Genomic DNA, 57,671 nt, shown 5'->3' with positions numbered 1-57,671 from the left:
AGGCCGATCTGGAGGAAGTCGTGGGCCTGCCGTTCCTCCCGCTCGTCGCGCTCCGGCAGGACCGGCGCGTCCGAGGGGCCGCCGCCCCGAAGTCCGAAGTCCCGGGGGAGCGGCGCCCGGTGTGAGGACCGTTGACAAAAGAGCGGCCTGCTAGAAACCTGTCACCTCGGCACCGCAAAATATTGACTGGTTCACTCAAAAATCAAGGCAATGCGCGCGAGTTTCCGGCAGGTGGCCTGCTCCCTCTCCTGTCGGCGTCCCTGATCGCCCCCTCGTCGGTGTGCCGGCAGCCCGCACCTGCCCGTCGCCGACCGCCGATGCCGTACGCATCCCGCGGTCGGTGACGTGTCACCGTGCCCTCCCGGTCCCGCAGCCGCACGGAACAGAGGACAGCATGAGATGGAAGCAACTCGGATGGCGGTTCGTCATCGGCGCGGTGGCAGCCGCGCTCATGACCGTCGGACTCCTGCCCGTCGCCGCCACGGCGGCCGACCGGAGCCCAGACCTGGCCCTCGGTAAGCAGGTGACGACCAGCGGGTCGCACGGCGCCTACCCCGCGTCGAACGTCACCGACGGCAGCCAGCAGACGTACTGGGAGAGCTCCGGCACCTTCCCGCAGTGGGTCCGGATCGACCTCGGCAGCCGGTTCGACGTCGACCAGGTGGTGCTGAAGCTGCCGGCCACCTGGGAGGCCCGGACCCAGACGCTCGGCGTCCAGGGCAGCACGGACGGGAGCAGCTTCAGCAGCCTGTCGGCGCCGGCCGCCCGCGAGTTCACCCCGTCGGCGGGCAACACCGTCACCGTCGGCTTCACCGCGAAGCAGGTGCGGTACATCCGGGTCCAGGTGACCGCCAACACCGGCTGGAACGCCGCGCAGCTCTCCCAGGTCGAGGTGTACGGCCAGGACGGGTCCGGCCCGCTCCCCGCCGACGGCTCCAACCTGGCGCTGAACAAGCCGATCGAGGCGTCGTCGTCCACGCAGACCTACGTGGCGGCCAACGCCAATGACGACAAGCTCGGTACGTACTGGGAGTCGAACGGCCACCCCTCCACACTGACGGTGAAGCTCGGCGCCGACGCCGACATCCAGGCCGTCGTCGTCAAGCTCTCCCCGGACCAGGCGTGGGCCACCCGGACGCAGAGTCTTCAGGTGCTCGGCCGCGCCCAGTCGGCCACCGGCTTCACCTCGCTGAAGGACCGTGCCGACTACGTGTTCAACCCCTCGGGAAACGAGAACACGGTGACCATCCCGGTCAGCGGCAGGTATGCGGATGTGCAGCTCAAATTCTTCGCCAACACCGGCGCTCCCGGGGCCCAGGTCGCCGAGATCCAGGTCGTCGGCACCGCGGCTCCCAACCCCGACCTGACCGTCACCGGACTGACCTGGTCACCCGCCACGCCGTCCGGGACGGACGAGGTCACCGTGAACGCCACCGTACGTAACACGGGTACGGCCGCCGCCGCCGCGACAGCCGTCGACGTGAGCCTGGCAGGTGTGGTCGCCGGGAGCGCGGCGGTGAACGGCCTCGCCGCGGGAGCCTCGGCCACCGTGCCGGTCCGCGTGGGCAGGCAGCCGATGGGCACGTACAGCGTCTCGGCCGTGGTCGATCCCACCGACACGGTCGTCGAGCAGGACAACAGCAACAACAGCCTCACCGCCACGTCGAAGCTGGTCGTCAGCCAGAGTCCCGGCCCCGACCTGGAGGTGCTCGGCATCACCTCCAGCCCGTCGAACCCCGCTGTGGGCGCGGCCGTCAGCTTCACCGTGTCCCTCCACAACCGTGGTACGACTGCCGTGAGTTCGTCCACGGTGACCCGCCTCCTGGTGGAGAGCACCACACTGAACGGGACGACGGGGGCGGTTCCCGCCGGATCCACCGTCACCGTGCCCATCAGCGGGAGCTGGACCGCCAGGAGCGGCGGGGCCAACCTCACCGCCACCGCGGACGCGACCGGTGTGGTCACCGAGACCGACGAGAACAACAACGTCTTCTCGCGCGCCATCGTGGTCGGCCGCGGCGCCGCGGTCCCGTACACCGAGTACGAGGCCGAACAGGGCGCGTACAAGGGCACGTTGCTGAAGTCCGACCAGAAGCGCACCTTCGGGCACACCAACTTCGCCACGGAGTCCTCGGGCCGAGAGTCCGTGCGGCTGAACTCCACCGGTGAGTACGTCGAGATCACCTCGGCCGTGCCGACGAACTCGATCGTGGTCCGCAACTCCATCCCCGACGCCCCCGGCGGCGGCGGGACCGAGGCAACGATCAGCCTGTACGTCGACGGCACGTTCGCCCGGAAGCTGAGTCTCTCCTCCAAGCACAGTTGGCTCTACGGCGACACGGACAGCCCGGAGGGGCTGACCAACGGGCCGCAGGCCGACGCCCGCAGGCTGTTCGACGAGTCCAACGCCCTGCTCGGCCGGACCTACCCCGCGGGGACGAAGTTCCGCCTGCAGCGGGACGCGGGCGACACGGCGTCCTTCTACGTCATCGACCTCGTCGACCTGGAGCAGGTGGCGCCGGCGGCGAGCCAGCCGGCCGGATGTACCTCGATCACCACCTATGGAGCCGTTCCGAACGACGGGATCGACGACACGGACGCCATTCAGCGGGCGGTGACGGCCGATCAGAACGGTGACATCGACTGCGTGTGGATCCCGCCGGGGCAATGGCGGCAGGAGCAGAAGATCCTGACCGACGACCCCTTGAACCGGGGGCAGTTCAACCAGGTCGGCATCAGGGACGTCACGATCCGCGGCGCGGGCATGTGGCACTCCCAGCTGTACACCCTCACCCAGCCGCAGGACGCGGGCGGTATCAACCACCCCCACGAGGGGAACTTCGGCTTCGACATCGACGACAACACCAAGATCTCGGACCTGGCGATCTTCGGCTCCGGCACCATCCGTGGTGGGGACGGCAACGCCGAGGGCGGAGTGGGCCTGAACGGACGCTTCGGTGACGACACCAAGATCACCAACGTCTGGCTGGAGCACGCGAACGCGGGGGTCTGGGTCGGTCGCGACTACGACAACATCCCGGACCTCTGGGGGCCCGGTGACGGCGTCGAGTTCACGGGGATGCGGATACGCAACACCTACGCGGACGGCATCAACTTCGCCAACGGGACGCGCAATTCCACGGTGTTCAACTCCTCCTTCAGGAACACTGGGGACGACTCGCTGGCCGTGTGGTCGAGCAAGTACGTGAAGAGCCCGTCGGTGGACGTCGGCCACGACAACCACTTCCGCAACAACACGATCCAGCTGCCGTGGAGGGCCAACGGCATCGCGGTCTACGGCGGTTACGGCAACACCATCGAGAACAACATCATCTCCGACACGATGAACTACCCCGGCATCATGCTGGCGACGGACCACGACCCGCTGCCCTTCTCCGGGGAGACACTGATCGCCAACAACGCGCTCCACCGTACGGGCGGGGCGTTCTGGGGGGAGGCCCAGGAGTTCGGTGCGATCACGCTGTTCGCCGCCGGCCAGGACATCCCCGGTGTCACGATCCGCGACACCGACATCCATGACTCGACCTACGACGGGATCCAGTTCAAGTCCGGCGGGGGGTCCGTGCCCGGAGCGAAGATCTCGAACGTCCGCATCGACAACTCCGTCAACGGGTCCGGGATCCTGGCCCACGGAGGCGCACGGGGCAGCGCGACCCTGACCGGTGTGACCATCACCGGTTCGGCGGACGGGGACGTCGAGGTCGAACCCGGATCACAGTTCGTCATCAACGGCAGCGCCGGCACGGCGCCCGCCCGGAGGTAGATCGGGCCGGTCCTCGGACCGCGCACCGCATGGTCCCCCGGCCGGCTCGCCACGGCGCGAGCCGGCCGGGGGAGCGGCGTCCTCGGGTGACGGTGATCTCGTCCCCCCGCCGTGACCCGCGCCCGGAACGTGCCGGGGCGGCTCCCGCCGAAGGATTGATACGTTTCGACCCCTTGCCGGTCTGCGTCGCCCCTGCTCAACCTCGCAGCCGTGGAACATCCAGGAAGGTGCGCATGAGGGCCGACGCAGCGCCGAGTCCTGCGGTTGGCCGAGGAGGCCCGGGAACTGCGCCAGTACGCGCCGAGTCCGCCGGAGACCAGTCCGACGCGGGTACGGCGCCGCCGCACCGGGGTGAGAGCCCCTCGAGCAAGGCGGGGGACAGAGAGCCGGGGACGATGACGGGCTGCGTCGAGAGGGCGCGGGTCATGGGCCATGATCGGCCGAGGGGGACGCCGCGCGTCAAGGCCGCTGAACCGGACGTGCGCGAGGCGACCGGTCTCCCGGAGTGTCACGCCCGACCGGTCGGTCAACCGCTCAACCGTGTGGAGCCTCCACCACATCGGCCCTTTCGGAGCCTTCACGGCACATACGCTCGACCCCCCAGGCGCCGAGTGGTTCGAGCGCGCGGTTGAGCGTGTGCCCGTGCTCGGTCAGGGAGTACTCCACGCGTGGCGGGACCTCGGCGTAGACCTTCCGGTGCACGAGACCGTCCGCCTCCATCTCACGCAGGTGTTGGGTGAGCATCTTCTCGCTCACTCCCGGCAGCCCGCGGCGGAGTTCGGCGAACCGGCGTATGCGATGGGCGTCGAGCTCCCAGAGGATCAGCCCCTTCCATTTACCGCTCACCACGTCGAACGCGGCGTCGATGCCGCAGATGTAGGGCCCGCGTCTCGGCGCCTTCGTCATCAGTGGCTCCCTTACTAAAAGGTAAGTACCGCAGAAAATAGTGGGTACTTCCGAGAGTAGTGGTGCTCTCCGAGGATGGAGGGGTGAACGAACAGACCCGTAACACCGGACAAGACGACGCTGTCACCGTGATCGGGCTCGGCCCGATGGGCCGGGCGATGACACGCACCCTCCTCACCACCGGCCGCCCGATCACCGTCTGGAACCGCACCGCCGCCCGCGCCGACGGCGTCGTCGCCGAGGGGGCGACGCTCGCGGCCACGCCGCGCGAGGCCCTCGAGGCGAGCGGCCTCGTGATCCTCAGCCTCACGGACTACCGGGCGATGTACGACATCCTGGGGAGCGCCACCGGATCGCTGGCCGGCCGGACGCTGGTGAACCTGAGCTCCGACACCCCCGAACGCACACGGGAGGCCGCCGCCTGGGCGGCGGGCCACGGTGCCGCCTTCCTCACCGGCGGGGTCATGGCCCCGGCTCCGATGGTCGGCACGGAGGCGTCCTACGTCTACTACAGCGGCCCCGGGGAAGTGATGGACAGCCGTCGGGCGGCGCTGGCGCCGCTCGGGACACCCAGGTATCTGGGCGACGATCCGGGCCTCGCCCAGATGATGTACCAAGCCCAGCTCGCGGTGTTCCTCACCACCCTTTCCGCGCTGATGCACGCCACCGCGATGCTGGGAACCGCAGGGATGAAGGCCGAGGAAACGCTGCCGGAGCTGCTTTCCGCCGCTGACACGATCAGCGACATTCTGAGGGCCGGCGACGAGCGTCCCGGTGCCGCGCTCGACGCCGGAGAGCATCCCGGCGACCTCAGCACGGTCACCATGATGGGTGCGACGGCCGACCACATCGTCGAGACCAGCACCTCGCTCGGACTCGATCTCGCGCTCCCGCTGGCCGTGCAGGCCCACTACCGGCGCGCGATCGAGGACGGGCACGGCAGCGACAACTGGACGCGCATCATCGACACGATCCGGACACCGCACTGACCGCACGCCCGTGCTTCTCCCCCTGCCCGGAGACAGGGACCTTCCGCACTTGCATTCGGTTTCGACGAGCGGGAAAAATTGGGACAAGGCGGACGGCGCGGCTCTTCGGAGTCGGACCGGCCGACCGGGCAGAAGGATCTGTCGTGCACAGGTCCGGCGGTATCGAGATCGTGAGGAGATCTCATGGGCAAGATGGTTTCCGCGCTCAAGCTGTTGCGAGGGCGGAAGATGGAAGCGGACGGCAAGGCCCTGCAGGACCAGCGGCTGCGGGACGAGGGCCGCCGCCTGCAGGACCGGGTGCACGGACAGCGGTAGCAGCCGCCCCCTTCCTGCGTAAGCGGGCGGCTCAGGCCCCGGCCCCGTACACGCCCTTCTCCGGCAGTCCTGTCGATTCGAAGGTGTGGACCGACAGCCCCCGCGCGGTCGTCCTGTGGCTGACGAGCCGCAGGCCGGCCGGGGCGCCGCCGTCCGGGAAGAGCCTCCGGCCACGGCCCACCACGACCGGGGCGATCACCAGGCGCAGCTCGTCGACGAGGCCCGCGGCCAGCAAGGACTGTGCCAGCCGGGCGCTGCCGTGGATCTGCAGCTCCCGGCCGGGCAGGCGTTTCACTTCGGCGACCTGGGAAGGCACATCGCCGCTCAGGACGGTTGTCGGGTTCCACGCGGCCGTGGTCAGGCTCTGGGAGGCGACGTACTTGGGCAGGCCGTTCATGAGGGGCGCGAACGGGTGGCCGGTCATCGTCGGCCAGTCCCGGGCGAAGTTCTCGTAGGTGCGGCGGCCGAACAGCAACGCGTCCGCCGTGCCGAGCCAGGTGGCAGCCATCTCCTCGAACTCCTCGTCCAGGTGCGGTACGAACCACCCACCCTGGTCGAAACCGTCACTCCGGTCCTCGTCCGGGGAGCCGGGGCCCTGGGAGACACCGTCGAGGGACAGGAACTCCTGTACGACAAGCCTCATCACGCATCACTCTCTTCCGCCGACGTCACGGCCGCTGCGGCCTCCGGTCCACGGGAGACGACTGTGCCACTCCTGGGGCGCCGTGGCGGGCGGGAACACGTTCGTCCTCCTCCAGCAGCGCGGTGAGGACGGCCAGGGGAGTTGCCGCCGCCCAGGCCTGCGGCGAGCAGGAGTGGGGATACGGAACAGGCCGGGGGTGCTGGGCGCGCGAGTAGCCCGCCATGACCTCGGGCAGCCGGTGACCGTGGTGGGCCGACGCCTCCAGCAGACCGAGGGCGACCGTGCGCGCCTCGTCCCGCAGGCCGCACCGTGCCAGACCGAGCAGGATGACCGCGTTGTCGTGCGGCCAGGACGTGCCCCGGTGGTACGAGAGCGGGTGGTACGCCGGCTGGCCGGATGCCAGCGTACGGATGGCCCAGCCCGAGAAGAAGTCGGGTTCCAGCAGACGCCGCCCCACGCGCCGCGCGTGCCGGTCGTCCAGGATGCCGGACCACAGCAGGTGTCCGGCGTCGGAGGCCAGCGAGTCGACCTGCCTGCCCCGGCCGTCCAGGGCGAGCGCCGGGAAGTCGGGTCCGGGCATCCAGAAGTCCCGCAGGAACCGGGCCCGCAGACCGGCGGCGGCGCTGTCGAGCCGGTCGGCGTACGCGTCGTCGTCCCACACCGAGCGGGCCAGCCGCGCGGTGCGCACCAGCGCGTCGTAGGCGTAGCCCTGTGCCTCCGCGACCGCGATCGGGCCCTCGGCCTGGGTGCCGTCGAGGAAGCAGACGGCGCCGTCGGAGTCCTTCCAGTTCTGGTTCACCAGGCCCTGCGGGTCGGGCGAGTAGACCAGGTAGCCGCCGTCGTCCAGGCCGCCGTCGCGGAACATCCAGTCCACGGCCGCGCGCGCATGGCCCTCCAGACGGGCGGCCAGGGCACGGTCGCCCGTCGCCTCGGTGAAGCTGTCCAGGAGCACGAGGAAGAGCGGGGTGGCGTCGACCGAGCCGTAGTAGCGGCCGTACGGCACCTGGCGGAAGTGAGCCAGTTCGCCGTGCCGGATCTCGTGGACGATACGCCCCGGCTGCTCGCCGCGGCCGGTGTCGTACTCCGTGCCCTGGGTGGCGGCGAGGGCGCGCAGGGTGCCCTCCGCCAGCTCCGGCCGGTACGGCAGGGCGAAGAGCGAGGTGAACAGGGAGTCGCGCCCGAAGAGGGTGAGGAACCAGGGGATCCCCGCCGCGGGTACGCGCACGCGCTCGCCGTCCGGGCCGGTGGCCGGAACCCGCAGGGCCGCCAGGTCGCTCAGTCCACGGGCACAGGCAGCGGCCAGACCCTCCGGCGCGCCGGCCGGAACGGGCAGCGGCGCGCCTGTGAACGCCGAGGTGTCCGCAGCATGCTCCGCGACCGCCTCGGCCGGTGTGCCGACGAGGGACGGCGCGGGCGCGCCGTGCGCGTACGCGGTGACGGTGAGCAGGAGTTCGGCCGTGCCGTGGGCGGGCAGTTCCAGGTGCCAGTCCAGCCGGTGGGCCGTGTCCCGCACGCCGACGGGCCGGACCGTGGCCGGGGCGGGCGTCGCGCACACCGCCGTACGGGACAGCCATGTGCCGCGCTCGTAGGTGAAGGTGACCCCCTCGGCGTGGGCGCTCGCCGAGCGCAGCGCACCTGTCTTCTCGTACCGGCGCTTGTCGGAGCGCAGTTCGAACTGGTCGGCGAAGTCGGCGTCGGCGGTGAGGGAGAGGACCGCGGTGACGGGCGCCGGACGGTTGTTGACCAGTCGCAGACACTCACTCAGGACGCCTGCGTCGACGGCCTGTTCACGGAAGACGGTGTAGCCCGCCGGTTCGTCCCGGGTGCCCGGGGGCGTGAGCACGCACCGGGCGGACGCCTCGCCGTCCGACGGCACCAGCACGGCCGGCTCCGTGCCGTCGACGGTCAGTGTCCACCGGCTCAGATGCCGGGCGTCGCGATGGAAGAGTCCGTCGGGGGAGGTGCCGCGACGGCCGCTCACACCGCCGTCCGCCCCGAGGACCGCGAAGGTGCCCGCGCGGACCAGCGTGGTCTCCGCCGTGCCGTTCACGTGTGTGCTCCGATCGGGGTGTCGTGAGGGGCGCCGTCGTCGGCCGGTCGCGTGGCGGCCAGCAGATCGAGGGTGAGGGCTGCCGTCCAGCCGAAGGAGCGGGTGCCGCGGGCCTCGGCCGTGAACGGGTCCACGTACTCGGCGAAGGAACTGGCACCGGCGGCGTCGAGCATGGCCGCGCGCAGGGAATCGGCAGCCTGCGCGTGCCCGCACCGGCGCAGACCGCGTTCCAGCAGCCAGTTGGTGTTGAACCAGGCGGGACCGCGCCAGTAGCGGGAGGGGTCGAAGGCGTGCCCGGTGATGTCGTACGAGGGAGCCATCGGGACCTCGCCGAGGCGGAAGCCGGTGCCCGTCGCCGTGCCGAGCAGGGCGTCCACGATGTCCTGGGGGAGGCCGGGCACGATGAGCGGGACGAGCCCGGCGACGCTGCGCTCGGGGATCAGCTCACCGCCGACCAGGTCACGGCAGAGGAACATGCCGTCGGCGGGCGACCAGAGCCGCTCCACCAAGGCCGCGGTGAGGCGTGCCGCCCGCGCCTCGTGGGGGGCGGGGTCCGCCCCCGTCTCGGCGGCGATCCGGGCCAGCGCGTGCTCGGAGACGATCAGCAGCGCGTTGACGCAGGGGTCCTCGACCGCGAAGGCGTGCCCGCCCGGCACGTCCGCGTAACCGCTGTCGCGGTAGTCGGCGGCGAGCCGCACATAGCGTCCGTAGTCCAGGTCGGTGGGGCGTTCCGAAGGCTGCCCGTGGTCGAGGTCGGCGCGCCGGTACGAACCGGGGGCGGCCGGCTCGACACGCCCCAACGGGCTGTCCCAGCAGGGACTGTTGTCCATGCCGGGTTCCCACGGGTGCACCACGGCCGCAAGGCCGCCGCCCCCGAGGTCACGGGGGCCCGTGAGGTAGTCGTGCCAGGCGACGAGCCGGTCGTACACACGGGGGAGGAAACCGCGGCCGCGCGATGTCTCCGGGTCCGCCTGGTGGACGAGCCAGGCCGCGAGCGCGTGCACCGGGGGCTGCACGATGCCGGAGGTCTCGGTGCCGGCCGGGGCGCCCGCCGTGGCGCCGTCCACGGAGGAGCGCCAGAAGTCGGGGCTGGGGAAGTACGCGTCGAGGGGCACGGAGGGGCTGAACACGATGTGGGGGACGCGCCCGTCGGCCCACTGCGCGCCCAGCAGGCTCTCCAGCTCGAGCTGGGCCCGGCGGACCGACAGATGACGCAGACCGATCGCGATGAAGGCCGAGTCCCAGCTCCACTGGTGCGGATACAGGCCGCGCGACGGGACGGTGGAGGACCCCGTCCAGTTGGTGAGGAGTACCCGTGCCGCGCCGCGCCGAAGGGTCAGGTGATCAGCGGCGGCGGGCACGGGGGTTTCGAGCAGCGACGTCACGCGCCGGACCTCCGCAGGAACGCGGGGATGGAGCGGACGGCCGCGACGGGGTCGCCGGTCAGCCGGCACTCGGCGGCGAGGTAGCCGTCGTAGCCGATGCTGTGCAGCGCGCCGATCCAGGCGGGCCAGTCGAGGTGGCCGGCCCCCGGCTGGAAGCGGTTCGAGTCGCTGACCTGGGCGTGGCCGATGTAGGGCGCCGCCGCCAGGATCGACGCCGAGGGGTCGGCCTCCTCGATGTTCATGTGATAGCTGTCGATACCGATGCGGACGGAGTCCAGGCCCACCGTGCGGATCAGGTCGACGGCCTGCTCCAGCCGGTTGACCATGTGGTCCTCGTACCGGTTGAGCGGCTCCAGGTAGAGGGCGACGCCTTCGCGGCGCGCGTGCTCGCCCAGCTCGGAGAGGCCGGACAGCAGCACCTCTCGGTCCTGCTCCTCGGTGCGCGGCGGCTCGAACGGGGGGAGCCTGCGCGAGAACATCCCGTAGGACGCGGGGGTCTGGACGCCCAGCGCCCCGATCTCGGCAGCGACGGAGAGCTGGGACTTCATCTGTTCCAGGGCGTCGCGGCGCAGGCCGTCGTCGAACGCGGCGAAGAAGTGCAGCATGTCGACGCAGACGGTCGGCATGACCACGCCGTCGGCGAGGGCCCGCTTGAGCTCGGGCAGGCGGTCACGGAAGTGGAAGTCCCCCTTCGACCGCAGCTCCACGGCGTCGTAGCCGGCGTCCTGGGCGAAGGCCCACTTCTCCTGGAGGGTGTCGCCGGGGAGAAGCTGTTCCTGGCAGGCGGTTTTCAGCATGGGTGCCTTTCGGCGCCGTCGGAGGGCGCTCGGGAGTTCCGGTGGGTGGATCGGTTCTGGCCGCGAGGGCTCAGAACTCCAGGACGACCTGGAGGGCGTCGGCGGGCGTCTCGTCGAGCAGCACATACGCGTCGGCGGCTTCCGCCACCGGCACGACGTGGCTGACCAGGGACTTCACGTCGACCTGGCCTTCGGCGACCAGCGAGAGGAAGGTCTGCTGGAGCCGCTCGACGGTCCAGCGTCCCGCCAGCTGCGGCGGCACTCCGCCGATCTGGGAGCAGATCAGCTGCACCCTGTTGTGGTGGAACTCGTCGCCGAGGCGGAGACCTGCGCCGTCGCCCTGGTAGAAGCCGGAGGCCACGACCCGGCCGCCGACGGTGACGGAGCGCACGGCCTCGTGCAGGGCCGGGTACACACCGCTGATCTCGATCGCGACATCGGCGCCCGCCCCGCCGGTGGCGGCTCGGATGCTTTCTGCGACGGTGCCGGTCCGGGCGTTGAGGGTGTGGCGCGCCCCGTACTCGCGGGCCGTCGCGAGCCGGCCGTCGAGCGCGTCGACCGCGGTGACGCGTGCGCCGTTGAGCTGGGCGAGGCGGGTGGTGAGCAGCCCGATGACGCCCTGGCCGAAGACGGCCACGTCCTCGCCCAGGTGGATGTCGGCGGCGAGGATCGCGTTGTACGCGATGGCGCCGACCCGGGCGAAGGCCCCGGCGAGCGGTTCCAGGCCTGCGGGCAGGGTGTGGCCGACCATGCGCTCGGCCGGGACGATGCCCTCGCTGCGGTGCCCCCAGATGCCCCAGACCAGATCGCCCGCGACCGGCATTCCGGGCGTACCGACGAGCTCGGGCGAGACCTCGGTGACCTCGCCGACCTCGGAGTAGCCCCAGCCGGCCACCGGGTACTCGATCCCGGCCGCCCCGTCGCGGAAGATACGGGCCTCGGCGTCCCAGGTGCGTGTCAGGTACGGGTTCGTCCCCCGGTAGGCGGTGAGTTCGGTTCCTGCCGAAATGCCGGAGTAGCGGGTGCGGACCCGCAGGTGCCCCGCGGGAAGCGGGGCGCTCTCGTGCTCGGCGACTTCGACCTGACGGGGGCCGGTGAACTGGACGACGCGTTCCACGAGAGCTCCGGTAGCGCTTGAAGGGGTGTTGCTCGCTGACTTCAGTCGAAGATATCTCAGAGTTATGTCTTGTCAACAAGCAAAAGTGATGCTGAGATGCGTCAGGACAGTGCGTAAGTGGCGTGAGGACACAGCATGGTGATGAAGACCCGACGGTCGAGGGTGACCCTGTTCGGGCTCGCCGCGACCCTGGCCGGGGGCCTCCTGGCCGGCTGCTCCGGCAGCTCCGGCGCAGAGCAGCCCGACAACAGGATCACGGTGTGGTCGCAGGAGAACCTGCCGCCACGGATGGCGGCGACCAGAAAGGTCATCAGCCGTTTCGAGAAGGAGAGCGGCGTCAAGGTCGACCTCGTCGGCGTGGACGAGGCCCAGCTGCCGCAGCTGATCATGTCCGCCGCCGCGGCCGGCAAGCTCCCGGATGTGATCGGGGCGGTCCCGATGGGCCAGGTCTGGCAGATGTACGGCAACGGCCTGCTCAACACCGAGGTCGCGGACCGCATCGTGAAGGACCTGCGGCCGGACACGTTCAACAGCAACGCGCTCGAGCTCACCTCGGACCGGGGCACCAGGCTCGGCGTCCCCTCCGACGCCTGGCTCCAGATCCTCGTCTACCGCAAGGACCTGTTCGCGAAGGCCGGGCTCGACGCACCGGAGGACTACCCGAGCGCCCTGAAGGCCGCCGCCGCCCTCGACAAGGGCGGTCGGGACGGCATCTCGCTGGCCACCGACCCCTCGGACGTCTTCACCCAGCAGAGCTTCGAGGACCTCGCCCTGGCCAACGGCTGCCAGCTGGTCGACGAGGCGGGCGAGCCCGCTCTCGACTCCCCGGCGTGCCGCAACGCCTTCGCCGCGTACGACGACCTCGCCCGCGAGCACGGAGCGCCCGGTACCCAGAGCGTGGACTCCACCCGCGCCACCTACTTCGCCGGGCAGTCGTCGATGATGGTCTGGTCGTCCTTCCTCCTGGACGAGCTCGCTGGCCTGCGGTCCGACGCGCTGCCCAGCTGCCCGGAGTGCAAGAAGGACCCGGACTTCCTGGCCCGCAACACCGGCGTCGTCACCTCCCTGAAGGGCCCCGACGGCAAGGAACCCGCCCAGTTCGGCGAGATCACGTCCTGGGCCGTCACCCGGAGCGCCGAGACGGACGCCTCCCAGAAGTTCATCGAGTACATGATGGGCAAGGGGTACGCGGACTGGTTCGGCATGGCCCCCGAGGGCAAGATCCCCGTCCGCACCGGCACGGCGGAGAAGCCCGGCTCCTTCGATCAGGCGTGGCGCGCCAGCGTCATGGGCGTCGACCGCCGCGAGTCCATGCAGAAGGCCTACCCCTCCGCGCTCCTCGACCGGCTCGTCACCGGCGTCGGCGGCATGAAGCGGTGGGGTCTGACCCAGGGGCAGGGCGCCCTCGTCGGCGCCACGAACGGCGAACTCCCCGTCGCCAAGGCCATCGGGGCGATGACCAGCGGCCAGCTCTCGCCCGACGAGGCCGCCGAGGAGGCCAACGACGAAGTGGCCGCCCTCCAGAAGTCCCTCCAGTAGCCGCCCGCCGCTCCCTCACGAGGTAACCGACCCATGAGCACAATCACGAGCGGCGCGAAGAAGCGCCGCGTCCCACCGCAGAGTACGAGCAGGCGGGAGAACCGCGCAGGCCTCGCCTTCGTGACCCCCACCTTCCTGGTGGTCCTGGTCGTGGTGATCCTGCCGATCCTCTGGACCGTCCTGCTCGCCTTCCAGAACGCCAAGCTGGTCGACATCCAGGAGAACGGCCTCTTCGGCCGCTGGACCCTGGACAACTTCTCCCAGGTCTTCGGCTCGCCCGGCTTCTGGAGCAGCCTCGGCACCACGCTCCTCTACACCGTCGGCGCCACCGCCGGTTCCGTCGTCCTCGGGCTGATCGCCGCCCTCGCCCTGCGCAAGCCCTTCCGCGGAAGGGGCGCCCTGCGTGCAGCCATGCTCCTGCCGTACGTCGCCCCCGTGGTCGCGGTCTCCTTCGTCTGGGAGGTCGCACTCAGCCCGCAGTACGGCATCGTGAACGAATGGGGCCAGAAGCTCTTCGGATGGGACGACCCCATCGCCTTCCTCTCCACCCGGTCCTACGAAGTCGGCGTGCTCGGGGTCCACTTCGACATCCCGCTGGCCCTGCTGACCGTCATCGCCTTCGAGACGTGGCGCTACTTCCCGTTCGCCTTCCTCTTCATGCTCGCCCGCCTCCAGGCGGTACCGGCCGGCCTCGAGGAGGCCGCCGAGGTCGACGGTGCCACGCTGTCCCAGCGCTTCCGGCACATCCTGCTGCCGCAGCTGATGCCCGTCATCGCCCTGCTGTCCGTCCTCCGCTTCATCATGACGTTCAACAAGTTCGACGACATCTACCTGCTCACCGGCGGCGGTTCCGGCACGGACGTCGTGGCCGTCCGCGTCTACGACTTCCTCACCTCGCGCTTCGACGTCGGAGCCGCCTCCGCGCAGGCCCTCGTCCTCGCCGTGGTGCTCATGGCCCTCCTGGGCGTCTACTTCAAGTTCTTCGGCAAGAAGATGCAGGAGGAGTCGGCATGACCTCCACACCGACCATGACCCACGAGCCGGCCGAGCGCACGGCCCGCCCGTTGCCGGCGTCGCGGCGGCCCCGGCCGCGGCTGACCCGCGCCCAGTTCGAGGAACGGTTCTTCGGAGTCCTGCGCTGGGTGGTGATCGCCTTCCTCGCGGCGATCACGATCGTGCCCTTCTACTACATGCTGATGCTGTCGGTGAAGCCCATCGACGCACTCCTCCTGGACCCGGGCAACCTCTGGGTCTCGGCGAAGGACTTCACGCTCGACACGTACGAGAGCGTCCTCAAGTCCTCGGAGGACGGCGGCCAGGGCTTCCTCGGCATGCTGTTCAACTCGGCGCTCGTCGCCATCGCCACCGTCCTGCTCACGCTGGCCGCCGCGGTGCCTGGCGCGTACGCCGTCAGCCGGCTGAAGTTCTTCGGCAACCGCCAGATCAGCGCGGTCTTCCTGGCCGTCTACCTGTTCCCTGCCACGCTGCTGGCCGTCCCGCTCTTCGTCATGTTCGCGAAGATGGGGCTGTCGGGGAGCCTCGTCGGGCTCGCCATCGTCTACATCGCGCAGACCGTGCCCGTCTCGATCTACATGCTGAAGAACTACTTCGTCACCATCCCGTTCAGCATCGAGGAGGCGGCGGCGATCGACGGCGCGTCACGGCTGCAGACCGTACGCAAGATCATCCTGCCGCTCGCACTGCCGACCCTCATGGCCACCGGGCTCTACGTCTTCATGATTGCCTGGAACGAGTTCCTGTTCGCCCTCCTCTTCCTGGCGGCCGACCCCGAACGGTGGACGGTCTCCCTCGGTCTCCAGCAACTGGCCAACGGCATCGAGGTGTCCAAGACGGTGCTGATGGCCGGGTCGGTCGTCCTCACCATCCCTGTGGTACTCCTGTTCTTCTCCGCCGAACGGCTCCTCACCGAGGGCCTGACCAGCGGTGCCGACAAGGGCTGACGCCGGGAGCCGGGAGGCCGGCGGGGAGAGACACCGAACGCCCCCGGAGGGCGGGCACGGACGCGACAGACAGGGCGAGGACGGCGGGGATGGCAGGAAACCAGGCCAGCGCGGGGCATCTGCTGCGGCTCATTCGCAGCGGCGAAGCCACCACGCGAGGCGAGCTCCAGCAGGCGACCGGCCTGTCCCGCTCCACGGTGGGGCACCGGCTCGACCAGCTCTTCGGAGCGGGCTGGCTGCGCGGCGCCACCGGCACCTCCACCGGCGGACGCCCCTCCGCCCGGCTGGAGTTCGACCCGGCCCACGCAGTGGTACTCGTCGCGGACCTGGAGACCCGGCACGCCCGCGTCGCCGCGCTCGACCTCTCCGGAACCGTCCTCGCCGAGCACACCGGGGCCCTCGTCATCGCCGACGGCCCCGACCGCGCCCTGGACCAACTGGCGCGCTGGTTCGGCCCGCTGCTCTCCAAGGCGGGGGTAGGGGCCGAGCGTGTCTGCGGCATCGGGCTCTCCGTGCCGGGGCCGGTGGACTGGGAGTCGGCCCAGATCGTGCAGCCCCCGATCATGCCGGGCTGGGACCGCTTCCCCGTACGGGAACGACTGCGCGAGGCCTGGACCGAGCACGTCGGTCCGATGCCGGCCGCCGGACCCCTACCCGTCTTCGTCGACAACGACGCCAACCTGATGGCCCTGGCCGAGCAGCGGGCCGGCCACCCGGACTGCAGCGCCTTCGTCCTGATCAAGGCGTCCACGGGGATCGGCGCCGGCGTCGTCGTCGGAGGCGAGGTCTACAGGGGCATCGACGGCGGAGCGGGCGACATCGGCCACATCCGCCTGCACGACCGCCCCGACGCACTGTGCATGTGCGGGTCCTACGGATGCCTCGCCGCCGTCGCCAGCGGCCGGTCCATCGCCGGACAGCTCACCGCGGCCGGTGTGCCCACCGCGTCGGGATCCGACGTACGCGAGCATCTCGCCGCGGGCCAGCCGGATGCAGTCAGGCTCGCCCGCGAGGCGGGGCAGCGCGTCGGCGAGGTCCTGGTCACGGTCGTCACGCTGCTCAACCCCGGCGTGCTGATGCTCAGCGGCGACCTGGCCGGCACCCCGTTCCTCACCGGCGTCCGCGAACTCATCTACCAGCGCGCCATGCCGCGCACCACCGCCCACCTCCAGGTCGTCACCTCCGAACTGGGAGACCGCGCGGCCCTGGTCGGGGCCGCTCGCATGGTCATCGATCACCTGTACGCACCCGAACGCGCCGACGCCCGCCTCGCGGCACTCACCCGTACCGGGGCCTGAGCACAACGCCCCCCCACAGCAGAACGACGGAGAGCACCATGTCCACCGCCCCCATCCCGGACAGCCGACCCCACGAACCGGTCCGCGTCGGCCTCGTGGGCGCCGGCCCCTGGGCCCGGGCCATGCACGCCCGCATGCTCGCCGCCGGGCCGGAGACCTCACTGGCCGCGGTCTGGGCGCGCCGCCCCGAGGCCGCGGCCGAGGTCGCCGAGCCTTACGGCGCACCGGTCGCCGCCTCCTTCGAGGAGCTCCTCGACCGCTGCGAGGCGGTCGCGTTCGCCGTGCCGCCCGCCGTGCAGTCCGTCCTCGCACCCCGGGCCGCGGCGGCGGGCCGCGCCCTCCTGCTGGAGAAGCCGCTCGGCGCCGATCTCGACGCGGCCCGTGCCGTGGCGGACGCCGTCCGCGACCACGGGGTGGTCTCCCAGCTCGTCCTCACGAAGCGGTACCACCCGGCCACCCGCGCCTTCCTCGCCGAGGCGGCCACCCGCGACGTCACGGGAGCCCGCTCCTGCTATCTGCACGGGGCCTTCCTCGGAGGGGAGTTCGCCACGTCCTGGCGGCTGGAACACGGCGCTCTGCTCGACCTCGGCCCCCACCTCCTGGACCTCCTCGACACCGCGGTCGCGCCCATCGTCTCCGTACGGGCGACCGGGGATCCGCGCCGCTGGGTCGAGCTGACCTGTGAGCACGAGAACGGCGCGGTCAGCCAGGCATCCCTCTCGGGGTGCGTACAGCTTCCGCAGGCCAGGACCAGGATCGAACTGTTCGGCCCGGGGGAGGAGTTGGTCTACGACACGGCCGGCATCGACCACGAGGAATGCTGGCCGGTCCTCCGGCGCGAGTTCGCCACCGCCGTCAGGACGGGCCGGGGGACCGGCATCGACGCCGCCCACGGCCTGCACATACAGGAGCTGCTCGACATGGCCGCACGCACGGCCGGCTGAACCAGGAGGGCGGCTTCGCGCGGCGGATGGAACGACCCGTGAACAGCGCCAGGAAGTGACCCTCGGGCGACATCGAATTCGTTGCCCGCGGGGTCCCGCATGGCGGCGGCGTGGAGCTCCATGTCCGGCTCATCCTTGATCCGCAGCACGGTGGCACCACCGGGAAACCTGACGGGCCACCAGTGGGCCCGACCGGCAGCGTCTTGATTCGTATCAGGCGGTGATCGAGTGCAGGGTCGCCGAGCCGCGTTCACCGATGAGCGGCCAGCACTGCCGCGAGGCCCTCTTGCAGATCTTTGACGAAATACTCGGGAACCTCGAGCGACGGGAAATGGCCCCCGGCTTCGGGCGACCTCCACCGGACGATCTGTCGGTACCGCTCCTGCGCCCAGGGGCGCGGGCACTTCTCGACGTCGCGGGGATACATGGTGAGTGCCGACGGGACGTCGACCCGAAGTTCGGGGTCCAGCGAGTTGTGGCTCTCGTAGTAGATGCGGGCCGCCGATGCGCCGGTCCGAGTCAGCCAGTACAGGGTGACGTCGTCGAGAACGCGGTCCCTGGAAATCGTCTCGAAGGGGCTGTCCTCGGTGTCGGACCACTCGGCGAACTTGTCAAGGATCCAGGCAAGAAGCCCGATCGGTGAGTCGACCAGCGAGTAGCCGATGGTCTGCGGTCGGGTCGCCTGCTGCTTCGCGTACGCCGCGCGATGGCGCCAGAAATCACGGGTTTCCTCGGCCCACTCGCGCTCGACCGCCGTCAGTCCGTCCGTCGTCGACCCGGGCGGTGCCTCCGCGAACGTGGTGTGGATGCCGAGAACGTGCGCCGGGAACCTGCCGCCGAGAATCGTGGTGACATTGCCTCCCCAGTCGCCACCGTGGGCTACGAACTTGTCGTAGCCGAGCCTTCCCATCAGCTCCACCCATGCGGCCGCGATCTTTTCGGTTCCCCACCCGGTGGTGGCCGGCTTGTCGCTGTATCCGAAGCCCGGCAGTGACGGGACCACGACGTGGAACGCCGGCGCGTCCGCATCTTTCGGATCTGCCAGCTCGTCCACTACGTCGATGAACCGGGCGATGCTGTCCGGCCAGCCGTGCGTCAGGATCAGAGGAGTGGCATCCGCGCGCGCGGACCGGCGGTGCAGGAAGTGGATTCCCAGATCGTCAATGGTCGTGCGGAACTGGCCGATCTGGTTGAGACGCTCCTCGAACGACCGCCAGTTGTACCCGGTGCGCCAGTAGTTCACGACGTCGGCAAGGTCGGCGCGAGGGACGCCCTGTTCCCATCGGCGAGGGTCGGGCGCGGCGCGATGGACCGTCTCAGCCTCCGGCAGCCGGGCCGTGGCCAGTCGCGCGCGCAGATCGTCGAGGTCGGCTTCGGTTACGTGGGCTTCAAACGCCTGTACGTCGCTGGTCGGACGGGGCATGAGACCTCCTGGCCGTCGTGGAGCGGGCTGCGGTCCTCCGTGAACCGGCTAAGACGGTTCTAACAGTTTTCCGTGCCCCGCTGCAACCGGCTAAGGTGGTTCCATGTGTGCTGCGTTCCCTGACTTCCGCCTCGGCAAGGTGCTCGCGATGAGCTTCACGGGGACTCTGTCGGAGCGTCGTGGTGACGCTGTGGAGCGCATTCCCACGCCTCGCCGGCTCATGGACTGGCTGGCGGTGAGCGGCCTCGCCGTGGACTCCTGCACCACCGCCCAGCACGATCTCGCTAGGGAATTGAGGGAGTCGATCCACGCCGCCGCGACAGCGGCCGCGATCCAGGACGCTCTCCCCGCATCCGCTGTCCACGTCATCAACGACTGCAGCGCCAGGGGGCGGGCCGCAGCGATCCTGACGCCCGAGGGCGAGCGGCGATGGCGGCTCGGCTCGGCTTCCTGCGTGGAGGATGCCCTCAGCGTGATCGCCGCCGACGCGATCAGCGTCATCGCAGGCGAACGAGACGGAAAATTGGCGTTGTGCGCATCGCCGACCTGCCAAGCCGCCTTCTTCGACATCAGCCGGAGTCGCACCCGCAGATGGTGTGACATGAACACGTGCGGGAATCGTCAGAAGAAGGCGCGCTTCAATGCCGGCCGGCGCAGAAGCGCCAGGTCGGCGGAGTGAAGGTCATCCTCTGTACATCCGAGTGGGCCCCAGGCCCGCGACACATCTGCGGCGTCGGGTGCGAGGAGGACGGACGTGTCCGGTGAGCGGCTCGACGCCGGGTGGATGCGGGGCTGGTGCGAGCGGACTTCAGCGGGGCTCTCGGTTCTGATGTCGTCGTTTCTGGAGACGCGCGGCTACCCGCCCGGTGAGAACGCCGTCGTCCTCGCGACGGATGAGAGTCATGGGGCGACGGACGCACTCGTGGATCTGACGCCGATCCCCTCCGACCTGACGACTCTTTACTGGGTGGTCTGCCACATCTCCATGCCTGATGTGGAGCACGGATACTTCGTCCACCCGGCCTCGACGGTGGCGGAGCACGCGCGCGAGTACGGATCTGTCCAGATCGACGACGAGCCACCTGGCATCGTGTTCGCCAGTGAGGGTGGTGGACGTCTGTTCGCGGTGGCAGGCAGCGGACGGGTCTGGAGGTCGACCACTGCCTCCCGGCTCGGGGATTTCGAAGTCGCCGCGGAGTCCGTCCAGGACTTTCTCGAACAGCTCGGCCGAAGGGTCGCCGGCCGGACCTGACCCGGCAGCCCGTCCGGTCAGGCCCGGGGCTTGTGGGACGGGCCGAGCTCACCCGCGGCTCTTGCCGCACAGAGCGGCGTCCACCGCGCCCTGGAGATGCTCCAGGCTGTCGCCCTCGGCCGCCCAGGTCGTGGTGTAGACGGTCACGGTGCCCCGGCCGCCCGTGGCCCGGCCGCCGCCCACCGAGCCGCCGGGCAGGTCGCCGCCGTGGCCCCAGTAGACACCGCCGCAGCTGAGCGGGATCGAGGCGACGCCGTAGCCGTAGCGGCTGCCCGCGGGGTAGACGTCCCTGCCCCCGATGCCGGTGGTGTCCCGCGTCATGAGGCGCAGAGCCCAGCCGGGCAGGAGCCGGCCGCCGAACAGGCCGTCCCAGAAGGCGTTGAGGTTTTCGGGTGTGGAGACGAGCCCGCCGGACGCGCCGAACTCGTACCCGGGAAGCTCGGTCACGTCCACGACGCCTGCCTCCGGGGACGCGGGGTGCACGCCGTAGTTGCGGGCGTGCGGGCCGCGCAGGGTCAGCTCACCCGGGGCCGGCCAGTAGGTGTCATCCAGGTGCAGCGGGCGCAGGATCGTACGTTCGACGTAGGTGCGGAAGCCGACCCCCGAGGCCTTGTCGATCACCATGCCGAGTACCAGGTAGTTGGTGTTCGAGTAGCCCCAGTCCTCCCCGGGCTCGAAGACGGGATCCGCGTCGAGCGCCAGCGCCAGATACTCCTCCGACGTGCCCGCCTCGGACCAGTCGACCAGTGCGGAGTACTCCGGCAGCCCGCTGGTCTGCTTCAGCAACTGACGTACGGTGACGGCGCTTCCGGCGAGCTGGGGCACATAGGCCCCGGCGCGGTCGTCGAGGCGTATCCGCCCGTCCGCGACCAGGCGCATGACTGCGGTCGCGGTGAACGCCTTGGTGTCGCTGGCCAGCCGGAACCGGCCCTGGGCGCCAGGCATGTGACGGCCGGACACCAGATCCGCGACCCCGGCCGTCCGGGTGGTCCTGCCGTCGTACGCGAGCGCGCCGGGAACACCGTCCCTGTCCACGAGCAGGTCGAGCTGTCGCTGCACCGGGTCCGAGGGGCGGGCAGCCGCCACGGGGGCGAGTGGCCCGGTCAGTGTGGTGGCGAGCAGGACTGCTGCGGCGAGGTGCTTGCGGTGCATGGGTGTTCCCCCTGAGTGGTGGCCCGGATCACGCGGACCGGTCGGTGGCTCACCGATGACCCTGCCAGGCGACCGCCGCAAGATCAGTACGTCCCGGCCCCGGATCGAAGGTGTCCTCAACCCCCCTTGTCAGGACGCCCGTCGTATGCGTCAGACCGGGTCGGAGGTGTCCCTGACGGGTGTGTCCTCGATGCGGGAGCCGGGCGCCCCGCGGTTGCCGGCGGCCGGGCTGTGAGCGTGCTGCGCCGGCGCCTCGTCGGTGCCGGCGCCGACGCCCGCCGCCGGGGTACGCAGGACCAGCAGGGCGACGTCGTCGCCGCTGGGGTCGATGCGGGCCAGGAGTTCGTCGAGGAAGTCCTCGATGTCGCGACGGGCCAGGGCCGCGGCGTGCCGGCGCAGCGTGGCGAGACCGGCTTCGATGTCACGGGTGCGGCTCTCGACGAGCCCGTCGGTGTACAGCAGCAGGGTCGACCGGGGTGGGAGATCCACATGGGCGTCGGGCCACCCCAGTCCCATGTGCAGGGCCGAGCTGAGACCGAGGAGAGGGCCGTGACCGTCTTCGAGGAAGCGGGTGTGCCCGTCGGCCGTGATCAGGAGCGGCGGCGGGTGGCCGGCGTTGACCCAGTGGAGCCGCCAGGGCCCGCCCTCCTCGCCTTCGATCCGGGCGAAGACGCAGGTGGCCATGGGGGCGTCGCTCGTATGGGTCATGGCCTCGTCCAGACGGCGCATGATCAGACTGGGGGGTTCCGTCCGGTCCCAGGCCAGGGCGCGCAGCATGTTGCGGACCTCGGCCATGTGGGCCGCGGCCTTGAGATCGTGGCCGACGACGTCCCCGATGACCATCGTCAGGACGCCGTCGCCCAGCAGGAAGGAGTCGTACCAGTCCCCGCCGATCTCGGCAGCGCTCTCGGCGGGCCGGTAGCGGGCCGCCAGTGTGAGGTGGTCGACCTGCGGCAGGGGAGTGAGGAGCTGGCGCTGCATGGTCTCGGCGACATGGCGCTGCTGCTCGAACAGTACGGCGGCCTCCATGACCAGGCCGGCGCGGCGGGCGATGTCGGCCAGCACGAAGACCTCGGCCTCGCTGTAGGAGGAGCCGGGGGCGACCCGTGCCACGGTCAGCGCGCCGAAGACCTGCCGCCGGGTGTGCAGGGGCACCACCACGGCACAGCTGCCTCCCAGCCGGTCGAACAGTTCCCGGTGGGCGCGCGCGAGCGGGCTGTCCGGCAGTTCCGCGAGGGTGTCCGCGTCGAGAACGACGGGCTCGGCGCTGCGCATGGCCTGGACCACGGCTGAACGGGTGGATTCGGGCAGGGGAGGCAGCGGGCCCTTGAGCGCCTCCGCCGCCCGGTGGTCGTGAGGGGCGCGGACGGCGACGCGCTGCATCTCGCCCGCCTGCTTCGCGGTGTGCACGTCGATCGCCGCCCAGTCACCCATGTCCGGCACGAGCAGCCCGGCCAGTCTGTCCAGCATCTCCGGCGTCTCCAGTGCGGAGATCAGGACCGTCGACACCTCCGCCACCATCGTCAGCCGGGCGGTGAGCCCCTCCAGGGCCGCGAGATAGGCCGCGGTCTGTTCGGCCGCGTCACGGTGCAGGCTGAAATCGTGGAAGACGACCACCGAGCCTTCCGCACGCCCCTCGTGCCGCAAAGGAGTGGCCGCCCAGATGATCGGCACCAGGGTGCCGTCCCCACGCAGGAAGAGTTCGTCGCTGCCCTCGGCGGGCCGGCCGCTCTCCAGGACGGTCAGCATGACGCACTCGTCCCGCGGGACCGTGGCGCCGTCCGGTCCGCGGTGCAGCAGATCGTGCATGTCGTGACCGAGCATCTGCTCCTGCGGACGGCGGAGCATCTGCTGCGCGCGGGGGTTGCACGCGGTGAGCCGGCCCGTGTTGTCGGTGACGAACACCCCTGTCCCCAGGCTGTCGAACACCGTCCGCATGAAGCCGATCTCCAGCAACCCGTCCGTGGACCTCATCGAGCGGCCCTCGCCCTCGCCGTCCCCGGGCGGGCCTCTCCGCCCGTGCTCGCCGTCCTCACGCCTTCCGGACCGCCCGGCGGCGGCAGCCGCACGGGCGGCATCGTGTCCGCCGCCGGAATCACGGTCTGGGAGGTCATGCCGTCCATCATTCATCCGGCACGCCCGTTCCGCCGCTCGGGAGGAGCCCGCCCCCGCAGCCCCGGGCTACCTCTCCAGCACCAGCGCGGAGCCCTGGCCCACGCCGATGCAGAGCGTCGCCACGCCGGTCCCAGATCCGGCGGCCCTGAGCTGGTGCGCGACGGACCCGGCGAGGCGGGCTCCCGACGCGCCGAGAGGGTGGCCGATCGCGATCGCTCCACCACGAGGGTTGAGCACGGACGGGTCGAGGTCGGGCCACTCGGCGACGCAGCCCAGGACCTGGGCGGCGAACGCCTCGTTGAGTTCGAGAGCCGCCAGGTCGGCGAAGCTCCTGCCCGCCCGTTCCAGCGCCCTGTTCACGGCCTCGACGGGGGCGAGCCCGAAGTAGTGCGGTTCGTTGGCCGACACCGCGGAGGCCGTGATCCGGGCCAGCGGTTCGCGGCCGGTGGCGCGCAGACCTTCCTCGTCCGCCAGCAGCAGGGCCGCCGCGCCGTCGTTCAGCGGGGAGGAGTTGCCCGCGGTGACGGTGCCGCCTTCCGTACGGAAGGACGGGCGGAGCTTGGCCATGGCCTCCAGAGAGGCGTCGTCCCTGATGCACTCGTCCCGGTCGACGACGAGCGGATCGCCCTTCCGGCGAGCGATGGTCAGGGGCGCGATCTCCCCGTCGAACAGCCCCGCCGCCCGTGCCGCCGACGCCTTCCTGTGGGAGGCGAGGGCGAACTCGTCCTGCTGTTCCCGGGTGAGGGAGTGCTTGTCGGCGATCAGCTCGGCGCTCTCGCCGAGCGGCACCGTCCACTGCGGATCCATCCGGGGGTTGACCATGCGCCAGCCCAGGGTGGTCGAGTACATCTCGGGGTGCCCGGCGGGGAAAGCGCGGTCGCTCTTGGGCAGGACGTACGGGGCGCGCGTCATCGACTCGACGCCTCCGGCCACGACGAGCGAGTGGTCGCCGAGCGCCACCGCACGGGCAGCGTGCACGACGGCTTCGAGGCCGGAGGCGCAGAGCCGGTTGACGGTCACGCCGGGGACGGAGACCGGCAGACCCGCGAGGAGCGCTGCCATCCTGCCGACGTTGCGGTTCTCCTCACCCGCGCCGTTGGCGTTACCGAGCACCACGTCACCGATGCGCGACGGGTCGAGCTCCGGGGTGCGCTCGAGCAGCGCGCGGATGGTGTGGGCCGCGAGGTCGTCGGGCCGTACCTGCGCCAGTGCGCCGTTGTACCTGCCGATCGGGGTGCGGACGGCGTCGACGATGTACACGTCGCGGGGGCGGAAGCTCATGAGACGATCCTTTCGGGAACGAGGAGCGGGGCGGCCGTCCTCTCCAGGACCTCGGCGGCGGTCACCCCGGGTGCGGTCTCCACCAGGACCAGGCCGTCGTCGGTGACGTCGAGCACGGCGAGATCCGTGATGATGCGGTGGACGCACGCCTTGCCGGTCAGTGGCAGGGTGCACTCCTCGACGATCTTCGGGCTGCCGTCCTTGGAGGTGTGCGTCATGGTCACGATGACGCGGCGGGCGCCGTGCACGAGGTCCATCGCTCCGCCGATGCCGGTCACCATCTTCCCCGGCACCGCCCAGTTGGCGAGGTCGCCCCGGGCCGAGACCTCCATGGCCCCGAGGACGGCGGCGTCGATGTGACCGCCCCGGATCATGCCGAAGGAGAGCGCCGAGTCGAAGAACGAGGCGCCGGGACGCACGGTCACCGTCTCCTTGCCCGCGTTGATCAGATCGGGGTCGACATCCTCGTCGTACGGGAAGGCGCCCGTGCCCAGGATGCCGTTCTCGGACTCCAGGACGACGTGCACGTCCTCGGGCAGGTGGTTCGGGATCAGCGTCGGCAGTCCGATGCCGAGGTTGACGTACTCGCCGTCGCGCAGCTCCGCGGCCGCCCTGGCGGCCATCTCGTTCCGGTTCCAGGCCATCAGCCCTGTGCCCCCCGCTCCGTGATCGTCCGCTTCTCGACCTTCTTGTCCACGGCCTGCTCGGGTGTCAGCGCGACCACCCGCTGCACGAAGATGCCGGGCAGGTGCACGTGGTCCGGGTCGATCTCGCCCGGTTCGACCAGCTCCTCGACCTCCGCGACGGTGATGCGGCCGGCCATGGCGGCGAGCGGGTTGAAGTTGCGCGCGGACTTGTTGAAGACCAGATTGCCGTGCCGGTCGCCCTTCGCCGCCCTGACGAGGGCGAAGTCGGTGCGGATGCTGTGCTCCAGGACGTACTCGGTGCCGTCGAAGTCGCGTACCTCCTTGGCCGGCGAGGCCACGGCCACTCCGCCGTCGCCGTCGTAGCGCCAGGGGAGCCCGCCGTCGGCGACCTGAGTGCCCACGCCGGCGGGGGTGTAGAACGCGGGTATCCCCGCCCCGCCCGCCCGGAGGCGCTCGGCGAGCGTGCCCTGGGGGATCAGCTCGAGCTCCAGCTCACCCCCGAGGTACTGCCGGGCGAACTCCTTGTTCCCGCCGATGTACGAGCCGGTCACCCGGGTGATCCGGCCCGCGGAGAGCAGCACCGCGAGCCCCGAGTCCATCGCCCCGCAGTTGTTGGACACGACACCGAGCCCGCTGACGCCGCTCGCGTACAGAGCGTCGATCAACACGTTCGGCACACCGCTGAGACCGAAGCCTCCCACCGCCACCGAAGCGCCGTCCGGCACGTCGGCGACGGCCAGCGCCGCTGACGCGACCACCTTGTCCATGGGACCGTCCATCCAATAGTGTTCGCATAGTGAAGTTTCCTTCACTATGATGGTGTGAGTCTGCCGCCAGGGCCGGAGCTCTGTCAACGGTCCCGGCACCTGCCGCCCCCACCCGACGGAGGAGAGAATGGCACCGACCGGCACGTCACGGCCGGGTGAGGAGACGCCCGCGGAGGCAGTGGCCCCGCTGATGCGCGGCATAGCCGTCCTGCGCCGGCTGACCGACGCCGACGGCTCCCTCGGCCTCAGTGATCTGGAGCGCGCCACCGGGCTGGCCCGCTCGACCGTCGACCGGATCACGCTCACGCTCGCACGCACGGGATACGTCCGCCTCGACGGCAAGGTCGTCACCCTCGCGCCCCGCCTGATGGAGCTCGGCAACGCCTACCTCTCCTCGATCCGCCTTCCCGCCCTCCTCGGCGGCCGGGTGGACGCCCTCGCGGAGGAACTCGACGAGTCCGTCTCCCTCGCCGTGCCCGACGGCGGAGGCATCCGCTTCGTGCACCAGGCCACCCGTCGGCGCGCGATGTCCCTGCGCTTCCGCATCGGTGACCTGCTGCCGGCCGAACGCACCGCCCCGGGCACGCTGTTCGCCACCCGATGGGGAGCGGAGGAGTGGCGGGCCTGGCGGGAGCGCCGGGCTTCGGACCCGGACGGGGCGGACTTCCCGTCCCTGCCTCCGGGGCCCCGGCCGGCGGACGACCTGTTCGAAGGGCGGGTGGAGGCGGCGCACGCGGACGGCTGGGCGGTGGACGATCAGCTGATCGAACCCGGCCTCCTCGCCCTCGCCGTGCCCGTACGGGACCACGCCGGAGGGTTCGCGTGCGCGCTCAGTGTGGTCAGCCACACCAGCAGGCACACCGTGCGGGGCCTCCGCGAGGACCTTCTGCCCGGACTGCTCGACGCCGCCTCGGCGATGGAGCACCGACTGCGTGACGAGCCCTCCGCGAGCCCCGCCCCGGCCCCGGTCCCAGGGGCCCTCGCCTCCTGGACCGCGGCCTCGAAGCAGGAGCTCGGCCGGGAGTTCATCGAGTCCCTCGCCCGGGGCCTGACGGTCATCACCGCCTTCGGGGAGGACGGCGCCGCCCTGACCCTCAGCGCCGTCGCACGCGCGACCGGTCTCTCTCGCGCCTCCGCCCGCCGCGCCCTGATCACCCTCGAACACCTCGGATACGTCACGGCCGACGGCCGGGACCACCGGCTGACACCACGCGTCCTGGCACTCGGCTACGCACCGCTCTCCCGCACGACCCTGGCGCGGATCGCCGATCCGCACCTCGCCGCGCTGGCGGGACGGATCCAGGATTCCGCGTCCCTCGCCGTCCTCGTCGACGACTCCGTGCAGTACGTGGCGCGCGCCGCCACCCATCGCATCATGAACGTCGACATCACCGTCGGCACACGCTTCCCGGCCTACGCCACCTCGCTGGGCCGCGCCCTGCTGGCCGGCCTGCCCGCGGACGAGCTCGGGCCGCTCCTCGACCACGCGGAGCTGCGCCGCCTGGCGCCCCACACCCTCACCCACCGCACCGAACTCGAAGCCGCGCTGGAGCGCGTGAGCACGGAGGGGTACGCCCTGGTCGACGAGGAACTGGAGGCGGGCCTGCGCTCGATCGCCGTACCCGTACGGGACCGGGCGGGCGCGGCGGTCGCGTCCATCAACGTCGCCATGCACAGCAGCAGCCGGACGATCGGCGAATGCCTGGATCAGGTGCTGCCCGAACTGCGCCGCACCGCGGGGGACATCGAGGCCGAACTGCACACCGCGGCCCGCTTCGCGGACGTGGCGGTGCTGTAGCCGGTGCCGGTGGCCCGGCCCCGCCCCGCCCGTGTGCTTATGCCGCGTGAGAGGTGAACATGTCGATGAGCAGCTGTGGTGCCCGGTCGTCGAACAGGGTCTCCTGGCCCCGCGCGGACTCCAGAGCGGTCTGCTCACTCCGGGCGAACAGGACCGCCTCGTAGGCCGACAGCGCGGCCTCGGTGTCCCCCTGGTGTGCGGCGACGGCCTGCCCCAGGTCGGCGCCGTCGATCATGGCGAGGTTGGCGCCCTCACCCGCGAACGGGGACATCAGGTGCGCGGCGTCGCCGAGCAGGGTGACACCGGGAACGCGCTGCCAGCGGTGCCCGGTGGGCAGCGCGTGGATGAGCCGGGGGGTCAGCGGGCCGTCCGCCTCGGTGATCAGCCTGCGCAGGCCGGGCGACCAGGTGGCGAAGTGCGTCAGCAGCGTGGCCTTCGAGGCCGCGATGTCGGTGAAGTCGACGGTGGACAGCCAGTCCTCGGCTGCACGCAGCGCGACGTAGACGTGCAGACTTCCGTCCGTCTCGCGGTGGGCGAGGAACCCCTTGTTCTCGCCGAGGCCGAAGAACATCCCGCCCCCGATCAGCTCGGCGCACTCGGGGTGGCGGGCATCGGCGTCGTGGAGGTCGAGCTCGACGAAGGAGATGCCGGTGTACGCGGGCCGGTCCCCGGACAGCAGCGGCCGGATCCTCGACCAGGCGCCGTCCGCCCCGATGAGCAGGCCGGTGGTGAATGTCGTGCCGTCGGCGAGGGTCACCGCGTGGCGCCCGTCACCGAGCGGCTCGGCGCCCATGATCTTGGCGCCCCAGCGGACGGTGCCCCCGGGGAGCGAGTCGAGCAGGAGATCGCGCAGATCACCCCGGTCGATCTCGGGCCGGTCGCCGTTGCCGTCGTCCTTGTGGTCGAACATCACGCGGCCCTGCTTGTCGACCACGCGCACGGCCTCGCCGCCAGGATGCACCCGGGCCCGGAACTCCTCGTACAGTCCCGCGGCGCGCAGCGCCGCCTGGCCGGTCTCCCCGTGGATGTCGAGCATGCCGCCCTGGGTTCGGGCATGCCGATCCGCGTCCAGGTCGAAGACGGCGGCCTCGATGCCGTGAACGTGAAGAACCCTGGCGAGGACGAGGCCGCCGATGCCGGCGCCGACGATGGTCATGGGGTGGTGCGGGGTGGTGTTCATGGCGGTGCCTTCACTTTCCTTCGTACGGGTACAGGAGCTCCTGGCGGGCTCAGCGGGGTGTGCCGGCCGTGCCGTTGACGACCGCACGGAAGATCCAGGCCAGCCGCTGCCGCGGGGTGCCGGAGGCGAGATCGCTGCCGAGCGCGGCGATACGTGGATGGGTCCGGGGAGATGCCTGCCGCAAGGTCTCGACGAGCGCGTCGTGCTCGGCCTCGGCGTCGGGATCGCCCGCGCGACCGGACTGCTCGGCCGCGGTGGCGGTGGCCACCTGGAGGAGTACGTCCACTCCCCAGGCCGCCTGCGCGTCGGGTACGTCGCCCTGGTGCAGGATCGCGAGGACCGTCTCGACGAGTGCCAGGTAGTGCGGCCCGGCGGGCCGGGCGAGCAGAGCGGAATGGGCGAGGCCGGGGTGGTCGAACAGCACACGGGTGTACGACAGGAGTACCTGTGCCAGCCGGTCACGCCAGTCGCCGTCGCCGACGGCCGGAGTGAGGTCGACCTCGCCGAGAAGCTCCTCGAGGATCGCGGCGTGCAGTTCCGCCGTGCCGGCGACGTACACGTACAGCGACGCGGGCCCGGTGTCGAGCTCCTGGGCCAGCCGGCGCATGGTGACGCGCTGCAACCCTTCGGCCGCCATGAGCCGGACGGCGGCAGCGACGATGGTTTCGTGGGTGAGGGCGGGCTTGGCCGGCCGCTCGCGGCGGCTTCGGGGCTCCGGGGATCGCGGGGTCACTCCTCAACGGTAACGAACATGTTCGTCACGAACAAGTTCGTCGTGTCTGTCGGGGGCCGCAGAGGGTAGGCGACCGGTCGGCGGGGCCTGTTCCCGCCGCCACTCCGGGTGCGGAGGGCGGCGAGAAAACAGAGGATGCGAAAGGTGGCGAGCCGCACCGACCGGCCCCGTCGTACCGAGAAGCGACGTCCGAGGGAGACAACACCATGGCGCCCGAGCGATCCTCTTCCGGCCTCACGGCATCACGAGACCCCGGCCTCGCCCGGCCACTGGCCGAGCGCGCGGGGTGGAGCGACGTGGACCTGCGTGCGGTGGACACCGTACGGGTGCTCGCCGCCGACGCCGTCCAGAAGACAGGCAACGGCCACCCCGGTACGGCGATGAGCCTGGCCCCGCTCGCCTACCTGCTCTTCCAGCAGGTCATGCGGCACGACCCCGCCGACGACCAGTGGCTGGGCAGGGACCGCTTCGTCCTCTCGTGCGGCCACACCAGCCTCACCCTGTACATCCAGCTCTACCTGGCCGGCTACGGCCTGGAGATGGAGGACCTGAAGGCCCTGCGGACCTGGGGGTCGGCGACCCCCGGCCACCCGGAGTACCGGCACACCCGCGGAGTCGAGATCACCACGGGTCCGCTGGGGCAGGGCATGGGCGCCTCCGTCGGGATGGCGATGGCCGCACGCCGGGAGCGGGGCCTGCTCGACCCGGACGCCGCACCGGGCACCAGCCCGTTCGACCACCACGTCTACGTGCTGGCGTCGGACGGCGACATGATGGAGGGCGTCGCCTCCGAGGCCGCGTCGCTGGCCGGACATCAGCAACTGGGCAACCTCATCACCTTCTACGACTCCAACCACATCTCCATCGAGGACGACACGGACATCTCGTTCAGCGAGGACGTCCCCGCCCGCTTCGCCGCGTACGGCTGGCACGTGCAGACCGTGGACTGGACCCGCACCGGCGACTACGTCGAGGACGTCGACGCTCTGCTCACCGCGATCGAGGAGGCGAAGGCGGAGCGGTCCCGGCCCTCACTGATCATGCTGCGGACGATCATCGGATGGCCCGCGCCGACGAAGAAGAACACCGGCAAGGCGCACGGGGCGGCCCTGGGGGACGACGAGGTCGCCGGCACCAAGCGGCTCCTCGGCTTCGACCCCGAGGTGTACTTCCCCATGGAGGACGAGGTCCTCGCCCACACCCGGGCCGTGGGGGAGCGGGGCGGGGACGCCCGGCAGCGCTGGGAGCGGGCCTACGAGGACTGGCGGATCGCCAGTCCGGAGCGGGCGGCCCTGCTGGACCGGCTGCGTGAGCAGGAGCTCCCGGACGGCTGGACCGACGCCCTGCCGGACTTCCCGGCCGACCCCAAGGGCATGGCCACCCGCAAGGCGTCCGGCAAGGTGCTCACCGCGCTCGCACCGGTCCTGCCCGAGCTGTGGGGCGGCTCCGCGGACCTCGCGGGCAGCAACAACACCACGATGGACGGCGAGCCCTCCTTCATCCCCGCCGACCGGCAGACCGACGAGTTCTCGGGAGGCCCCTACGGGCGGACCCTGCACTTCGGCATCCGCGAGCACGCCATGGGCGCCGTTCTCAACGGCATCGCGCTGCAGAGCCTGACGCGCCCGTACGGGGGCACGTTCCTCACGTTCAGCGACTACATGCGCCCGGCGGTCCGCCTCGGCGCCCTGATGAAGCTTCCCGCCACCTATGTGTGGACCCACGACTCGATCGGCCTGGGCGAGGACGGTCCCACCCATCAGCCGGTCGAACACCTGGCCGCCCTGCGCGCGATCCCCGGACTCGACGTCGTACGCCCCGGAGACGCCAACGAAACCACCACCTGCTGGCGGACGATCCTGGAGCACACCGACCGCCCCGCCGGTCTCGTCCTGACCCGGCAGAACCTTCCGGTACTCGACCGCACCGACGGCGTCCACGCGCCCGCCGAGGGAGCGGCTCGCGGCGCCTACGTCCTGGTGGAGGCCGCCGAATCCGCCCCCGACGTCATCCTGGTGGCGACGGGGTCGGAGGTCCAGATCGCCCTCGACGCCCGCACACTGCTGGTGGACGAAGGGCTGGCCGTCCGCGTGGTCTCGATGCCCTGCCGCGAGTGGTTCGCCGAGCAGCCGCTGGCCTACCAGGACGAGGTGCTGCCACCGGACGTGCGCGCACGCGTCAGTGTCGAGGCGGCCGTCGGCCAGGGGTGGCGCGAGGTGGTCGGCGACGCCGGCCGGATCGTCAGCCTGGAGCACTACGGCGCCTCCGCCGACTACCAGCGGCTGTACGACGAGTTCGGCATCACCGCCGAGGCCGTCGCCGCGGCGGCGCGCGCCAGCATCCGCGACGCGGTGGAGCCCCCCGTGCCGGGCGGGCGCCGCCACTAGCTCATCTGACGCCGCACCAGTTCATGGAGCTGCCCGTCCGTGTCCGCGAGGAGCTCGGCGGGCGGCCCCTCCTGGACGACACGGCCGTCCGCCATGACGATCACGCGGTCGGCGTCCATGACCGTGGACAACCGGTGCGCGATCACCACACGGGTGGCCCGCAGGGACCTGGTGCTCTCGATCACGGTGCGCTGGGTCTCGTTGTCCAGCGCGCTGGTCGCCTCGTCGAAGAACAGGATGCGGGGGCGCCGGACGAGCGCCTGGGCGATCATCAGCCGTTGGCGCTGCCCCCCGGAGATCGAGCCGCCGCCGGAGATCATCGTCTGCAGCCCCATAGGCATCCGCTTGATGTCCTCGGCCAGCCCCGCCATCGCCGCGGCCTCCCACGCCTCCTCCTGGGTGAAGACCTCCGCGCCGCAGATGCAGTCCAGGATCGACCCGGACAGCGGCTGGGCGTTCTGCAGGACCACCCCGCACTGACGGCGCACCGCCGCCTGGTCGAGCGCCGTCAGGTCCTGGCCGTCGTACAGGACGCTGCCCGAGACCGGCTTGTCGAAGCCGATGAGCAGCCTCAGCAGGGTCGACTTGCCGCATCCGCTCGGGCCGACGACCGCGACGAACTCGCCCGGGCGCACGGTCAGCGACACGTCGTCGAGGACGACGGGGCCGTCGTCGGAGTAGCGGAAGGAGACACCCCTGGCCTCGATCTCCCCGGACAGCGCGCCCGGCTGGGTGCTGGCGCCGCGTACCTCGGGTGCCTCGTCGAGCACAGGCTTGATCTGCTCGAACATCGGCAGCACGGCGGCGGCGGACACGAAGGCCCCGGTGAGCTGGGTGACGGCCGTCAGCAGCATCGTCACGGACGTGTTGAAGGTCAGGAACTCGGCGGCCGTGAGTGATCCGCGGGCCGGGCCCGCCAGCAGGACGAAGATGACGAGTGAACACAGGGGCAGATAGACCGCGTTCAGGACCGTCGTCAGATTCTTGATCCGGCCCGCCCGCTTCTGCAGCTCGCGGCTGCGGGCGAACTCCGCCGCCCACGCCCCGTACGCGAAGCTCTCGGCCGCCGCGACCCGCAGCTTGGGCAGCCCTCGCAGCGTCTGGAACGCCTGGTTGTTGAGCTTGTTGCCCAGCACGACCAGACGGCGCTGCCAACGGAGCTCCCACATGCCCATGGTGAGGAACACCCCGGCGATGACCACCAGCATCGCGACGGCGGTGAGCGCCAGCGGCACACTGAACCAGAGCAGCAGGCCCAGATTCATCGCCCCGAGCGTGCCCGCCTGCACCACGACCGGACCGGTGCCGGACAGCACCCTGCGGATGGAGCTCACCCCCAACGCCGCGCTCGCCAGTTCGCCCGTGGAGCGCTCGGTGAAGAACTTCGTCGGCAGCCGCAGCAGCCGGTCCCAGACCGCGGGCTGGAGCGTGCTCTCGATCCGCCCCTCCATCCGCAGGATCGTGAGGTTCTGCAGCAGCATGAAGGCCGCCGAGACCACACCGGAGATGATGACGGCCAGCGACACCTGCACGATGAGGGCGTTCTGCGCGTTGGGCACGTACACGCCGAGCACCTTGCCGGTCGCGATCGGCACCAGCGCACCCAGCGCCACCGTCACCAGCCCCGCCAGCACCAGTCTCCGCAGGTCGCCCCGGGTGCCGAACAGGCCGAACCGCAGCAGCTGCCTCTTGCTCAAGGGCTGTTCCGGCAGCGGCCGGTAGAACATCACGGCTCGCTCGTCGAACTCCTGCGCGCAGGAGCTGTCGACCCGGCTGCGCCGCCCCGTCAGCGGGTTGACCGCCTCGTAGCGGCCACGGCGCCAGAGCAGGGCGACCGGTGCTCCGGACGCGGCCCGACGGCCCACCAGCGGCCCGGAGTTCTCCCGCCACCAGCGTCCGTCGAGCCGTACCGCCCGGGTGCGGACACGCGAGGCGACCGCGACCCGCTCCACCGGGTCGATCCGGTCGCTCACCGCCCCGCCCGTCGTCGGCTCACCGAGGACGATCCCGGAATCCCGCGCGACCAGGCGGCAGGCAGCGTACACCGCGTCGTCCGAGGCCCCCGTCGCAGGCGAGGAGCCCCTCCGGGACCGGCCGATCGACGTCAGCAGCGCCTGGTCGGCCTCCTTGCGGACGGCCTCGCCCGCCTTCATGCCCGCCGCGGTCCGGTCCTCGTGCGCGCGCTCCAGCTGTTCGATCCAGCGGTCCAGCGCCGACAGCAGGCGGTACTGCTGATTGACCATCCCCTGCCACATCGCCGGGTCGACGAGCAGGTCACCCGCCGCCTCGGCGCTGAACGCGGCGCCGTACTGCACACTGCCGGGGGACACCGGAAGCCACAGGATGTCGTCGTCGCCCACCGCCTCGTCGAAGGTGGTCCGTCCGTCCAGCGGGGCCTCGAACAGCACCCGCTGGCTCCGGCCCACGCCGAGCGAGAAGGCGTGCTCCAGCAGGCTCAGCGTCGCGTCCCCGGTGTCGTAACGGCTGCGGTACTGCGCCTCGTACGCCCCATGGTCGGCGTACTCCGGCCGGTACAGCTCACGCAGCGGGATCCGGCGCAGCACGCACTCCTGGAGCGGCCGCCCGACCAGGGTGTGCTGCGGGCCCTCGACCGGACCCAGCACGAGCGTTCCCGGTTCGAGCCGGCCCAGGAAGTGCCAGTGCCCCTGCTCCACCGCGTCCACGGCGAACAGGTCGAGGGCGCCGCCCACGACGAGCCACAGCACCTGGGGGCCTTCCAGCGACAGACTCCGCAGCCCGGCGCAGTCGACCGGCTCGCCGAGAGCTCCCAGAGCTCCGATGACCGGGTCCTGCCCGGGGGCCTCCGTGCCCGCGAGAGGGTGTACGGATGCCATGTCAGTGCTCCCTGACCAGATCGGCGTACGGGCCCCCGGCGGCCACCAGGTTCTCGTGCCGGCCGCGCTCCACGACGGTCCCGTGGTCCAGGACCACGATCTCGTCGCTGTCGCGGACGGTGCTGAGCCGGTGCGCGATCACCACACAGGCACAGCCGCGCCGCCGCAGGTTGTCGATGATGACCCGTTCCGTCTCGGCGTCCAGCGCGCTGGTCACCTCGTCCAGCACCAGGATGCTGGGGCGGCGCACGAGCGCCCGGGCGATCTCCAGGCGCTGACGCTGCCCGCCGGAGAAGTTCCGGCCGTCCTGCTCCACCCGGCTGTGGATGCCGCGGGGGCGGCGGGCGACGACGTCGTACAGGGCGGCGTCCCTGAGTGCTTCGGCCACGGCCTCGTCCGGGACCGAGGGGTCCCACAGCGCCACGTTGTCCCGGACCGTCCCCTCGAAGAGGAAGACGTCCTGGTCGACGAAGGACACGGACGCGGCGAGCGCGCCCCGGGGGATGTCCTCCAGACGCTGCCCGTCGATGCGGATCGTGCCCTCCCAGGGGCTGTAGAGACCCGAGATGAGCCGCGAGACCGTCGATTTGCCGCTGCCCGAACCGCCGACGAGCGCCACCTGCTGCCCGGGTCCCACGGAGAGCGAGAAATCGGTGAGCAGCGGCTTGTCGAGCGGGCTGTAGCCGAAGGTGATGTCCTCCAGCGTCACATGGCCCTTGAGGCGGCGGGTGCTCGCGGCCGGCTCACGGCGGGAGTACAGCGGGTCGACGGGGAAGTTCTCGACGTCCTTGAGCCGGGCCACGTCGGCCGCGAAGTCCTGGACCCTGCCGGCCACCCCGTTGAGTCGGGTGACCGGCGCGGTGAAACGGGTCACCAGGGCCTGGAAGGCGACGAGCAGACCGATCGAGATGTGTCCCTCGACGGCCCGCAGTCCGCCGATCCACAGGATCAGCGCGCTGTTGAGCGTCGCGAGGGCGGGGGCGACGATGCCCAGCCAGGCGCTGGGCACCCCGAGGCGCTGCTGCTCCTCCAGCGTCGTCGCGTGCTGCCCGGCCCACCGGCGGAAGTACCCGTTCTCGCCCCCCGTGGCCTTCATCGTCTCGATCAGCTGGAGGCCGGTGTACGAGGTGTTCGTCAGCCGCGCGCTGTCGGCCCGCAGCTTCTGCGTCCCGACGGCCCGCATCCGTACGACGATGCGCATGGCGACCACGTTGAGCAGCGCGATCCCCACCCCGATCACGGTCAGCTGGGGGTCGTAGGTCCAGAGCAGGAACGCGTAGAGGAGGACGACGATGCCGTCCACGCCCGCCGCGGTGAGGTCCCGGGCGAGGGTCTCGGCCACGGCGTCGTTCGACTGGAGGCGCTGGACGAGATCGGCCGGGCTGCGCTGCGAGAAGAAGGTGACAGGCAGCCGGAGCAGATGCCGGAAGAAGCGCGCGCTGCCGAGCGTGGACGCGATGACGCGCCCACGCAGCAGATTCGCCTGTTGCAGCCATGTCAGTACGACGGTGAGGGCGACCATGGTGCCCATCGCGGCGAACAGCACGCCCAGCAGCGAGGTCTGCTCGCCAATCATGAACATGTCGATATAGGTACGGCTCAGGGCCGGGAGCGTCGCCCCGACCGCCACCAGCAGCAGGCTGGCGAGCAGGGCGACCAGCATCGTGCCCGTCGTGCCGCGCAGCCGGGCCGGCAGCGCGGCCATGACGCCGGGCTTCCGTCCGCCGCGCTCGAAGCCCTCGCCGGGTTCGAGGACCAGGACGACCCCGGTGAAGCTGGTGTCGAAATCCTCGGCGGGCACGAACCGGCGCCCCTTGTCGGGGTCGTTGATGTACACGCCCCGCCGTCCGAGACGGCGTCCCACGCCGTCGTACACGACGTAGTGGTTGAACTCCCAGAACAGGATGGCGGGTGCCCGGACCTCCGCGAGGGCCGCGGGCTCCATCTGCATGCCCTTGGCCTGGAGACCGTAACTGCGGGCGGCCTTGAGCACGTTGCTGGCGCGCGAGCCGTCACGCGAGACGCCGCAGGCGATCCGCAGCTCCTCCAGCGGCACATGGCGGCCGTAGTGGCCGAGCACCATCGCCAGTGAGGCCGCACCGCACTCCAGCGCTTCCATCTGGAGCACGGTGGGGGTGTGCACGGTCTTCGTCCGCCCGGGCTTCGGCGCCGGACGCGACCGCCGCCGACTGCCCGGGGCCCCCTCCGGGCGGTGCCTGCCACGGCTGGGCGGCGGCAGTTGCTGGGCGGTGGGGGACGGATGCGGTGCGGTCACGGGAGCAGCCAATCGATCGGGCGCTGGTCGGCGAGACGGACGGAGCCGGTGGCCAGGGTCATGGAGCCGATCGCGTACGGAGGGCCGTCAACCGAGGACCACCGGTAGCCGGACTTCGTGGAGTCCGAGGGCTCGATCTTCACCAGGACCGCCAACGGCCGCCCGTGCCGGGAGAACTGCTCGCCGAGCTGGGCGTCGCCGAGGAAGCGGGTGATCTGCTGCTGTGTCTGCGCGGCCCTGCCGACCGCGGCCACCTCGCCGCGCAGCACCCCGTACTGCTGGGCGGGCACGGACTGGACGGTGAGGTCGACGGAGGCGCCCACCGGGACGGAGGCGGCACTGCTGCCGGATGCGTAGAGCAGGACGACCAGCGGGTCGTCGGCGCCGTCGATCCGTTCGACGCTCGCCACGTCCGCGCCGGTGGTGACCACGGCGCCGATCGTGGCCGTCACCGAGGTGAGCCGGCCCGCGTCGATCGTGCGGACCACGCGTTCACCCTGCGCCGTACGGACCTTGAGCAGGGGAGAGTTCCGGGGCAAGGTCTCGCCCTCGTCGGCGAGCACCTCGGTGATCTGACCGGCGACGGGGCTCTGCAGGATGTAACTGCCGCGGGAGTGCGTGAGGATGCCGGGGGCATCGAGGGTGCTGGCGACTGAGCCCGTCACGGCCCAGAAGCAGGCGGCGGCCATCACGACGACGGTGACGCAGAGGACGAGCAGGCCCTGCGGGCGGGCGAAGCGCACCGGAAGGTCGAGCTGTTCGGGCGACTGCAGCTTGGAAAGGGCCTGTTGGCGGAACTGCACGGAACTCTTCCCTCACCTGTCAGCGGTCGGCACCGAGCCCCGGAACCAACGGGTTCCGGGGCTCGGCGGGGTACTGCCGTGTCTCAGAGACCGGCGGTGAGGCCGGTGGCCAGGCCGGTGACCGCGCCCGTGTTCACGCCGGTGGCGGACTCGACGAGACCGGTGACCGAGCCGACGACGCCGGCGACCGGGACGATGCCCTCAACGGTGCCCGTGACGTTGCCGAGCACGCCGCCGACGAGGCCGCCCGAGACGTTGTCGAGGTCGCTGTCGGAGATCTCGGCGGTCTCGACCTGGGGGGTGTAGTTCATGTGAGCGCTGCCCTTCGTGTGGAAATTGCCTATCTACGGAAACCCGTGGTGCGGCCTCCGTATGGGCCAGGATCAAAGCACGCCTGTGCCTCGTACAGCCAATCGAACTGCGGCGGATCTGTGGTTATCGGCCCGCTGGAATCGACTTACGTGCAGAAGTGTTCATTCCATGACGGCGAATCCTTCACGAGCTTCACCGGATGAATTCTGTGACGCCGCAACTTCACGCCCCCCAACTGGGGCACTCCCGCCCTAACCGCCCCCTGCCCCGGTCTGGACCTGGCATTCCGTGCCAGGTCGCGTGATCGGTGTGCGCATGCCGTGTGCAGGTTTCTCCGATCCGGTGCCCTTCCAATTCCTGGTGCCGGTCACCAGGGCATCCGCGCGAAGTTCGGAAGGTATCGGTATTCACGCGATTGTGAAAGCTGAACACGGCTCTCTTTTCTCTGGGTCCCGCGTATGAATGAATGGCGCACTTATGAAGCGTTTTCCGCGTTCGAGTGTTCACCGCGTCACGCCGTCTCCGGATGTGTGGAGAAGGTGTGTCACCCTTTCCGGGCGTCATGGGTGAGGTGCGGGTACTCGCGAGGCCGGACGGGTGGGGCGGGTCTGATTCGTCCGATGAAACGTCCGCACCACCCTTCTCCAGGGCGATAGGCGGCGCTACGATCGGGATGCCTTATGGGAGCGCTCCCATCTCTGTGTCAGCCCCGTACCGTCGCTGAGCGGCGGTCCAGCTCGGAGAGGACGTTTCCGTGCGCTTGAGCGCCAGACCAATCGCCGCCCTACTGGCGGCACTTGCCCTCACCGCCGGGTTATCGGTCACCGGAACCCCGGCCGTGGCACGCTCGGACGAAGGGACCGCCGCGGCCGAAGCGTCGGAGGTGTCCGTCGCCGCGGACACATACAGATGGAAGAACGCACGGATCGACGGCGGCGGCTTCGTGCCGGGCATCGTCTTCAACCGGTCCGAGAAGAACCTCGCCTACGCGCGCACCGACATCGGCGGCGCCTACCGCTGGGACCAGGCGGGCAAGCAGTGGACACCCCTTCTGGACTGGGTGGACTGGGACCGGTGGGGCTGGTCCGGGGTGGTGGGCCTCGCCTCCGACGCGGCCGAGCCCGACAACGTGTACGCCGCCGTGGGCACGTACACCAACGACTGGGACCCGACGAACGGGGCCGTCCTGCGCTCCTCGGACCGGGGCGCCTCCTGGAAGGCGGCCACGCTGCCCTTCAAGCTCGGCGGCAACATGCCGGGGCGCGGGATGGGGGAGCGGCTCGCGGTCGACCCGAACAAGAACTCGGTGCTCTACCTCGGCGCCCCCAGCGGCAAGGGGCTCTGGCGGTCCACCGACTCGGGCGTCACGTGGTCGGAGGTGACCGCCTTCCCGAACCCCGGCAACTACGCGCAGGACCCCACGGACACCAGTGGGTACGGCAACGACAACCAGGGCATCGTGTGGGTGACCTTCGACGAACGCTCCGGCAGCGTGGGCAGCACCACCCAGGACATCTACGTCGGGGTCGCCGACAAGGAGAACACCGTCTACCGCTCCACGGACGGCGGCTCCACCTGGTCCAGGATCGCCGGCCAGCCGACCGGGTACCTCGCGCACAAGGGCGTACTCGACTCCTCGACGGGCTATCTCTACCTGACGCTGAGTGACACGGGTGGCCCGTACGACGGCGGCAAGGGACAGATCTGGCGGTACGACACGGAGTCCGGCGCCTGGACGGACGTCAGCCCCGTCGCGGAGGCCGACACCTACTACGGCTTCAGCGGCCTCTCCGTCGACCGGCAGAAGCCAGGGACCCTGATGGCAACCGCCTACAGTTCGTGGTGGCCCGACACCCAGATCTTCCGCTCCACGGACAGCGGCGCGACGTGGACACAGGCATGGGACTACACCAGCTACCCCAACCGTTCGAACCGGTACACCCTGGACGTCTCCTCGGTGCCCTGGCTCAGCTGGGGCGCGAACCCCTCACCGCCGGAGACCGCGCCCAAACTGGGCTGGATGACCGAGTCCCTGGAGATCGACCCCTTCGACTCCGACCGCATGATGTACGGCACGGGCGCCACGGTCTACGGTACCGAGGACCTCACGTCCTGGGACTCCGGCGGCCGATTCACGATCACGCCGATGGTGAAAGGGCTGGAGGAGACAGCCGTCAACGACCTGGCCAGCCCGCCCTCCGGTGCGCCGCTGCTGAGCGCGCTCGGTGACATCGGGGGCTTCCGGCACACCGACCTCGACGCGGTGCCCGCCATGATGTTCACCTCGCCGAACCTGGACTCGACCACCAGCCTGGACTTCGCGGAGAAGTCCCCCGGCACCGTCGTGCGGGTCGGCAACGCCGACGCCGCTCCGCACATCGGCTTCTCCACCGACAACGGTGCCAACTGGTTCCAGGGCTCCGAGCCCTCCGGTGTCACCGGCGGAGGCACGGTCGCCGCCGCGGCCGACGGCAGCGGATTCGTCTGGAGCCCGGACCGCGCGGCCGTCCACCACACGACCGGTTACGGCAACTCCTGGACCGCCTCGACCGGAATCCCGGCGGGGGCGACGGTGGAGTCGGACCGTGAGAACCCGGAGAAGTTCTACGGGTTCAAGGCAGGCACCTTCTACGTGTCGACCGACGGCGGCGCCACGTTCACCGCGAAGGCGACCGGCCTCCCGGCCGAGGGCAACGTCCGCTTCAAGGCGTTGCCCGGCACGGAGGGCGACATCTGGCTCGCGGGCGGCGCCGCCACGGGCACGTACGGGCTCTGGCGCTCCACCGACTCCGGCGCGAGCTTCACCGAGTTCTCCGGGGTGGAGCAGGCCGACAGCGTCGGCTTCGGCAAGGCGGCATCCGGGGCCTCCTACCAGACCGTCTTCGTCAGCGCGAAGATCGGCGGGGTGCGCGGCGTCTTCCGGTCCACGGACGCGGGCGCCAACTGGACGCGGATCAACGACGACGCGCACCAGTGGGCCTGGACCGGCGCGGCCATCACCGGCGACCCCCGGGTCTACGGCCGGGTGTACGTCTCCACGAACGGCCGGGGCATCCAGGTCGGCGAGTCCTCCGACACCGGCGGCGGAGGCACGGACCCGGACCCGACCGATCCGCCGACGGATGCCAACTGCTCGGTGACGTACAAGGTCACCAACCAGTGGTCCGGCGGCTTCCAGGCCGAGGTGACGGTCGCCAACACCGGCAGCACGGCCTACGACGGCTGGCAGCTGGGCTGGTCCTTCCCGGGCGGCCAGAAGGTCACCCAGATGTGGAACGCCTCCCACCAGCAGGACGGGGCGAAGGTGACCGTGACGAACGTCGGCTGGAACGGCAAGGTGGCGCCCGGTTCCTCGGCCGGCTTCGGCTTCACCGGCACGTCACCGGGCGGCAGCACCGAGCCGGACGCGTTCACGCTGGGCGGTGAGGCCTGCACCGTCGGCTGACGTCCCGGGGGCCGGTGCGGGGAGCAGGGCACACCCGCACCGGCCCAGCGGGCTGCCAAATGGACATACCGCCCATGGCGTGCTGCATTGGAGTGAACGCACCTCGCCCTGGGAGGCACTCGTGGCCGACGTCGATGTGCTGGTCGCAGGAGCGGGCCCCGTCGGCCTGACAGCCGCGTCCGAGCTGTGCCGCCGCGGAGTGTCGTGCCGGATCGTCGACCGGCTCCCGGCACGGCTTCCCTATGCCCGGGCCGTGGGCGTCCAGCCCCGGACCCTGGAGATCTGGGACCGGATGGGGGTGGTCCGTGAGGCCCTGGAGACAGCCGTCCCGCTGAAGGGGCAACTGCTCTACGTCAACGGTGAGCAAGGCCCGCGGATCGATCTCGAACTGCCGCCGGAGGTGCCCTACGGCTTCGCTGCACTCCCGCAGTACGAGACCGAGCGGCTCCTGGAGGAACTCCTCCACCGCAGGGGAGGCGACGTCGAACGCGGCACCGAACTCGTCTCCTTCGAGCAGGACTCCGACGAGGTACGGGTCGTTCTCTCCGCGTCCTCGGGAGGCACCGAGGAACTGACCGCGCGCTACCTCATGGGCTGCGACGGCGCCCACAGCACCGTACGCAAGGGGCTGGGCCTGTCCTTCGAAGGCGCGGCTCTTCCCGAGGAGTACATGCTGGGAGACGTCGAGGTCGACTGGGACCTGCCGGCCGGATACGCCATCCGCTCCTCGCACGTCGTCGACGGACACCCGGACGACCTCCTCGTGTGCATCCCGCTGCCCGGCGACCACCGCTACCGGATGTCGATGGCCACCCCGCCAGAACTGTCCCGTACGGAGCGGAAGGACGCGGACGGCGTCACGCACGGCCTGAGCGGTGAACAGGGCCCGGTGCCAGGGATCGAACACATCCAGACAGTGCTCGACCGTCTCTCCCCCTGCCCCACGACCGCGTCCTCGCGGCGCTGGTCCTCGGTGTTCCGCGTCAGCCACCGGATCGTCGGCCGGTACGGCAGGGGGCGGGTCTTCGTGGCCGGGGACGCCGCGCACATCCACCCGCCCACGGGCGCCCAGGGGATGAACACCGGGGTCCAGGACGCCTACAACCTGGCATGGAAACTCGCCGCCGCGGTTCGGGGCCACGCCGGTTCCGGGCTGCTCGAAAGTTACGACGCCGAACGCCGGCCGGTCGGGGAGGAAGTGGTGGCGCGCACACTGCGCCACGCGCGGACCGGCATCCAGGCCGACCCGGAGGATTCCGCGACGTCGATGCTCCGCGAGGCGCAGCTACTCGTCGGCTACCGGGGCAGCGCGATCGTGGGGCCGGACGGCTCCGCACACGACGGCCCGGCACCGGGTGACCGCGCGCCCGACTGCGGCGGTCTCCTGTACGCCCTGGGAACCTTCCCCGTCCGGCTGTTCACCCTGCTGCGGGAACGGGAGCACACCCTGATCCTCTACGCCGACCACGAGGACCAGGCGGCAACGTTCGACGACGTGGCGGCCACGGCCACGCGGGCGGCGCACGGCACGCTGAACGCCTGCGCGGTGCTCGCCCCGAAGGCGAGCGCGCCCGCGCTGCGCCTGCCCGTGGTGCACGACAGCCTCGACGAGTTCCGGGGCGTGTACGGCGCGCGGGGCGGCGAGGCGGTCCTCGTACGGCCCGACGGCTATCTCGGACTGCGCTCGGTCCCGGCGGACGGACCCGAACTGGCCGCGCATCTCGCCGGCCTCCTCGGAACATGACGCGGGGCCCGGCAGGGAGTGACTGCCGGGCCCCGCGCCGTCGGATGAGCCGACTCCGCTCATCTCATCCCGGCTCAGGGAAAGGAGACCACCTGGGAGGGGATGGTCGACGTACCGGATGTGGGGGATCCGGTGTTGTTGATGACGTGGTCGTACTGTCCCTGGCCGCCGAGGGAGACGACGAGCAGGTCGTGGAACTTGACTCCGGGTTTCACCGGGGCCTGGAAGCCGTGCTGCTGGCGGATGGTCGGGTCGACGTTGAAGTAGCAGTAGCTGCCCATGCCCCAGCCCTCGTGGGTGGTGACGGTGTCGGCCACCTTGTAGGCGGCGTAGCCCTTGATGTCGCCGTTCTGGATGGCGGCCTGGTTGGGGGCGTCGTAGGCCTTCTCGTTCTGGAAGAAGATCGTCTTCCCGTTCTCGCCGTACCACTGGACGTCGTACTTGTTGAAGTGTTCGACGAACAGGCCGGTGGCCAGTACGTCGTCGCCGTTGACCCGGAGGCCGTAGTCGGAGCGGTTGGTCTCCCAGCCGACCCCGTCGCCGTGGTCGGCGCGCCACAGCCAGGTGTGGTCGATGATCGTGTCGTCGCTGTTGACCACCATTCCGGTGGTCGCCTTGCCGGCGCCCGCGCCGCCGACCCGGACGAAGACGTCCTGGAGGCTGGTCGGGTTCGCCGAGTGGTCGGCCGCCGCGCCCTCCGGCCCGACCTGGACGAGGACCGAGGAGTTCTGCGTACCGGCGTCGACCAGGAGTCCTGCGAGCTTGACGCCGTCGACGTCGCCGACCTTGATCGCGGTCACCCCGTTGTCCGGGATGATCGTGGCGAGGCCGAGGCCGAGGGCGACGGTGTTCGCGCGGTTGATCTCGATGGGCTCGTTGACGTGGTAGATGCCCGGGGTGAACAGCAGGTGCAGACCCTGGCGGACGGCTGCGTTGATCGTCTGCGCGGTCGCGCCCGGCTTGACCACGTAGAACTGGCTGAGCGGGATGGACTCACCCTGCGGGGTGCCGTTCCACGAGACGCCGCGCGCGTTGGTGCGCTTGGCGGGGACGAATACCTTGTAGGCGTTGCCGTCGAGGTAGAGGAAGGGCTTCTCGCGGGAGACCGGGGTGTTGTTCAAAGTGGTGTACGGCGGCTCGGGGAAGCTCTGGGCGGGGGCGCCCTCGACGCCGGAGAACGTCATGTTCCAGACGCCGTTGCCCCAGCTGCCGATGGAGCTGTCGCGGGTGTACCACTGCTGCTGCGAGTAGGGGCCGACCTGGCCGTCGATCTTGCTGTCGGCGATGTAGCCGCCGCTGGCCCAGCCGTAGCCGTTCGGGGCGAGGTTGAGGCCGCCCTTGACGTGCATACGGCGGAAGGGGGCGGCCTGGGAGACGGCCCAGCGGTTGGTGCCGCTGACCGGGTTGAGGGCGAGGTTCTCGGCCGAACGCCAGAAGTTCTGGGTGGCGTTGCCGTTGAACCAGCCGGCGTCCACGGTGACATCGCCGTTGAAGGTGGTGTCGTCGGGCTTGAGGCCGAGACCCGCGATCTGGGTGTAGAACCCGATCTGCGCGTTGATGTTGTTGTAGGTGCCCGGCTTGAACATCAGCGCGTAGCGGCCCGTGCCGAACTGCGCGGACTCCTGCTGCTTGAAGATCGTGTCGACCTTGCCCTGGATGTCCGGGGTCGAGGGGTCGAAGACCAGCACGTTGGGGCCGAGGTCACCGCCGCCGGGGATCTGCGGGTCGCCCCCGCCGGTCGTGCCGAACACCTGGAACTCCCAGAGGGAGTGGCCGTATCCGGTGGCGCGGGCGGTGCCGGTGAGCCGGACGTAGCGAGCGGTGCCGGAGACGTTCAGGGTCTCCGTGCCGCCGGGGCCGGTGGTGGTGGAGTATGCGGTGCTCCAGCTGCTGTTGTCCGGGGAGAACTCGATCCGGTAGCCGGTGGAGTAGGCCGCCTCCCAGCGGAGCACGATCTGGCTCACCGAGGCGGCGGCACCGAGGTCGACCTTGATCCACTGTGGGTCGGAGAACGCGCTCGACCAGCGTGTTCCGTTGTTTCCGTCCACCGCGGCGGCGGCGGGGGTGCCGTCGTTCTCCTGGCTGGACGAGGTGACCGTCTTCCCCTGGGAGAGCAGCGAGGGTGCGGCGCTCGCGGGGGACTGGGGGACGAAGGCCAGGAGCGAGAGGAGGAGGCCGGCGATGACGGCAAGCACGCCGCTGCGTCGTCCGAGTGGTGTGAACGCGGGTCTGTGGAGGCTCGGAGGTGCGTACATGGGGTCTCCTGAGTCGTGGGGCGGGTACACGACACGCACAGCCGGAGAGAGCGCTCTCTCCGGCTGTGCGAGATACTCCACCCTGGTTACGGACGCGTCAAGAGATGTGCAACAACAGGTATCCCAGGGCCTGTTGTCGACAAGAACTGATGATTGCGACGCGGTGACGGCCCCTCCGGATCGCCCTCCTCGGTGACTGACTGTGATAACTGACGGGCTGTGGGTTCAGGAAGTGATCACTGCTTTCAGGAGGCTCCGTACGTCCGTACGTAGTCGAAGTCCGCTGTCGCGCCTGCCCGGTTGTGGGACACCAGGCCGACCCTCAGCTCGCCCCGCACCGGAAGGGTCCAGGTGCCGCCCGGTGACCAGTGGACGCCGTCGCGGCTGGTGGACGCGCGTACCTCGTGCTCCCTGTGCGCGGCGTCGCGGTGGTACGCCATCCGCAGCCACATCGTGTCGGCCGTGGGTCCACCGAACATGGGGGCGTTGGCCACCGCCGTCGGCGGGGTGGTGGTGGGGCGCTCGCCCTCCTTGCCGAACTCGCTGACATCGAGCAGGGCGCCGTTGCCGTTGGTGAGCGGCAGCACCGAGTGGACGAGCTTGAACCAACGGTCGTCGTTCTCGTACAGCACGAGACCTGCCTGCTGGGCCGCCTGGCCGGGGGCGAAGCGCAGCTTGGTCTCGACCGTGTAGTCACCCTCGGGCGCGTCCCGCAGGAGCACGGACGCCGTGTTGGTGCCGAGATGGAGCTCGGCGTTCTGTGTCGGCCAGGAGAGCGCGCCGCCGGACATGGTGACCCCCGTCGCCGGCCCGCGCACCCACTGCCACGGGGAGGCGGTACCGGTGCCCGGGACCGTGGCCGCGTCGAACTCGTCGCTGTGTTCCCGCAGCAGACGTCCCGGTGGACCGACCACCACCCGCTTCGTCACAGGCCTGTACAGGGCGGCCGCCCCCACGTTGTCCGCCGCCCCACCGACGCCTCGCGCGGCGGCACCCACCGCGCCCTCGCGCACAGCCGCGGCCGGCAGGTCACGGGACTGCAGGGCCACCGGGTCCCGCAGCCGGTCACCGCTCACCTCGGCCGTCAGCCGGGTGCCGCGCAGCTCCACGGACACGTTGTTCCAGGTGTCCCAGGAGAATCCGGTGGGCAGCGTGGTGACCTGCTCGCCACGGCTCCTGCCGCCGACGCGTACGTCGGTGACGAGCGCGCCGCGCGCCCGGTCGAGCCAGGCAACGATCCGGTTGCCGGGGTCCCGGTAGGCGACGGTGAGCCCCGCCGCGCCACCCGCCGCCGTCACCTTCAGGTCCGCCTCGGCACGCAGGTCCGTGGGTGCGCGCCCATCGGCGACGAGATAAGAGGTGCCTGTCCGGGAGGCCCCGGGCGTGTACACGGCATGGCCGCCGGCGTCCGGATCGGTCGCGGTGGACCAGCCTGTGGGGGAGTCACCCTTCGCGCGCCAGCCCGACAGGCCGCCGGCGTTGAAGGTCCCGCCGACCGCCCACGAAGTCACCGGCGCGGCGGTCGGCCCGTCCGAAGGCCCCGCGCCCGCCCGTACGACGGGCCAGCCGTCGATCCAGTCGAGCCGGTCGATGAGCATCGGCCGCCGGGTCAGCTTCAGGGTGCCGTTCGAGGCCGGGGCGAGATCGGGCGACTCGGCGGGAATCCCGTGGTAGACCAGCCAGTCCTGGCCCGCGAGGTCGGTCTGGAGGGAGTTGTGGCCGGGCCCGATCCACCGGTTTCCATTGGCCCCGGCGACCACGCCCGCCTTGCTGGTGAGGGCCATCAGGTCGGTGCCCTCGTCGTCGGTGAAGGGACCGGTGGGGCTGGTGGAGCGGCCCACCTTCACCTGGTAGCCGCTGTACGCGCCGTCGCAGCAGCCTGCGTCGGAGTAGAACAGGTAGTAGAAGTCGTCGCGCCGCACGACGAAACCGCCCTCGACCCGGCGGCCACGGGCCACCTGCGTGACCTCGCCCTCGGTCCGGGACAGGTCCGCGTTCAGCTTCGTGACGCAGATCGTGTCGTAACTGCCCCAGTACAGGTAGGGGGTGCCGTCCGTGTCCGTGAACTGCGCCTGGTCGATGTTGCCCGCCGGACAGCCGCTCGGCGAGGGCAGCACGGCTCCGCGGTCGGTCCAGGGGCCCGTCGGTGAGGTGGACGTGACGAGACCGACGGTGTTGCGCCCGGGCACGGAGTAGTAGAGGTGGTAGCGGCCGAGGGCGTAGCGCACCTCGGGCGCCCACAGCCGCGAACCCTCGTGCCAGGCAGGCTTGTTCCAGGGCGTGAACACCTCGCCCGCGTACTCCCACGTCACCATGTCGGCCGAGCGCAGGATGGGCAGCATGCGTTCCCCGTCCTCGCCCGTGCTCTGCATGACCGGATTCTGGGTGCCGTAGGCGTACCAGAGACCGTCCTTGCCGCGGATCATCGCGGGGTCGGGGAAGGTGTCGACGGCCCCGGTGGAGACCGGGTTGGTGTACGTCGCACCGGAGGCCGCGCGGTCCTGCGCACCGTGCGACGGGGAGGCGAGGGTGAGGATCCAGACCAGGGCGGCCGCTCCGGCCGCCCACCGGGGCAGGAAGCGGCTGCGGCCGGTCTTTCGTGTGCGTCTCATGGGGTCTCCGCGAGTGTCCCGCCCGGATCCGCGGCTGCGGTCCAGGTCGTGTCATCCGTCTCGAAGGCGCTGAGGCTCGGGTCGTAGTCGGAGGCGCCGATGTCGTACATGGACGTCATCCAGTGGTAGAAGTTGTCGCCCCTGTCCCGCAGCAGTTCGTACAGCCGCCGCATCAGCCGGGCGCGGACGGTCTTGAATTCGGGGTGCGTGTAGCGGTTGCTGAGCTCGTGGGGGTCCGCTTCCAGGTCGTACAGCTCGTTGACCGACTCCGGATTGACGACGAGCTTGTAGCGGTCGTCGCGGATCATCCGCTGCGGGTACGGGAAGTGGTGGCCGTGGAACTCCGCGACGAGCTCACCCGGCCAGTCCGGGGTCTCACCCTTGACGAGCGGGACCAGGCTGCGGCTGTCCACGGCCGGTGACGGGTCGCAGCCCGCCAGTTCGAGCAGCGTGGCGGTGCAGTCCGTGAGGCTGACCAGCTCCTCCCTGACCTGCGGGGCGGCCCCGGGGATCCGGATGATGCCGGGGATGCGGTAGATGTCCTCGTACATCGCCGGACCCTTGTCGTGGAGCCGGTGGGCGCCGGTGAACTCGCCGTGGTCCGCGGTGAAGAACACGGAGGTTTCCTCGCTGAGCCCCAGCTCGTCCAGACGGGTGAGGATGCGTCCGATCTGATCGTCGATGAGGGTCACATAGCCCCAGTAGACGGCGATCAGCTTGCGGGTCGTCTCGATCGGGATGGTGTCGAAGGCCCAGTGCGCGCTGTAGTTGCGCTGCACCGGTGGCTTGCCCTCGAAGGTCTCGGCGATGGACGGCGGCAGTTCGACGAGCTCCGGATCGTAGAGGTCGAAGTAGGCGTCCGGGAGCAGATAGGGCAGATGCGGGCCGAAGAAGTGCGTCGCCAGGAAGAACGGCTCCTCACCGGCCGCGTACCGTTCCAGGTGCTCGATGGCGCGGGTGGCGAGGTAGTGCTCGAACGTCGCCTCCACGGGCTGGTGCAGCCGCGCGGCCAGCAGATTCCCCGGGTTGCCGCCCGGGGCCGTGCCCCGGATCGGATCGGAGATGCGGTACGGCGGCAGCCCGCGCTCCTCCAGATACGCCAGGTAGTCCGGATGGTCGACGGGGTTGTGCCAGCCCGGCAGGTCCGGGCCCTCGAAACCGTACGAGGCGGCGTTGCGGTGGGTCCCGCCGTGCCACTTGCCGATGAGCCCCAGCCGGTAGTCGCGCTCCGCCAGGGCCGCAGGGAAGGTGAAGGCGTCCTCGCGCAGGTCCTCCAGATAACCAACGTTGCGCTCGTAGTTGGCGAGTAGGCGGTGACGGAAGGGCGCCTGTCCGGTGAGCAGGCTCGCGCGCGCCGGGGTGCAGATCGCGGTCGGAGTGTAGAAGCGGTCGAAGCGTGTGCCGGTGGCCGCCAGACGGTCCAGGTTCGGGGTGGCGACATGCGGGTTGCCGTAACAGCCGAGGGTGTCCACCCGGTGCTGATCGGTCATCAGGAAGAGCAGGTTCACTTCTTGTACGCCTTCGTGTAGAGGTCGCCCTCGTAGTACGTGTCCGCCGCCGGGGCCTTCTTCAGCCGGCCCGTTTCCACGAAGAACTCGCCGAGCCCGTCCAGCCAGCTGTCCACGGTGCCGTCCTCGGTCCTGGCGACCAGATCGGCCGTCGACAGCGTCTCCACGTTGGCCGCGTCCGCCGCCACCTTGGCGCGGTCGATCTTCAGCAGCGAGGCGGCCGCGTCGATGGCCTCGTCGGGGTGCGCGGCACGCCAGTCGTTGGCCTTCTGGAGGACCTTGACGACTTTGCCGTTGAGCTTCTCGTCACTCTTGGCGGGCGCCACGAAGGCCGTCGGGAACGCCCGGTCCTTGAAGTCCGCCGTACTGGCGACCTCGTTGAGCTTCGGCTTCTTCGTCTTGATGTTGTCGATCAGGGGGTACCAGAGGCCGGCCCCGTCGATCTGCCCGGAGACGAACGCCGAGACGACCGTGGACGGGTCCATCGGCACCTTCTCGATGTCCTTCTCCGACATCCCGGCCTTCTGCAGGGCGAGATCGAGTGCCATCGCACCGGAGGTGCCCTCGGGCACACCGACCTTCTTGCCCTTGAGGCCCTCGATGGAGGTGATGCCGGGCTGGGCTATGACGCGGTCGGCGCGGGCGAGCGTGTTGACCGCGACGACCTTGGCCTTGCCCGACGCGGGCAGCCACATGGCACCGGGGCCGATGTAGCCGAAGTCGAGGTTGTCGGACCCGAGCGCCTGGATCTGGAGCGGGCCGTTGGTGAACGTCTTGTACTCGGGGTTCAGCCCCTCCTCCTTCCACAGCCCCTGCTTGTTCGCGATGGCCAGCAGGCTCGCGCCGTTGTAGTCGCTGATGTAGCCGAAGCGGACGGTTCCGCCGGACGACGAGTCACCGGAGCACCCGGTGACGGAGAGTGCCAGGGCGGACACGGCGACGGCCGCCGTGAGGGCGCGCTGAGGTAGACGCATGACGCAGGGTTCCTTACGGGAGTTCGGGGGAGCGGGTGACGGGTGGGAGGTCTCAGGCGGCCGGGGCGGCCGGGGACTGGTGGTAGACGGAGGTCCACACGGCATTGCGGATCCGGGCGAACTCGGGGGAGAGCCGGATGGCTTCGGTACGCGGATACGGCAGGTCCACGTCGATGACCGACTGGATGCGACCCGGCCGCGCGGCCATCACGACGACGCGTCGCGCGAGGTACACGGCCTCGTCCACGTCGTGCGTCACGAACAGGACCGTGCGCTTGTCCCGGCTCCAGGTGTCCAGGAGCTGGTCCTGGAGCTGGACCCGGGTCAGCGCGTCCAGCGCCCCGAAGGGTTCGTCCATCAGCAGCACCTGCGGATCGACCGCATAGGCGCGGGCGATCGCGCAGCGCTGCTTCATCCCGCCCGACAGCGTCTTGGGCAGCGCGTCGGCGAAGTCGGTGAGACCGACCAGCTCGATGGCGCGCTCCGCCCGCAGCTTCCGCTCGGCGGCCGGCACGGATGCCAGCTTCAGTCCGAATTCGACGTTGCCGCGCACGGTCAGCCAGGGGAAGAGCGCGTACTGCTGGAAGATCACCCCCCGGTCCGGTCCGGGACCGTCGACGGGCCGCCCGTCGACGAGGACCTCGCCCGAGGTCGGGACGGCGAGGCCGGCGGCCAGATTGAGCAGGGTGCTCTTGCCGCACCCGGACGGGCCGACGACGGTGACGAACTCCTCGTCACCGATGTCCAGCGACACCTCGTCCAGGGCGGTGAAGGTGGTCTTCTTCAGCGGAAAGGTCCGTGACACGTTCCGGAAGGAGATCTTGGCGTTCATCGGGTCTCCTGCCAACGGGTGAGGCGACGTTCGGCGAGCAGCAGCAGCCGGTCCATCAGAAGGCCGAGCAGACCGATGGTGATCACGCCGACGAAGATGGTGGGGAGGTCGTAGTAGAGCTGGGCACGCTGCATCTGGAAGCCGAGCCCCTCCTGCGCGGCGATCAGCTCCGCCGCGACGAGGGTGCCCCAGGCAGAGCCCAGGCCGATCCGCATCCCGACGAGGATGAACGGCGCGGAGGCGGGTACGACCACCTTCAGGAAGATCGTCCCGTCACGGGCGCCGAGCACCCGCGCCGCGTCGATGAGTGTCCTGTCGACCCCTACGACGCCCTGGAAGGCCGCGACGACGCTCGACAGGAACGCAGCCAGGAAGATGACGAACACCTTGGGCACCTCGCCGATGCCCAAGAGCACGATGGCCAGCGGGATCATGGCCAGCGGCGGCACGGTGCGGAAGAACTGGATGTACGGCTCCAGCAGTCCCCGGGCCACCGGGTACCAGCCCATCAGGAAGCCCACGGGCACGGCCAGCAGGGTGCCCAGCGCGAAACCGATCAGGACCCGGCGGAGGCTCGCCAGGGCGTTGTCGGCCAGCGTGCCGTCCGCGATCAGCTCGCCCGCCCTGCCCGCCACAGCGGCGGGGCCCGGGAGCGCCTGCACCCCGAGCGAGGCCAGCCAGGCCCACAGGCCGATGCCCGCGGCCAAGGCGAGCAGGTTCAGGACGATCGCGGGGACGCGGGCGCCCTTCCGCCGGGGCTCGCGGGCGGGCACCGCGTCCTCGAGTACGGGTCCGGCCTGCTTCAGGGGTGTCTCCGTGGAACTCATGTGGCGTCCTCGGGAAGGTCGTCGGCGCCCGGCCCCGGGTAGCGGGCGAGCAGAGGGGATTCATGGAGGGCGAGGGCGACCCCGCCGAGCGCGCCGCCCGCCTCGCCGAGCCCGGCGGGCAGCAGCGTCACGCGCCCACGGGCCAGCGGCAGGACATGCGCGTCGAGTGCCTCCTGCACGGGTGCGAGCAGGGCATCGCCCGCCCGGGCCAGCTCACCGCCCAGCACGATCACACCCGGACCGACCGCGTTGACGACCCCCGCGAGCACCGCGCCGGTCCGGGCACCCGCCGTCCGCAGCACCTCGTGTGCCGCCCGGTCGCCGTTCTCGACCGCTCGCAGGAGGGTCGGGACGTCGTCCGCGCGTCCGCCCAGGGCGCGGAAGGAGGCGAGGACGGGCCCGATCGACGCGATCGTCTCCAAGCACCCCGTGCCCCCGCACTCGCACGGTCGGCCTTCGGGATCGGCGGTGATGTGCCCGAGCTCGCCCGCCAGTCCGTCCACACCCCGGTGGAGCGAACCGTTCACGACGAGGCCGCCGCCCACGCCGTGCGACAGCCGCAGATACAGCACGTCCTGGCTCGCCGCCGCAGCCCCCCAGGTGGACTCCGCGAGGGCCGCGAGCCGCGTGTTGTTGTCCAGCAGGACCGGGGCCCCGAACCGCTTGCCCAGCAGCCCGGCCAGGTTCGCCAGCGGTTCCTCGGGTGCGCCCGCGGCCGTCCGCACCGGGCCCACGACACCGACCCCGACCGCACCGGTCGTGCCGAGGGCGGCCAGCCGCAGGGTGCCGCCCGCCAGCGAGGAGACCAGCCGCTCGGCCAGCTCCACCCGCCGCTCCCAGGAGAGCCCGGGAGGGTGGGCCCGGCTCGCCGATCCGATCACCTCGTGAGCCACATTGGCGGCGGCCACATGAACGGCCCGGCGGGCGAAATCGATGCCGACGGCCTGGCCGGCCGCGGGATTGAGCGTGAGGTGCTCGACCGGACGGCCGCGCCGGCGCGGACCCGGTTCCGCGGCTGCCGCCACGACGGCGCCGCTCGCGACCAGGGTCCCGACTATGTCGTACAGCGTGGTACGCGACAGCCCGGCCTGGCGTCCGAGCTCGGCTCGGCTCTGTGGTCCGTGCCGGCGCAGCAGACCGAGTACGCGTTCCTCGTGCCCGCGCCTCAGCCGCGAGAGAGGTCCACCGTGTGAGTGCATGGCGCCCAGCATGATGACCGCGCGATTTTTTAGTCAATGACCCGGAAAAATATTCATGTTGCCGCAATGACGGCGGGATCAGGCCGATCGCACGCAGCGGAAGCCGAGGTTCCCCGTCGTGCTGTCCGGCGTGTTGCGGGTACGCGCTGCCACCCGGTAGCGGTTGCAGTACGAGCGGTGGCACAGGTAGGAGCCGCCTCGGATCACCTTGGCGTCACCCGTGCCCGGGCCGCGCGGGTCGCTCCGGCGGGCCGCCTGACGGTCGGTGCTCCACCAGTCCTGGCACCACTCCCAGACGTTCCCCGCCATGTTGTACAGGCCGTATCCGTTCGGCTGGTAGGCGTCGACCGGCGCGGTGCCCGCGTATCCGTCCTCGGCGGTGTTCTTCGTGGGGAAGTGCCCCTGCCAGACGTTGCAGCGGTGCTCCCCGTCCGGGGTCAGCTCGTCGCCCCACGGGAAGCGTGCCTGCACCAGGCCGCCCCGGGCCGCGTACTCCCACTCGGCTTCCGTCGGCAGCCGGGCATCCACCCAACGGCAGTACGCCCGCGCGTCGTTCCAGGAGACGTGCACGACCGGATGGTCCGCGCGGTCCTCGATCCCGCTGCCGGGACCTTCGGGCATGTCCCACCGGACGCCCTCCACCCCGCACCACCACGGGGCGCCGTCAGGACGGCCGGCGCCGCGCCGGAGCGCGGCCGGCAGGAAACCGGCGAAAACGTACGACCAGCCGAAACGCTCGGCCTCCGTGACGTGACCGGTGGCCGAGACGAACTCCGCGAACCGCTCGTTGCTGACTGCCCGGGTGTCGATGCGGAAGGCGGACACCCGCACCTCGCGGACCGGGCCCTCGCCGTCCGCCCGGAACCCGTCGGGATCCTCGGAGCCCATGAGGAACGGTCCCCCCGGGAGCAGCACCATCCCGTCGGCGACAGGCTGCGCCGCTGATACCGCTGATGCCGCAGGGGCGACCCGGGCCTGGCCCTGCCCGGCGGAGGGGGCGGCCCCGGACGGGCCGTCAGGCCTTCCACGGCCGGGGGAGCAGCAGCCGGCCGGTGCTATGTCGTTCATGCCGTGATCCTACGAGCACCCCCTGAGCCCCCTACACCGGTGATCGTCGCCGCCCAAACCTCCTCCCGGCGTGGCGTGCCGTCCAACGGGTGACATCTGGCTCCCTGTCACACGATGAGCCCACCGCTTCCCTCGAATGCGGCCTTCCCGAGTGGTGCGCCTCCGGATTTCAGCTGACGGTGGATCACGTCGCACCCGTGATCCGATGAGCCGACAACCAGCCGGCCAGCGCGGGGGTGGCGAAAGGATTGTGTATCCATGCGCTCTGCCCGCACCCTGTTCGCATCGGCCGCCGTCACGGCGGTCCTCGCGGTCTCCGTTCCCGCCGCATACGCCGTGACCTCGGCGGACGACTGGGACAAGGACAGCGGTTCCTCCGCCAGCAGCAACGACGACCGTGAGAAGCCGGACTCGTGGAAGCACGACAAGCCGGAAGGCGGCGTCCACACCGGTGGCGGCGCGCTCGCCGGTCTGTCGGCGGACGACTGGGAGAAGGACAAGGACAAGGAGTCCGGCTCCGGCAGCAACGACGACCGTGAGAAGCCGGACTCGTGGAAGCACGACAAGCCCGAGGGCGGCGTCCACACCGGTGGCGGCGCGCTCGCCGGCGTGTCGGCGGACGACTGGGAGAAGGACAAGGACAAGGAGTCCGGCTCCGGCAGCAACGACGACCGTGAGAAGCCGGACTCGTGGAAGCACGACAAGCCCGAGGGCGGCGTCCACACCGGTGGCGGCGCGCTCGCCGGCGTGTCGGCGGACGACTGGGAGAAGGACAAGGAGTCCGGCTCCGGCTCCGGAGACAGCGAGCAGACCTGGAAGCACGAGAAGCCCGAGGGCGGCGTCCACACCGGCGGTGGAGCGATGGCGCTCTCCGGCAGCGGCCTGGCCGCCGGTTCGGTGCTGATGCTCGGTGGCCTGGGTGCCGCCGCGTACAAGCTGCGCCGCCGCAACGCCTCGGGTGCGGCTGCCGCCTGACCGGCGCTCCGCCCCGCTGATCGAATCTGTCGTGGCCGCCGCCCTCTCCAGGGCGGTGGCCGCGCCGATTTCCCCGTACCGCCACCCGTCCCTCCCGTACGCGAAAGGCAGCATGCGCATGGCCGCCCCGCAGCCGTCAGAACCAGCCCCCGCCTCCCCTGCCCTCGGCCGTTCCCTGCTGTGGCCCGTCGCGGCGGTGGGGCTGGGCTTCCTCCTCGTCTACAACTCCTTCGACGCGTCGGCCGGAGTCCCGCCGGCCCCTGCCGTGGTGTCCCTGCCCGCGGCTTCGGCGCCCGCCTCGCCCACACCGTCGGCATCCGCGCCGGCCGCCGGCCTCGGGCTGCCCCGGTCCGAGCCCGAACGGATCTCGATCAAATCGATCGCCGTCGACGCCCCCTTCACGCCCCTGTCGATCGGCCCCTCCGGGCAGCTGGACGCACCGCCCGCCTACGACGCCAATCTGGCGGGCTGGTTCAAGGACGGCGCCACCCCCGGCGAGCGCGGCACCTCGGTGGTGGCCGGGCATGTCGACACGAAGATCGGACCCGCCGTCTTCCTGCTGCTCAGCACGCTCAAGGCCGGCAACACCGTGGACATCACCCGCCGGGACGGCGCAGTCGCCACGTTCAAGGTCGACACGGTCGAGACCTTCAGCAAGGAGGACTTCCCGGACGACCGCGTGTACGCCGACAACGGCACCGCCCAGCTGCGGCTGATCACCTGCGGTGGTGTCTACGACAAGAAGAAGAAGGACTACGAGGACAACGTGGTGGTGTTCGCCCACCTGACCTCCACCACGAACTCCTGAGGAGGTCCGGCCCTTGCCCCTGACGCACGGGTGAGGGCTCGGCGTCTGCGTGCTTCCGGCCGACCGGGCCCGGAGCACGCAGACGAGGAGTCCGCCCATGACCGCACGCCCGGCCCTGGCGCGTACCTCCCGGGTGCGGAGACCGCCCGCCCCGTGGCTCCCCGGCTGCCCTGGCCGGAGCGCATGGCGCTCGCCGGTTCCGTACGCGCCATGACACACCCTCAGCACGTGCCGGCGCTGCGGCTGCTCCGTGCCTGCGATGCCGTGCCGGTCAGAGGCGACCTGGACCGGGCCCTCGCCGCCGCCCGCCTCGACGACGACGTGCAGAAGGCCGAGAACGCCGTACTGCGTGAGGCGTTCGGCGTGCCGGAGCCGCCCACGGCCGGTGAGGAGGCGGAAGCGTGGCGGTCAGCGCTGCGCCCGGCCCTGCGCACCTCTCGCGCCCTGGAGGAGTTCCGGCGCCGCGCCCCGTACCCGCCGGACTCCAGGCAGCGCCTCGGCGCCCTCGTCGACGCGTACCCCGATGCCGGCGACGACGGGGTACGCGCTCTTCTGGTGGACTGGATGACGGGCCTTCAGCCGCTCGGCGCACCCCCGTGGACGCTCTCCGAGACAGGCGGCCCGGCTTCGGAAGTCGTACGCGACGCCCCCGGCCGGCCGCGTTCCGCCGAGCGGCGCACCCGGCTGATGGACACGCTGGAAGCGCCGGATCCCGG

General features: G+C 70.8%; 44 protein-coding genes (2 of these 44 running past the window's edge). 18 read left to right on the top strand and 26 right to left on the bottom strand.

Features of this window, described 5'->3' with window-relative positions; all coding sequences use genetic code 11:
* Window positions 1–125, top strand: partial view of a TetR/AcrR family transcriptional regulator C-terminal ligand-binding domain-containing protein gene (locus ACIQM3_RS10295; protein ID WP_401622405.1) — the 3' end only. It extends 271 nt beyond the left edge of the window; 125 of the gene's 396 nt are visible here — the last part of the coding sequence; its start codon lies off the left edge, out of view; it ends in the stop codon at window positions 123–125.
* Window positions 126–394: 269 nt separating this feature from the next.
* Window positions 395–3,784, top strand: coding sequence for a CARDB domain-containing protein (locus ACIQM3_RS10290; protein ID WP_401621559.1), 3,390 nt, complete (start codon window positions 395–397; stop codon window positions 3,782–3,784).
* Between the two features lie 534 nt (window positions 3,785–4,318).
* Here the strand turns inward: ACIQM3_RS10290 and ACIQM3_RS10285 are convergent.
* The gene (locus ACIQM3_RS10285; protein WP_401621556.1) at window positions 4,319–4,690 is read right to left on the bottom strand and encodes a winged helix-turn-helix transcriptional regulator; all 372 of its coding nucleotides are present in this window, start codon (window positions 4,688–4,690) and stop codon (window positions 4,319–4,321) included.
* Window positions 4,691–4,773: 83 nt separating this feature from the next.
* Between ACIQM3_RS10285 and ACIQM3_RS10280 the strand changes: the two genes are divergently transcribed.
* Window positions 4,774–5,679: an NAD(P)-dependent oxidoreductase gene (locus ACIQM3_RS10280; RefSeq protein WP_401621553.1), complete on the top strand. Its 906-nt coding sequence runs from the start codon at window positions 4,774–4,776 to the stop codon at window positions 5,677–5,679.
* Between the two features lie 183 nt (window positions 5,680–5,862).
* A complete protein-coding gene (locus tag ACIQM3_RS10275; RefSeq protein ID WP_401621551.1) occupies window positions 5,863–5,994 on the top strand; it encodes a hypothetical protein in 132 nt (43 codons plus the stop codon).
* 31 nt (window positions 5,995–6,025) lie between these two features.
* Here the strand turns inward: ACIQM3_RS10275 and ACIQM3_RS10270 are convergent, their stop codons facing one another.
* The 5 genes from ACIQM3_RS10270 to ACIQM3_RS10250 all read right to left on the bottom strand — a co-directional run bounded on the left by ACIQM3_RS10270 (window position 6,026) and on the right by ACIQM3_RS10250 (window position 11,986).
* Window positions 6,026–6,637, bottom strand: coding sequence for a dihydrofolate reductase family protein (locus ACIQM3_RS10270; protein ID WP_401621548.1), 612 nt, complete (start codon window positions 6,635–6,637; stop codon window positions 6,026–6,028).
* A gap of 25 nt (window positions 6,638–6,662) precedes the next feature.
* Window positions 6,663–8,687: a glycogen debranching N-terminal domain-containing protein gene (locus ACIQM3_RS10265; RefSeq protein ID WP_401621545.1), complete on the bottom strand. Its 2,025-nt coding sequence runs from the start codon at window positions 8,685–8,687 to the stop codon at window positions 6,663–6,665.
* A complete protein-coding gene (locus ACIQM3_RS10260; RefSeq protein WP_401621542.1) occupies window positions 8,684–10,072 on the bottom strand; it encodes an MGH1-like glycoside hydrolase domain-containing protein in 1,389 nt (462 codons plus the stop codon). Before ACIQM3_RS10260 ends, ACIQM3_RS10265 begins: the two co-directional genes overlap by 4 nt.
* Complete coding sequence (locus tag ACIQM3_RS10255) at window positions 10,069–10,869, bottom strand: TIM barrel protein (protein ID WP_401621539.1); 801 nt, start codon at window positions 10,867–10,869, stop codon at window positions 10,069–10,071. Before ACIQM3_RS10255 ends, ACIQM3_RS10260 begins: the two co-directional genes overlap by 4 nt.
* 70 nt (window positions 10,870–10,939) lie before the next feature.
* Window positions 10,940–11,986, bottom strand: coding sequence for a zinc-binding alcohol dehydrogenase (locus tag ACIQM3_RS10250; protein ID WP_401621536.1), 1,047 nt, complete (start codon window positions 11,984–11,986; stop codon window positions 10,940–10,942).
* A 135-nt stretch (window positions 11,987–12,121) separates the two neighbouring features.
* Here ACIQM3_RS10250 and ACIQM3_RS10245 point away from each other — a divergent pair, with 135 nt between their 5' ends.
* The 5 genes from ACIQM3_RS10245 to ACIQM3_RS10225 all read left to right on the top strand — a co-directional run bounded on the left by ACIQM3_RS10245 (window position 12,122) and on the right by ACIQM3_RS10225 (window position 17,728).
* Entirely contained in the window at window positions 12,122–13,525 is a 1,404-nt protein-coding gene (locus ACIQM3_RS10245) for an ABC transporter substrate-binding protein (RefSeq protein ID WP_401621533.1), read from the top strand.
* A gap of 33 nt (window positions 13,526–13,558) precedes the next feature.
* A complete protein-coding gene (locus ACIQM3_RS10240; protein ID WP_401621530.1) occupies window positions 13,559–14,539 on the top strand; it encodes a carbohydrate ABC transporter permease in 981 nt (326 codons plus the stop codon).
* Window positions 14,540–14,619: 80 nt separating this feature from the next.
* Window positions 14,620–15,486 carry a carbohydrate ABC transporter permease gene (locus ACIQM3_RS10235; protein WP_401622402.1) on the top strand — a complete coding sequence of 289 codons (867 nt, stop codon included), beginning with the start codon at window positions 14,620–14,622 and terminating at the stop codon, window positions 15,484–15,486.
* 89 nt (window positions 15,487–15,575) lie between these two features.
* Window positions 15,576–16,784, top strand: coding sequence for an ROK family transcriptional regulator (locus ACIQM3_RS10230; RefSeq protein WP_401621527.1), 1,209 nt, complete (start codon window positions 15,576–15,578; stop codon window positions 16,782–16,784).
* A gap of 38 nt (window positions 16,785–16,822) precedes the next feature.
* Entirely contained in the window at window positions 16,823–17,728 is a 906-nt protein-coding gene (locus ACIQM3_RS10225; protein WP_401621524.1) for a Gfo/Idh/MocA family protein, read from the top strand.
* Between the two features lie 250 nt (window positions 17,729–17,978).
* Here the strand turns inward: ACIQM3_RS10225 and ACIQM3_RS10220 are convergent, their stop codons facing one another.
* On the bottom strand, window positions 17,979–19,151 hold the full coding sequence (locus ACIQM3_RS10220; protein WP_401621521.1) for an epoxide hydrolase family protein: 1,173 nt from the start codon (window positions 19,149–19,151) through the stop codon (window positions 17,979–17,981).
* 103 nt (window positions 19,152–19,254) lie between these two features.
* On the opposite strand from ACIQM3_RS10220, the gene ACIQM3_RS10215 reads away from it, so the two are divergent.
* Both ACIQM3_RS10215 and ACIQM3_RS10210 read left to right on the top strand, forming a co-directional pair.
* Window positions 19,255–19,830: a CGNR zinc finger domain-containing protein gene (locus tag ACIQM3_RS10215; protein WP_401621519.1), complete on the top strand. Its 576-nt coding sequence runs from the start codon at window positions 19,255–19,257 to the stop codon at window positions 19,828–19,830.
* A gap of 75 nt (window positions 19,831–19,905) precedes the next feature.
* Window positions 19,906–20,403, top strand: coding sequence for a hypothetical protein (locus ACIQM3_RS10210; RefSeq protein WP_401621516.1), 498 nt, complete (start codon window positions 19,906–19,908; stop codon window positions 20,401–20,403).
* A gap of 48 nt (window positions 20,404–20,451) precedes the next feature.
* Here the strand turns inward: ACIQM3_RS10210 and ACIQM3_RS10205 are convergent, their stop codons facing one another.
* The 5 genes from ACIQM3_RS10205 to ACIQM3_RS10185 all read right to left on the bottom strand — a co-directional run bounded on the left by ACIQM3_RS10205 (window position 20,452) and on the right by ACIQM3_RS10185 (window position 26,365).
* Complete coding sequence (locus ACIQM3_RS10205; RefSeq protein WP_401621513.1) at window positions 20,452–21,555, bottom strand: serine hydrolase domain-containing protein; 1,104 nt, start codon at window positions 21,553–21,555, stop codon at window positions 20,452–20,454.
* 150 nt (window positions 21,556–21,705) lie between these two features.
* On the bottom strand, window positions 21,706–23,529 hold the full coding sequence (locus ACIQM3_RS10200) for a SpoIIE family protein phosphatase (RefSeq protein ID WP_401621510.1): 1,824 nt from the start codon (window positions 23,527–23,529) through the stop codon (window positions 21,706–21,708).
* Between the two features lie 207 nt (window positions 23,530–23,736).
* Complete coding sequence (locus ACIQM3_RS10195) at window positions 23,737–24,951, bottom strand: thiolase family protein (protein WP_401621507.1); 1,215 nt, start codon at window positions 24,949–24,951, stop codon at window positions 23,737–23,739.
* Window positions 24,948–25,595 (bottom strand): CoA transferase subunit B, encoded by a 648-nt coding sequence (locus ACIQM3_RS10190; protein WP_401621504.1) that lies wholly within the window; start codon window positions 25,593–25,595, stop codon window positions 24,948–24,950. Before ACIQM3_RS10190 ends, ACIQM3_RS10195 begins: the two co-directional genes overlap by 4 nt.
* Window positions 25,595–26,365: a CoA transferase subunit A gene (locus tag ACIQM3_RS10185; protein WP_393756627.1), complete on the bottom strand. Its 771-nt coding sequence runs from the start codon at window positions 26,363–26,365 to the stop codon at window positions 25,595–25,597. The genes ACIQM3_RS10190 and ACIQM3_RS10185 overlap by 1 nt, the downstream gene beginning before the upstream one ends.
* Window positions 26,366–26,492: 127 nt before the next feature.
* Here ACIQM3_RS10185 and ACIQM3_RS10180 point away from each other — a divergent pair, with 127 nt between their 5' ends.
* Entirely contained in the window at window positions 26,493–28,163 is a 1,671-nt protein-coding gene (locus ACIQM3_RS10180) for an IclR family transcriptional regulator C-terminal domain-containing protein (protein WP_401621501.1), read from the top strand.
* A gap of 37 nt (window positions 28,164–28,200) precedes the next feature.
* Here ACIQM3_RS10180 and ACIQM3_RS10175 read toward each other — a convergent pair whose 3' ends face one another.
* The gene (locus tag ACIQM3_RS10175) at window positions 28,201–29,343 is read right to left on the bottom strand and encodes an FAD-dependent oxidoreductase (RefSeq protein ID WP_401621498.1); all 1,143 of its coding nucleotides are present in this window, start codon (window positions 29,341–29,343) and stop codon (window positions 28,201–28,203) included.
* A 49-nt stretch (window positions 29,344–29,392) separates the two neighbouring features.
* On the bottom strand, window positions 29,393–30,076 hold the full coding sequence (locus ACIQM3_RS10170; RefSeq protein WP_401621495.1) for a TetR/AcrR family transcriptional regulator: 684 nt from the start codon (window positions 30,074–30,076) through the stop codon (window positions 29,393–29,395).
* Between the two features lie 206 nt (window positions 30,077–30,282).
* Between ACIQM3_RS10170 and tkt the strand changes: the two genes are divergently transcribed.
* Window positions 30,283–32,463, top strand: a complete 2,181-nt coding sequence (gene tkt, locus ACIQM3_RS10165) for a transketolase (RefSeq protein WP_401621492.1) — start codon at window positions 30,283–30,285, stop codon at window positions 32,461–32,463.
* Here the strand turns inward: tkt and ACIQM3_RS10160 are convergent.
* The 4 genes from ACIQM3_RS10160 to ACIQM3_RS10145 all read right to left on the bottom strand — a co-directional run bounded on the left by ACIQM3_RS10160 (window position 32,460) and on the right by ACIQM3_RS10145 (window position 38,707).
* Window positions 32,460–35,318 (bottom strand): NHLP bacteriocin export ABC transporter permease/ATPase subunit, encoded by a 2,859-nt coding sequence (locus ACIQM3_RS10160; RefSeq protein WP_401621489.1) that lies wholly within the window; start codon window positions 35,316–35,318, stop codon window positions 32,460–32,462. The two genes, tkt and ACIQM3_RS10160, sit on opposite strands and share 4 nt — an antisense overlap.
* 1 nt (window position 35,319) lies before the next feature.
* A complete protein-coding gene (locus ACIQM3_RS10155) occupies window positions 35,320–37,593 on the bottom strand; it encodes an NHLP family bacteriocin export ABC transporter peptidase/permease/ATPase subunit (protein WP_401621487.1) in 2,274 nt (757 codons plus the stop codon).
* On the bottom strand, window positions 37,590–38,396 hold the full coding sequence (locus tag ACIQM3_RS10150; RefSeq protein WP_401621484.1) for an HlyD family efflux transporter periplasmic adaptor subunit: 807 nt from the start codon (window positions 38,394–38,396) through the stop codon (window positions 37,590–37,592). The genes ACIQM3_RS10155 and ACIQM3_RS10150 overlap by 4 nt, the downstream gene beginning before the upstream one ends.
* A gap of 83 nt (window positions 38,397–38,479) precedes the next feature.
* Window positions 38,480–38,707: a type A2 lantipeptide gene (locus ACIQM3_RS10145; RefSeq protein ID WP_104790783.1), complete on the bottom strand. Its 228-nt coding sequence runs from the start codon at window positions 38,705–38,707 to the stop codon at window positions 38,480–38,482.
* Window positions 38,708–39,462: 755 nt separating this feature from the next.
* On the opposite strand from ACIQM3_RS10145, the gene ACIQM3_RS10140 reads away from it, so the two are divergent.
* Window positions 39,463–42,153 carry a cellulose binding domain-containing protein gene (locus ACIQM3_RS10140; RefSeq protein WP_401621482.1) on the top strand — a complete coding sequence of 897 codons (2,691 nt, stop codon included), beginning with the start codon at window positions 39,463–39,465 and terminating at the stop codon, window positions 42,151–42,153.
* A 121-nt stretch (window positions 42,154–42,274) separates the two neighbouring features.
* Window positions 42,275–43,897, top strand: a complete 1,623-nt coding sequence (locus ACIQM3_RS10135; protein ID WP_401622399.1) for an FAD-dependent monooxygenase — start codon at window positions 42,275–42,277, stop codon at window positions 43,895–43,897.
* A gap of 74 nt (window positions 43,898–43,971) precedes the next feature.
* On the opposite strand, the gene ACIQM3_RS10130 is transcribed toward ACIQM3_RS10135, so the two are convergent.
* The 8 genes from ACIQM3_RS10130 to ACIQM3_RS10095 all read right to left on the bottom strand — a co-directional run bounded on the left by ACIQM3_RS10130 (window position 43,972) and on the right by ACIQM3_RS10095 (window position 55,172).
* A complete protein-coding gene (locus ACIQM3_RS10130; RefSeq protein ID WP_401621479.1) occupies window positions 43,972–46,152 on the bottom strand; it encodes a discoidin domain-containing protein in 2,181 nt (726 codons plus the stop codon).
* Window positions 46,153–46,397: 245 nt separating this feature from the next.
* Entirely contained in the window at window positions 46,398–48,764 is a 2,367-nt protein-coding gene (locus ACIQM3_RS10125) for a family 43 glycosylhydrolase (RefSeq protein ID WP_401621476.1), read from the bottom strand.
* Entirely contained in the window at window positions 48,761–50,272 is a 1,512-nt protein-coding gene (locus tag ACIQM3_RS10120; RefSeq protein ID WP_401621473.1) for a sulfatase-like hydrolase/transferase, read from the bottom strand. Before ACIQM3_RS10120 ends, ACIQM3_RS10125 begins: the two co-directional genes overlap by 4 nt.
* The gene (locus tag ACIQM3_RS10115) at window positions 50,269–51,246 is read right to left on the bottom strand and encodes an aliphatic sulfonate ABC transporter substrate-binding protein (protein WP_401621471.1); all 978 of its coding nucleotides are present in this window, start codon (window positions 51,244–51,246) and stop codon (window positions 50,269–50,271) included. Before ACIQM3_RS10115 ends, ACIQM3_RS10120 begins: the two co-directional genes overlap by 4 nt.
* Before the next feature lie 52 nt (window positions 51,247–51,298).
* Window positions 51,299–52,078: an ABC transporter ATP-binding protein gene (locus tag ACIQM3_RS10110; protein WP_401621468.1), complete on the bottom strand. Its 780-nt coding sequence runs from the start codon at window positions 52,076–52,078 to the stop codon at window positions 51,299–51,301.
* A complete protein-coding gene (locus ACIQM3_RS10105; protein ID WP_401621466.1) occupies window positions 52,075–52,905 on the bottom strand; it encodes an ABC transporter permease in 831 nt (276 codons plus the stop codon). Before ACIQM3_RS10105 ends, ACIQM3_RS10110 begins: the two co-directional genes overlap by 4 nt.
* Window positions 52,902–54,116, bottom strand: coding sequence for an ROK family protein (locus ACIQM3_RS10100; protein WP_401621464.1), 1,215 nt, complete (start codon window positions 54,114–54,116; stop codon window positions 52,902–52,904). Before ACIQM3_RS10100 ends, ACIQM3_RS10105 begins: the two co-directional genes overlap by 4 nt.
* 66 nt (window positions 54,117–54,182) lie before the next feature.
* Entirely contained in the window at window positions 54,183–55,172 is a 990-nt protein-coding gene (locus ACIQM3_RS10095) for a formylglycine-generating enzyme family protein (protein WP_401621462.1), read from the bottom strand.
* A gap of 258 nt (window positions 55,173–55,430) precedes the next feature.
* Here ACIQM3_RS10095 and ACIQM3_RS10090 point away from each other — a divergent pair, with 258 nt between their 5' ends.
* From ACIQM3_RS10090 to ACIQM3_RS10080, 3 genes are all read left to right on the top strand, one after another.
* Window positions 55,431–56,147, top strand: coding sequence for a hypothetical protein (locus ACIQM3_RS10090; RefSeq protein ID WP_401621459.1), 717 nt, complete (start codon window positions 55,431–55,433; stop codon window positions 56,145–56,147).
* A 118-nt stretch (window positions 56,148–56,265) separates the two neighbouring features.
* Window positions 56,266–56,955 (top strand): class F sortase, encoded by a 690-nt coding sequence (locus ACIQM3_RS10085; RefSeq protein WP_401621456.1) that lies wholly within the window; start codon window positions 56,266–56,268, stop codon window positions 56,953–56,955.
* A gap of 210 nt (window positions 56,956–57,165) precedes the next feature.
* Window positions 57,166–57,671, top strand: the beginning of a protein-coding gene (locus tag ACIQM3_RS10080; RefSeq protein WP_401621453.1) for a HEAT repeat domain-containing protein. The gene runs 1,039 nt beyond the window's last position; 506 of the gene's 1,545 nt are visible here — the first part of the coding sequence; it begins with the start codon at window positions 57,166–57,168; the stop codon falls past the right edge of the window.

The sequence above is a fragment of the Streptomyces sp. NPDC091271 genome (assembly GCF_044757505.1).
Classification (GTDB): Bacteria; Actinomycetota; Actinomycetes; order Streptomycetales; family Streptomycetaceae; genus Streptomyces.
The sequence above is the reverse complement of the archived record's forward strand: the minus strand, read 5'-3'. Positions and strand labels throughout refer to the sequence as shown.

Coding starts and splice junctions, on each gene's coding strand:
- ACIQM3_RS10290 (WP_401621559.1), top strand. CDS start 395: ATGAGATGGAAGCAACTCGGATGGCGGTTCGTCATCGGCGCGGTGGCA.
- ACIQM3_RS10285 (WP_401621556.1), bottom strand. CDS start 4,690: ATGACGAAGGCGCCGAGACGCGGGCCCTACATCTGCGGCATCGACGCC.
- ACIQM3_RS10275 (WP_401621551.1), top strand. CDS start 5,863: ATGGGCAAGATGGTTTCCGCGCTCAAGCTGTTGCGAGGGCGGAAGATG.
- ACIQM3_RS10270 (WP_401621548.1), bottom strand. CDS start 6,637: ATGAGGCTTGTCGTACAGGAGTTCCTGTCCCTCGACGGTGTCTCCCAG.
- ACIQM3_RS10255 (WP_401621539.1), bottom strand. CDS start 10,869: ATGCTGAAAACCGCCTGCCAGGAACAGCTTCTCCCCGGCGACACCCTC.
- ACIQM3_RS10245 (WP_401621533.1), top strand. CDS start 12,122: ATGGTGATGAAGACCCGACGGTCGAGGGTGACCCTGTTCGGGCTCGCC.
- ACIQM3_RS10240 (WP_401621530.1), top strand. CDS start 13,559: ATGAGCACAATCACGAGCGGCGCGAAGAAGCGCCGCGTCCCACCGCAG.
- ACIQM3_RS10230 (WP_401621527.1), top strand. CDS start 15,576: ATGGCAGGAAACCAGGCCAGCGCGGGGCATCTGCTGCGGCTCATTCGC.
- ACIQM3_RS10225 (WP_401621524.1), top strand. CDS start 16,823: ATGTCCACCGCCCCCATCCCGGACAGCCGACCCCACGAACCGGTCCGC.
- ACIQM3_RS10220 (WP_401621521.1), bottom strand. CDS start 19,151: ATGCCCCGTCCGACCAGCGACGTACAGGCGTTTGAAGCCCACGTAACC.
- ACIQM3_RS10215 (WP_401621519.1), top strand. CDS start 19,255: ATGTGTGCTGCGTTCCCTGACTTCCGCCTCGGCAAGGTGCTCGCGATG.
- ACIQM3_RS10205 (WP_401621513.1), bottom strand. CDS start 21,555: ATGCACCGCAAGCACCTCGCCGCAGCAGTCCTGCTCGCCACCACACTG.
- ACIQM3_RS10200 (WP_401621510.1), bottom strand. CDS start 23,529: ATGAGGTCCACGGACGGGTTGCTGGAGATCGGCTTCATGCGGACGGTG.
- ACIQM3_RS10195 (WP_401621507.1), bottom strand. CDS start 24,951: ATGAGCTTCCGCCCCCGCGACGTGTACATCGTCGACGCCGTCCGCACC.
- ACIQM3_RS10190 (WP_401621504.1), bottom strand. CDS start 25,595: ATGGCCTGGAACCGGAACGAGATGGCCGCCAGGGCGGCCGCGGAGCTG.
- ACIQM3_RS10185 (WP_393756627.1), bottom strand. CDS start 26,365: ATGGACAAGGTGGTCGCGTCAGCGGCGCTGGCCGTCGCCGACGTGCCG.
- ACIQM3_RS10180 (WP_401621501.1), top strand. CDS start 26,493: ATGGCACCGACCGGCACGTCACGGCCGGGTGAGGAGACGCCCGCGGAG.
- ACIQM3_RS10175 (WP_401621498.1), bottom strand. CDS start 29,343: ATGAACACCACCCCGCACCACCCCATGACCATCGTCGGCGCCGGCATC.
- tkt (WP_401621492.1), top strand. CDS start 30,283: ATGGCGCCCGAGCGATCCTCTTCCGGCCTCACGGCATCACGAGACCCC.
- ACIQM3_RS10160 (WP_401621489.1), bottom strand. CDS start 35,318: ATGGCATCCGTACACCCTCTCGCGGGCACGGAGGCCCCCGGGCAGGAC.
- ACIQM3_RS10145 (WP_104790783.1), bottom strand. CDS start 38,707: ATGAACTACACCCCCCAGGTCGAGACCGCCGAGATCTCCGACAGCGAC.
- ACIQM3_RS10130 (WP_401621479.1), bottom strand. CDS start 46,152: ATGTACGCACCTCCGAGCCTCCACAGACCCGCGTTCACACCACTCGGA.
- ACIQM3_RS10125 (WP_401621476.1), bottom strand. CDS start 48,764: ATGAGACGCACACGAAAGACCGGCCGCAGCCGCTTCCTGCCCCGGTGG.
- ACIQM3_RS10115 (WP_401621471.1), bottom strand. CDS start 51,246: ATGCGTCTACCTCAGCGCGCCCTCACGGCGGCCGTCGCCGTGTCCGCC.
- ACIQM3_RS10110 (WP_401621468.1), bottom strand. CDS start 52,078: ATGAACGCCAAGATCTCCTTCCGGAACGTGTCACGGACCTTTCCGCTG.
- ACIQM3_RS10105 (WP_401621466.1), bottom strand. CDS start 52,905: ATGAGTTCCACGGAGACACCCCTGAAGCAGGCCGGACCCGTACTCGAG.
- ACIQM3_RS10100 (WP_401621464.1), bottom strand. CDS start 54,116: ATGCTGGGCGCCATGCACTCACACGGTGGACCTCTCTCGCGGCTGAGG.
- ACIQM3_RS10095 (WP_401621462.1), bottom strand. CDS start 55,172: ATGAACGACATAGCACCGGCCGGCTGCTGCTCCCCCGGCCGTGGAAGG.
- ACIQM3_RS10090 (WP_401621459.1), top strand. CDS start 55,431: ATGCGCTCTGCCCGCACCCTGTTCGCATCGGCCGCCGTCACGGCGGTC.
- ACIQM3_RS10085 (WP_401621456.1), top strand. CDS start 56,266: ATGGCCGCCCCGCAGCCGTCAGAACCAGCCCCCGCCTCCCCTGCCCTC.